This is a genomic window from Spirosoma validum (assembly GCF_014699035.1).
Taxonomy (GTDB): domain Bacteria; phylum Bacteroidota; class Bacteroidia; order Cytophagales; family Spirosomataceae; genus Spirosoma; species Spirosoma validum.
The window spans coordinates 1-57,671 of sequence record NZ_JACXAA010000005.1; the positions used below are offsets into that span (position 1 = coordinate 1).

41 protein-coding genes and 1 pseudogene (1 of these 42 running past the window's edge) are annotated in these 57,671 nt (G+C 48.9%); 32 read left to right on the top strand and 10 right to left on the bottom strand.

Translation table 11 applies throughout. The annotated features are described in order from the left end of the window. Window positions 1–91: 91 nt before the first annotated feature. Window positions 92–919: a transketolase gene (locus IC230_RS14535; protein WP_191039770.1), complete on the bottom strand. Its 828-nt coding sequence runs from the start codon at window positions 917–919 to the stop codon at window positions 92–94. A gap of 225 nt (window positions 920–1,144) precedes the next feature. Then, window positions 1,145–2,566: an L-fucose/L-arabinose isomerase family protein gene (locus IC230_RS14540; RefSeq protein ID WP_191039771.1), complete on the bottom strand. Its 1,422-nt coding sequence runs from the start codon at window positions 2,564–2,566 to the stop codon at window positions 1,145–1,147. Window positions 2,567–2,898: 332 nt separating this feature from the next. Here IC230_RS14540 and IC230_RS14545 point away from each other — a divergent pair, with 332 nt between their 5' ends. From IC230_RS14545 to IC230_RS14580, 8 genes and pseudogenes are all read left to right on the top strand, one after another. After that, window positions 2,899–5,061, top strand: coding sequence for an alpha-L-rhamnosidase-related protein (locus tag IC230_RS14545; protein WP_191039772.1), 2,163 nt, complete (start codon window positions 2,899–2,901; stop codon window positions 5,059–5,061). Between the two features lie 260 nt (window positions 5,062–5,321). Further along, window positions 5,322–5,546, top strand: a complete 225-nt coding sequence (locus IC230_RS14550) for a hypothetical protein (RefSeq protein WP_191039773.1) — start codon at window positions 5,322–5,324, stop codon at window positions 5,544–5,546. 260 nt (window positions 5,547–5,806) lie between these two features. Continuing rightward, window positions 5,807–5,953: pseudogene (locus IC230_RS34790) on the top strand (hypothetical protein); the annotation flags it as partial. A gap of 435 nt (window positions 5,954–6,388) precedes the next feature. Beyond that, window positions 6,389–6,712, top strand: coding sequence for an ArsR/SmtB family transcription factor (locus IC230_RS14560; protein ID WP_191039774.1), 324 nt, complete (start codon window positions 6,389–6,391; stop codon window positions 6,710–6,712). A gap of 6 nt (window positions 6,713–6,718) precedes the next feature. Then, window positions 6,719–7,183, top strand: coding sequence for an SRPBCC family protein (locus tag IC230_RS14565; RefSeq protein ID WP_191039775.1), 465 nt, complete (start codon window positions 6,719–6,721; stop codon window positions 7,181–7,183). Between the two features lie 12 nt (window positions 7,184–7,195). Continuing rightward, a complete protein-coding gene (locus IC230_RS14570) occupies window positions 7,196–7,771 on the top strand; it encodes a DUF4256 domain-containing protein (RefSeq protein WP_191039776.1) in 576 nt (191 codons plus the stop codon). Window positions 7,772–7,892: 121 nt separating this feature from the next. Continuing rightward, on the top strand, window positions 7,893–9,929 hold the full coding sequence (locus IC230_RS14575) for an aceric acid hydrolase (RefSeq protein ID WP_191039777.1): 2,037 nt from the start codon (window positions 7,893–7,895) through the stop codon (window positions 9,927–9,929). A gap of 159 nt (window positions 9,930–10,088) precedes the next feature. After that, window positions 10,089–11,678 carry an ABC-F family ATP-binding cassette domain-containing protein gene (locus IC230_RS14580; RefSeq protein ID WP_191039778.1) on the top strand — a complete coding sequence of 530 codons (1,590 nt, stop codon included), beginning with the start codon at window positions 10,089–10,091 and terminating at the stop codon, window positions 11,676–11,678. Window positions 11,679–11,767: 89 nt separating this feature from the next. Here the strand turns inward: IC230_RS14580 and IC230_RS14585 are convergent, their stop codons facing one another. Further along, the gene (locus IC230_RS14585; RefSeq protein WP_191039779.1) at window positions 11,768–12,550 is read right to left on the bottom strand and encodes a phytanoyl-CoA dioxygenase family protein; all 783 of its coding nucleotides are present in this window, start codon (window positions 12,548–12,550) and stop codon (window positions 11,768–11,770) included. 359 nt (window positions 12,551–12,909) lie between these two features. Between IC230_RS14585 and IC230_RS14590 the strand changes: the two genes are divergently transcribed. From IC230_RS14590 to IC230_RS14605, 4 genes are all read left to right on the top strand, one after another. Further along, on the top strand, window positions 12,910–14,154 hold the full coding sequence (locus tag IC230_RS14590; RefSeq protein WP_191039780.1) for a ribulose-bisphosphate carboxylase large subunit family protein: 1,245 nt from the start codon (window positions 12,910–12,912) through the stop codon (window positions 14,152–14,154). A gap of 120 nt (window positions 14,155–14,274) precedes the next feature. Further along, complete coding sequence (locus IC230_RS14595) at window positions 14,275–15,612, top strand: four-carbon acid sugar kinase family protein (protein ID WP_191039781.1); 1,338 nt, start codon at window positions 14,275–14,277, stop codon at window positions 15,610–15,612. Between the two features lie 128 nt (window positions 15,613–15,740). Beyond that, window positions 15,741–16,403, top strand: a complete 663-nt coding sequence (locus tag IC230_RS14600; RefSeq protein ID WP_191039782.1) for an aspartate/glutamate racemase family protein — start codon at window positions 15,741–15,743, stop codon at window positions 16,401–16,403. Between the two features lie 108 nt (window positions 16,404–16,511). Then, entirely contained in the window at window positions 16,512–17,840 is a 1,329-nt protein-coding gene (locus tag IC230_RS14605) for a bile acid:sodium symporter family protein (RefSeq protein ID WP_191039783.1), read from the top strand. Window positions 17,841–17,933: 93 nt separating this feature from the next. Here IC230_RS14605 and IC230_RS14610 read toward each other — a convergent pair whose 3' ends face one another. Both IC230_RS14610 and IC230_RS14615 read right to left on the bottom strand, forming a co-directional pair. Beyond that, window positions 17,934–18,845 (bottom strand): sugar phosphate isomerase/epimerase family protein, encoded by a 912-nt coding sequence (locus IC230_RS14610; RefSeq protein WP_191039784.1) that lies wholly within the window; start codon window positions 18,843–18,845, stop codon window positions 17,934–17,936. Between the two features lie 147 nt (window positions 18,846–18,992). Continuing rightward, a complete protein-coding gene (locus IC230_RS14615) occupies window positions 18,993–20,069 on the bottom strand; it encodes an endonuclease/exonuclease/phosphatase family protein (RefSeq protein ID WP_191039785.1) in 1,077 nt (358 codons plus the stop codon). 390 nt (window positions 20,070–20,459) lie between these two features. Between IC230_RS14615 and IC230_RS14620 the strand changes: the two genes are divergently transcribed. From IC230_RS14620 to IC230_RS14630, 3 genes are all read left to right on the top strand, one after another. Next, a complete protein-coding gene (locus IC230_RS14620; protein ID WP_191039786.1) occupies window positions 20,460–23,543 on the top strand; it encodes a SusC/RagA family TonB-linked outer membrane protein in 3,084 nt (1,027 codons plus the stop codon). Between the two features lie 34 nt (window positions 23,544–23,577). Continuing rightward, the gene (locus IC230_RS14625) at window positions 23,578–25,218 is read left to right on the top strand and encodes a RagB/SusD family nutrient uptake outer membrane protein (RefSeq protein ID WP_191039787.1); all 1,641 of its coding nucleotides are present in this window, start codon (window positions 23,578–23,580) and stop codon (window positions 25,216–25,218) included. Window positions 25,219–25,542: 324 nt separating this feature from the next. Beyond that, the gene (locus IC230_RS14630; protein ID WP_223860658.1) at window positions 25,543–28,299 is read left to right on the top strand and encodes an alpha-d-galacturonidase; all 2,757 of its coding nucleotides are present in this window, start codon (window positions 25,543–25,545) and stop codon (window positions 28,297–28,299) included. Between the two features lie 65 nt (window positions 28,300–28,364). Here the strand turns inward: IC230_RS14630 and IC230_RS14635 are convergent, their stop codons facing one another. Then, on the bottom strand, window positions 28,365–28,883 hold the full coding sequence (locus IC230_RS14635) for a VOC family protein (RefSeq protein WP_191039788.1): 519 nt from the start codon (window positions 28,881–28,883) through the stop codon (window positions 28,365–28,367). A 200-nt stretch (window positions 28,884–29,083) separates the two neighbouring features. Next, on the bottom strand, window positions 29,084–29,848 hold the full coding sequence (locus IC230_RS14640; RefSeq protein ID WP_191039789.1) for a DeoR/GlpR family DNA-binding transcription regulator: 765 nt from the start codon (window positions 29,846–29,848) through the stop codon (window positions 29,084–29,086). Between the two features lie 253 nt (window positions 29,849–30,101). Here IC230_RS14640 and IC230_RS14645 point away from each other — a divergent pair, with 253 nt between their 5' ends. Continuing rightward, window positions 30,102–30,653 carry an RNA polymerase sigma factor gene (locus IC230_RS14645; RefSeq protein ID WP_191039790.1) on the top strand — a complete coding sequence of 184 codons (552 nt, stop codon included), beginning with the start codon at window positions 30,102–30,104 and terminating at the stop codon, window positions 30,651–30,653. A 171-nt stretch (window positions 30,654–30,824) separates the two neighbouring features. Here IC230_RS14645 and IC230_RS14650 read toward each other — a convergent pair whose 3' ends face one another. Next, the gene (locus IC230_RS14650) at window positions 30,825–32,120 is read right to left on the bottom strand and encodes a nucleoside hydrolase-like domain-containing protein (RefSeq protein WP_191039791.1); all 1,296 of its coding nucleotides are present in this window, start codon (window positions 32,118–32,120) and stop codon (window positions 30,825–30,827) included. Window positions 32,121–32,468: 348 nt separating this feature from the next. On the opposite strand from IC230_RS14650, the gene IC230_RS14655 reads away from it, so the two are divergent. From IC230_RS14655 to IC230_RS14695, 9 genes are all read left to right on the top strand, one after another. Next, window positions 32,469–35,645 (top strand): SusC/RagA family TonB-linked outer membrane protein, encoded by a 3,177-nt coding sequence (locus IC230_RS14655; protein ID WP_223860659.1) that lies wholly within the window; start codon window positions 32,469–32,471, stop codon window positions 35,643–35,645. A gap of 18 nt (window positions 35,646–35,663) precedes the next feature. Further along, entirely contained in the window at window positions 35,664–37,079 is a 1,416-nt protein-coding gene (locus IC230_RS14660; RefSeq protein ID WP_191039792.1) for a RagB/SusD family nutrient uptake outer membrane protein, read from the top strand. A 218-nt stretch (window positions 37,080–37,297) separates the two neighbouring features. Next, window positions 37,298–38,713: a glycoside hydrolase family 140 protein gene (locus IC230_RS14665; RefSeq protein ID WP_191039793.1), complete on the top strand. Its 1,416-nt coding sequence runs from the start codon at window positions 37,298–37,300 to the stop codon at window positions 38,711–38,713. Between the two features lie 38 nt (window positions 38,714–38,751). Beyond that, entirely contained in the window at window positions 38,752–39,687 is a 936-nt protein-coding gene (locus IC230_RS14670; RefSeq protein ID WP_223860660.1) for a glycoside hydrolase family 43 protein, read from the top strand. A gap of 139 nt (window positions 39,688–39,826) precedes the next feature. Continuing rightward, window positions 39,827–42,607, top strand: a complete 2,781-nt coding sequence (locus IC230_RS14675; RefSeq protein WP_191039795.1) for a glycoside hydrolase family 2 protein — start codon at window positions 39,827–39,829, stop codon at window positions 42,605–42,607. A 108-nt stretch (window positions 42,608–42,715) separates the two neighbouring features. Next, window positions 42,716–45,226, top strand: coding sequence for an L-rhamnose mutarotase (locus tag IC230_RS14680; RefSeq protein ID WP_191039796.1), 2,511 nt, complete (start codon window positions 42,716–42,718; stop codon window positions 45,224–45,226). A gap of 134 nt (window positions 45,227–45,360) precedes the next feature. Further along, window positions 45,361–46,422 carry a Gfo/Idh/MocA family protein gene (locus tag IC230_RS14685; protein WP_191039797.1) on the top strand — a complete coding sequence of 354 codons (1,062 nt, stop codon included), beginning with the start codon at window positions 45,361–45,363 and terminating at the stop codon, window positions 46,420–46,422. A gap of 145 nt (window positions 46,423–46,567) precedes the next feature. Continuing rightward, window positions 46,568–48,148 carry a sodium:solute symporter family transporter gene (locus tag IC230_RS14690; RefSeq protein ID WP_191039798.1) on the top strand — a complete coding sequence of 527 codons (1,581 nt, stop codon included), beginning with the start codon at window positions 46,568–46,570 and terminating at the stop codon, window positions 48,146–48,148. A gap of 18 nt (window positions 48,149–48,166) precedes the next feature. After that, window positions 48,167–51,049, top strand: a complete 2,883-nt coding sequence (locus tag IC230_RS14695; protein ID WP_191039799.1) for a glycoside hydrolase family 95 protein — start codon at window positions 48,167–48,169, stop codon at window positions 51,047–51,049. A 54-nt stretch (window positions 51,050–51,103) separates the two neighbouring features. Here the strand turns inward: IC230_RS14695 and IC230_RS14700 are convergent, their stop codons facing one another. Beyond that, the gene (locus IC230_RS14700) at window positions 51,104–51,907 is read right to left on the bottom strand and encodes an NIPSNAP family protein (protein ID WP_191039800.1); all 804 of its coding nucleotides are present in this window, start codon (window positions 51,905–51,907) and stop codon (window positions 51,104–51,106) included. 306 nt (window positions 51,908–52,213) lie between these two features. Here IC230_RS14700 and IC230_RS34010 point away from each other — a divergent pair, with 306 nt between their 5' ends. The 3 genes from IC230_RS34010 (at window position 52,214) to IC230_RS14715 (ending at window position 54,673) form a co-directional block, all read left to right on the top strand. Next, window positions 52,214–52,390 (top strand): hypothetical protein, encoded by a 177-nt coding sequence (locus IC230_RS34010; RefSeq protein WP_223860661.1) that lies wholly within the window; start codon window positions 52,214–52,216, stop codon window positions 52,388–52,390. 81 nt (window positions 52,391–52,471) lie between these two features. Next, window positions 52,472–53,758 carry a GAF domain-containing sensor histidine kinase gene (locus tag IC230_RS14710; protein ID WP_191039801.1) on the top strand — a complete coding sequence of 429 codons (1,287 nt, stop codon included), beginning with the start codon at window positions 52,472–52,474 and terminating at the stop codon, window positions 53,756–53,758. A 438-nt stretch (window positions 53,759–54,196) separates the two neighbouring features. Beyond that, entirely contained in the window at window positions 54,197–54,673 is a 477-nt protein-coding gene (locus IC230_RS14715; RefSeq protein WP_223860662.1) for a DoxX family protein, read from the top strand. A 94-nt stretch (window positions 54,674–54,767) separates the two neighbouring features. On the opposite strand, the gene IC230_RS14720 is transcribed toward IC230_RS14715, so the two are convergent. Continuing rightward, complete coding sequence (locus tag IC230_RS14720; protein ID WP_191039802.1) at window positions 54,768–55,028, bottom strand: DUF6965 family protein; 261 nt, start codon at window positions 55,026–55,028, stop codon at window positions 54,768–54,770. Window positions 55,029–55,317: 289 nt separating this feature from the next. On the opposite strand from IC230_RS14720, the gene IC230_RS14725 reads away from it, so the two are divergent. From IC230_RS14725 to IC230_RS14740, 4 genes are all read left to right on the top strand, one after another. Continuing rightward, window positions 55,318–56,133, top strand: a complete 816-nt coding sequence (locus IC230_RS14725) for a helix-turn-helix domain-containing protein (RefSeq protein WP_191039803.1) — start codon at window positions 55,318–55,320, stop codon at window positions 56,131–56,133. Window positions 56,134–56,202: 69 nt separating this feature from the next. Beyond that, window positions 56,203–56,829, top strand: a complete 627-nt coding sequence (locus tag IC230_RS14730) for an NAD(P)-dependent oxidoreductase (protein WP_191039804.1) — start codon at window positions 56,203–56,205, stop codon at window positions 56,827–56,829. A gap of 15 nt (window positions 56,830–56,844) precedes the next feature. Continuing rightward, window positions 56,845–57,345, top strand: a complete 501-nt coding sequence (locus IC230_RS14735; protein ID WP_191039805.1) for an anthrone oxygenase family protein — start codon at window positions 56,845–56,847, stop codon at window positions 57,343–57,345. 135 nt (window positions 57,346–57,480) lie between these two features. Continuing rightward, window positions 57,481–57,671, top strand: the 5' end (the start) of a protein-coding gene (locus tag IC230_RS14740; RefSeq protein ID WP_191039806.1) for a GAF domain-containing protein. The gene runs 535 nt beyond the window's last position; 191 of the gene's 726 nt are visible here — the first part of the coding sequence; the start codon lies at window positions 57,481–57,483; the stop codon falls past the right edge of the window.

The window sequence follows — 57,671 nt, forward strand, 5'->3', positions numbered from 1 at the left end:
CTTGATGACCTTTGACAAAAGGTAGTCTACCGACGGAGGCACTCAAAAAGGAACGCGCACAAACATAGAATGACAAAAACACTCGTTTTGCTTACTGCAACGCCATTTCCATGTTGTCTAACTCTTCCACCGCCTGCGCGTATTGTTCCTTATTGGGTACGCCGTGGTGCCACTTTAATTGATTTTCCATGTAGCTGATGCCTTTGCCTTTTGTAGTATGGGCAATGATCAGACTGGGTTTTCCGAGTTCGAAGGGCAGCGCATCGAAGGCTTCGGTAAGTGCCTTAAAATCGTGGCCATCAACGTGTCGGACGGCCCAGCCGAAGGCTTCGAACTTATCGTCGAGCGGGTCGGTGCTGCATACATCTGTTGTCGGGCCCGTAATCTGAAGACCGTTTTTGTCGACAATAGCGCAGAGGTTATCGAGTTTATACTGAGCTGCTACCAGAGCTGCTTCCCAGTTGGACCCTTCGGGTAATTCGCCATCGCCCAGGAGTGTGAACACGCGGAATGGCTTTTCATCCAGTTTGGCCGAAATGGCCGTACCGACGCTCAGCGACAAGCCATGCCCCAACGATCCTGTATTCTGTTCGATACCCGCTATCTTTTTCGTAGGATGTCCGATGTAGTGCGACTTGTATTTACACAGCGTTTCCAGATCCGATTCGGGAAAAAAACCTTTATCGGCCAGCACTACGTAGAGGGCTTCGACGGTGTGACCCTTGCTCTGAATATAACGGTCTCGGTCGGGCGATTTTGCCGTTTCCGGACTGACATTCAGTACGTTATTGTAGAGAACATTCAGAATATCGACGCACGACAAACTGCCGCCCGTATGCCCGGCGTTGGCCCCGACAATGTACTTCAAAATATTCCTGCGATACGTAACCGACTTACGTGCTAACTCCTGTTGCGTCATGATTTCTGTTTTTGACAGGACTTTTTTAAAGCCCTGTAAGGGCGGCCTGTTAATAGAAAAATGGCTTTGTCTCCTAGTTCTAGCGCCGTAGGTGCGGCCTGTTTAGCTGACATTTAGGTCGCACCTACGGCGCTAAAAATCTGGCATAACCTTATGACTATTGACAGGACAGACCTACGGCCTTGATTGAGCTACTGAATTTTAAATCCTGTCAGAATAGAATTCTTAACCGAAATTTTTTACCTCCCAGCCCATGTAATTTTCCATTGCTTCTTTAAGAATACCGGCCGTTTTGGAGGCATTCATGACAACGTGGTGCTCGAAGCCGTTCCGGCATACGTACTGCATCAAACCCTGTAGGTTATCGATCTGGGCTACGGCCCGGTTCCCGAACGTATTGAGTGCATCGTCGGTCAGCCTACCCTCACCGATGTAGGCTTTCATAATGCCTTTCGGATCGTCGGTGCTGATACGGCCGAAGGTGAGGGGCGAGGCTGGAGTTCGGCCCGCCAAGGCGCCATACGTATTTTCTTCGCCGACGGTGGTGCCCAGAATAGGAGCCGTGCTGATTTCGATGTCTGGTAAAAACGATTTCGCCCAGTTGCCGCAGTGGAACAGAACGCACTTGTTTTCGTCGTCAGCGTAGTTATTGTTCCAGTCGACCAGCGCGCTTGGCGAGCCTGATGCCAGTTGCATGGCATACATACTCAGCGTACCCGTTACGTCGACTTCGCAGGCGCTGGGGAGCATGTTCTCACTCATGATGCTCATGCTGGTGCAGACGTTACAGCCATAGTTCTGCTGGAGTGATGTCCAGCACTGAATAGCTGTGGCGTCCAGCGCGTGTTCCTGCATAAAATCGTTTAGCACTACGTCTAATTTAGCGATCTGAACCAGTTTATCGTCGGGCGTACGGCCAGTCGGTGTATACGCTTTAATGGCATCGAGCCGGTCTTTCACGGCTTGATCGTCTTTGGTTAGCTTATTGGCGAAACCCAGAATGTGCGACAGGTCGATAGTGACAACCGAAATACCGTTACGTTGCAGGATTTTCTCGCTATACCGTACCGTATTAAATGCTCCCGGACGTGCGCCAACAGCGCCAATGCGAACGTTACGGAGCCCTTTTACCACTCGACAAACGGCCAGAAAATTCTTCAGATCTGTCTGGAAGCTGGGGTCGGAGGGATGTACGACGTGCTTGGTCGTCAGCGAATATTTAATGCCGAACTGATAAAGGTTGTTGCAGACTGAAATTTTACCACACCACGCATCCCGCCGACGCGCTACGTCCATGCGATGCAAATCATCGGGATAAGCCTGAATGAGCACTGGTACGTCCAGGCGAGCGAGTTTCAGCGTTTCTGCTACGCCTTTTTCATCACCGAAATTCGGTAGAACGACCAGGATACCCATAATCTCGTCGGCGTGTTTGCGGAACAGTTCGGCGCATTTCTGAGCTTCCTGAAACGTTTCGACCCCACCGAGTTTGGTCGCCGATTCGGGCAGCATGACCGGATTTATACCAGCTTTCTGGAAAGCATCCAGCAGATCAGTCCGGCACTCGCCAACTAACTTGTCAGGGAAGAAATCCCGGTTACCAATAATAACGCCTAGGGTGATGGGGGTACTCGTTTTCACATTCATGGGCTAGTAGATCGCTGTGCGTCGATCGACAATTCTTCGGTTTGTGGTATCCCTCTAACTGCCGACTGAACAAAGGTAAAAATAGTAAATAGAAAATAAAAGAAAATAATCGAAACAAAAAACGCCCAGTTAACTACTAATCAGGCTGAGATTATCAATAATTTTAGTCGTAATTTATAAAGGAATATAGTTAGGTGCAAGGGCATTCTATTGACCTAGTAGCCTATTCTGATATCTAATTGATAATTAGTTTTAAAATAACCCATAAATTTTCCTTTGCTTTCTAAAGTGTTCCTATTTTTGCTTTTTAATCGTTCTTCTTTACCGATCAAATGAAAAAAGCCCTTTCTATACTCTTTCTACTTTTATCATTCATTTCATCGGGCTTTGCTCAGAATCAGGCTACCTGGATCTGGTATCCGGGCGATTTTGAGATCTGGTTAGGCAACAACATGCAGAACCGACGTACCGAACGAACCACGTTTTTACCCCCTTTCTGGAAGCTGGATAGTCACTATAACCTGATCGATTTCCACAAGGATTTCGACTTGACACAGGCTGAAGACGTAGCGCTTTTTGTCGAAGGTAAATACAACGTCAAGGTCGATGGAAAAGCGTTTCCGGGTTATCCGAAACGGATTACTGTACCGGCGGGTAAGCATAAAGTAAGTCTCAAAGTCTTCTGTCAGGATCGGGTTCCGGCCATTTATGTGCGTGGCAAGAACGTAGTGTCGGATGATACGTGGCTCGTTACGTTTGAGGATAAAGAGTGGATTGACGAAACGGGGAAAGCATCGGATCAGTCGGGGACTACGTGGCTGAAGGCGGGCTCCTGGAATTTCAATGACCCGCAACTGCCGCCGTCGAAGTTTCGACTGAATACCAAGGCGTTATCGGCGGTGAAGACGGATAAACAAAAAGGCTCAGTCTTTCTGGATTTTGGTAAAGAAACCTTCGGGTTTATCAAACTGCATGGGTTGTCGGGTAAGGGAAACATCAATATTTATTACGGGGAATCGCCCGAAGAAGCCCGTGCTACCGCCACCTGCGAAACCACAGATTTTCTGCAAATCGATCAGACGCAGAAACGCGATTCGACTATGAAACTAACCAAAGCGTTTCGATACGTCAATGTGCAATTCGACGGTAGCGTAGTGATGGATTCGGTATCGATGTTATACGAGTTTCTGCCCGTTGCCGACCGGGGTAGTTTTCGGTGCAACGACGAGCAGATCAACCGGATTTACGACGTAGCGACCTATACGCTTCACCTCAACACCCGCGAATTTTTCATCGACGGTATCAAACGTGACCGCTGGATCTGGTCGGGGGATGCCGCACAGAGTTATCTGATGAACTATTACCTACTGTTCGACTCGCCTTCAGTGACGCGCACGATGCTGGCCTTACGTGGGAAAGAACCCGTGACGAGCCACATCAACACCATTATGGACTATACCCTTTACTGGTTCATCAGTATTTACGATTATTACCAATACACTGGCGATAAAGCCTTCATCCAGCAGTTTTACCCGCGTATGCAAAGCCTGATGGACTATTGCCTCGACCGCCGAAACAAAAACGGCTTGCTGGAAGGACTGGCAGGCGACTGGGTGTTCATTGACTGGGCCGACGGGTTGAGCAAGAAAGGTGAAGTTAGTTTTGAGCAGTTGCTGTTTGCCCGCAGTCTGGAAACGATGGCACTCTGCGCCAACATCGTGAACGATACGCCAAACGCGACAAAATACAATCAACTGGCCGCCGACGTAAAAACGAAACTGTTCAGTACGTACTGGAGCGATAGCAAACACGCGCTGGTGCATAGCCGGGTCGATGGGGTAACGACCGACAACGTAACGCGTTACGCAAACATGTTTGCGATCTTCTTTAATTACCTGGACGACGCAAAGAAACAGGCTGTTAAGCAATACGTATTACTGAATCCAAACGTACCGAAAATCACCACACCGTACATGCGTTTCTACGAACTCGAAGCTCTTTGCGCCCTGGGTGAACAGAGTTACGTGACGAAAGAAATGAAAGACTACTGGGGCGGTATGCTGAACCTCGGCGCTACGTCGTTCTGGGAAGAATACAACCCGACCAAAACCGGCGCTGAACATTACGCCATGTATGGTCGTCCGTTCGGGAAAAGCCTGTGCCACGCCTGGGGAGCCAGCCCAATCTATCTGCTGGGCAAATATTACCTCGGTGTCAAACCGACCGCTCCCGCTTACGCTACGTATCTGATTGAACCGCAACTAGGTGGTTTGCAATGGATCGACGGCAAAGTCCCCACACCCGATGGCGACGTCAGCGTGTATTGCAGCACCAAAGAAATCAAAGTAACGGGAGCCGCCGGAACCGGAACGCTGCGTTTCAAAAGCAAAACCAAACCCGTTTGCAAACAAGGGGAAGTTCGTCCGGTGAGTAATGGTACGTATGAATTGACGGTGGAGAAGGGAAAGAGCTACGTTGTGAGTTATAAGCTGTAAGAGAAGATTTTAGCCTTCGTTTTTAGATGACATATTCACGTAGAAAAGCTATGGCTACTTTGCGGCTACGAAAGCGTTCATCGACTTTCATTTGCCGTTTGGAAGCTTGAACCATCGGCCAATAGACTTCATTTCAAGGAAAGCGGCAGAGTTAGAACTTCGTAAAGGCATGTATTTTTCTGAATCTGGAGAGATTTCCCGAAAAAGGGGCATTACGCAGGCTGACTAGAAACTCTGTTCAAAAATTCTTAGATTTGAGCATGGTAACGTATCAGGTTGACATATTAAACCCAAAGGCAGAACGGCTACTTAAGGACCTTGCTGACATGGACCTGATTGCTTTAAAACAAACCAATCAGGATGAGTTTATGCAAGTAGTCGAGCGGCTTCGCTCAAAGGCGGCACTTGACCCACCGACTCTGGCGGAGATAACCGAACAGGTAGAAACCGCACGAAAAGAGCGCTATGCCAGAAAGAATGCATAGGGTTGTTATTGACACGAACCTTTGGATAAGCTTCCTGCTAACCAGAAACTTTAACAAGCTCGACCGGCTTTTTTTCAGGCGAACACTTACTCTTATTAGTCAGTGAGGAATTAGTAGAAGAGGTTGTCGATGTTGCCCAGCGTCCGAAGTTCAGAAAGTACTTTTATCTTTTCGACCTCGCAGACTTACCAAGAAGCCTCAGGCAGAAAGCTGAGTTTGTGAAGGTGAGTTCTCAAATTGACGTTTGACGAGACCCAAAAGACAATTTTTTACTTTCGTTATCGATTGACGGAAAGGCCGACTTTCTGTTAACAGGCGACAAAGACTTGTTAGACCTGACTAGGTTTGGAGGAACTACCATAACAACGATCACGGACTTTCTCCAAACCAATACCACGGACACGTAACAGAGGTAATATGGTGTCAGGTCGCCATAGCCTTACCATTTGTGTTGCCGGTAAACTTTTTCCCAAATTCAAGCACAGGGCTTCTAGCTATCTTACTATCGCCAAGTTGCTAATCGCTATGTTAAAACAACCCAGACAGTACTTTTTGGAAAATGGTAAATTTAGGTAGAAAGACTGTGGCTACCCTGCGACTATTAAAGCGTTCATCGACTTCATTTCAAGGAAAGCAGCTGAAGTAGACCTTCGTAAAGACGCCTGTTTTCCAGAGGCCGGAGCCATTCCCCGAAAGATTGGTTTTATTCTGGAAGACGTGACGTGGGCCAGAGGCTATAACCCTTCTCTCAATTAGCTTTTTTAGGCAAGTTCTCACAAACTCCATAGGAAATTTGTGTAGTTAAATGACTACGCATATATTTGTAGTCAAATGACTACACGATGAACCTACGACGAGACGTATTCCAAGCCATCGCTGATCCGACCAGAAGGGCTATCCTGCTGTTGGTAGCTTCACACGCCATGACGGCGGGTGCCATCGCGGCAAACTTCGACACGGCCAGACCAACCGTTTCTAAACACCTGCAAATTCTGACTGAATGCGAATTGCTCAAGCAGGAGCAGCAGGGCAGAGAAATGATCTATCATTTAAATGCCACTAAAATGAAAGAGATCGCTGATTTTATTGAGCCGTTCCGTCAATTATGGGATGATCGGTTTAATAAACTGGAATCCATTATGAAAAACTACCAGTCAAAAAAGTAGACGACGATGGAGCGAAAAACGAAGGTTCATGCCGAAACGGATAAACAGGAATTAGTGATCACAAGGGAATTCGATTTGCCACTGGAGTTATTGTTTAAAGCGTATGTAGAGCCCGACATTGTGGCGCAATGGATGGGTACGAACGTGCTGAAACTTGAGAGTAAAAAGCATGGCAGTTACCAATTTGAAACCACTGATCCTAAAGGTAATAAGCACAGGTTCAATGGCGTAATTCATGAGTTTGTGCCAAACCAGAAAATCACCCGGACATTCGAAATGGAGAATACGCCCCTGAGCGTCCAGCTTGAGTTTCTGGAATTTGAACCACTCACCGACGACACTAGCCAACTTACTATGCATGTTGTGTATAGATCAGTCGAGCTCAGAGACCAGATACTGAAATTGCCCTTTGCCCAGGGCATCAACATGGCACATAACCGTTTGCAGGACGTAGTAAGCAAATTAAACTAACACCTACTGACAATGAGTACTGAAATTAACAACAAAAAGGAGCTGTTGACCGAACAGCGGGACGAATTACTTAGCGTATTGAAAGCTCGGTTTGAGAAAAATAGGAATCGGCATAAAGGGATCGAATGGGTTAACGTGCAAACAAAACTGGACGCTAATGCTGAAAAACTCTGGTCGCTCAATGAAATGGAAAGTACTGGTGGCGAACCGGATGTTGTTGGCCAGGATAAAGAGACAGGTGAATTCATTTTTTATGACTGTGCTGCAGAAAGCCCTAAAGACCGCCGAAGTGTGTGCTTCGACCGTGAAGGGCTGGAATCAAGGAAAGAAAATAAGCCTGAAAATAACGCTGTTGATATGGCCGCTGCTATGGGTGTTGAGCTTCTGACGGAAGACCAGTACCGGGAGTTGCAGCAACTGGAAAAATTCGACACAAAAACATCGAGCTGGATAAAAACGCCCGCCGATATCAGAAAACTTGGTGGCGCTCTCTTTGCTGAGTTCCGCTACGGCCATGTTTTCGTGTATCACAATGGTGCCCAATCGTACTATGCCGCCAGGGCGTTCCGCGGCTCGTTGCGGGTATAAAAATTTTGAACAGACAGCGAAAGGAGGTGCACATGCTAACATCCTACAATCTCCGGAGAAAATAGCATATTTCGTAAGGGATTATTGCTATTAATTTTGATTTTTATGCTATTTGCTTGCTATGAACCTTAGCCGCACGCTAATCCGCTATTCCTTACTGGCCTTCGCCCTTACGTCGCTCTCGACGGCCTGGGGTCAGACTAATGCGCTCGTTAATACGTCGAAAAGTAAGTTTGCCCGACTGGAAAGTACGGACCTGAATGCCGTTAAATGGACCACTGGTTTCTGGGCTGATCGCTTTGCCGTTTGCCGTGATTCGATGGTGCCGCATCTGTGGGATACCTACACCAATCCAAACGTGAGCCACTCGTTTCGGAATTTTGAGATAGCCGCTGGTCTGGAGCAGGGTAATTTCAAAGGGCCTTCCTTTCATGATGGTGATTTCTATAAAACGCTGGAATCAGTGGCGAGTATGTATGCGCTGACCAAAGACAAAAAGCTGGACGAGCAGATGGATAAAGCCATTGCGGTGATCGGCAAAGCGCAGGCACCCGACGGCTACGTGTACACAAAGGCGATTATCCAGCAAAAGAAGTCGGGCGAAAAAAAGATGTTCGACGATAAGCTCAGCTTTGAAGCGTACAACTTCGGCCATCTGATGACAGCTGCCTGTGTACATTACCGGGCAACGGGCAAAACGTCCCTGCTGAACATCGCCAAAAAAGCGACTGATTTTCTGATTGGTTTTTACAACAATGCCAGCCCCGAACAGGCACGTAACGCCATTTGTCCGTCGCACTACATGGGTATCACGGAGATATACCGCACGACGCACGATCCGAACTATCTGGCACTTGCCAAAAAGCTGATCGACATTCGCGGCCTTTCGGAAGGGACGGATGACAACTCAGATCGGGTACCGTTTCGGCATATGAAAAAAGTGATCGGCCATGCCGTCCGGGCGAATTATCTGTTCGCTGGTGCTGCCGATGTCTTTGCCGAAACTGGCGACAGTACGTTGCTATCAACGCTGGATTTGATGTGGAACGACGTAGTGAATCGCAAAATGTACGTAACGGGGGGCTGTGGGGCGTTGTACGATGGCGTTTCGCCGGAAGGTACGTCGTATAAGCCCGATACGGTGCAGAAAATCCATCAGGCGTATGGCAAAGCGTATCAACTGCCGAATCATTCGGCTCACAACGAAACCTGTGCCAACATCGGCAATCTGCTCTGGAATTACCGGATGCTCCAGATTACGGGCGAGGCAAAGTATGCCGACATTATGGAATTGGAACTGTATAATGCGATTCTGTCGGGTATCAACCTGGGTGGTACGAAGTTTTTTTACACCAATCCACTAAGCGCTTCGGACGATTATCCGTATCAAATGCGCTGGATGGGCGGACGCCAACCGTATATTCGTCTGTCGAACTGCTGCCCACCGAACACGGTACGTACCATGGCCGAAGTAAGCAGTTACGCATACAGTATTTCCGACAAAGGCGTATGGTTGAATCTGTTTGGCGGCAGTCAGTTGAACACTACGTTGAAAGACGGCTCAGCAATTCAATTGACGCAAACCACGAATTACCCCTGGGACGGGGCTGTAAATCTCCAACTGGAAAAGGCGCCGACGAAACCGTTTTCGGTATTTGTTCGCATTCCCGGCTGGTGCCAGGGTGCAACGCTTAAAGTGAATGGTACTGCCGTTTCGACAACCATTCATTCGGGTGAATATGCCGAAATCAATCGTACCTGGAAGGCAGGGGATAAGGTAGAAATCAACTTACCCATGTCGGTGAAACTGATCGAATCGAATCCGCTGGTGGAAGAAAATCGCGGTCAGGTAGCCGTCAAGCGAGGGCCTATCGTATACTGTCTGGAATCAGTAGACAACCCGAAAACGAAGCTAACCAACGTAGCGTTGTCGTTAAAGAATGATTTCAAGCCAACGCCTGTTACGATTGACAACAGCGACGTAGTGGCCTTAGAAGGTGAGGCAAAACTCCTGAACGAAGGCAACTGGACCAATCAACTATATCGGGAAGTATCGGACAAAGCGCCTGCCTCCACCCGCGTACGCCTGATTCCCTACTACGCCTGGGCGAACCGCGGACACTCCGAAATGGAAGTCTGGATTCCATTTGTCCGGTAGCTGTCGTTTTTAATGTGCTTCAATTAAAAAGTACGTTGTAACTTTGCCGTTGTAAGTCAATACGTCTCATCAATGTAGGATCTACTTTCTTTCCGGGAAATCAATAGTGCAGCCGCTATACGGTTCGCTATCGTCATTCATCTCTTTCCGAAAGAAATTATGCTTACTCTACAACATATAGCCTATCTCCATTCTAATAAAGATTTACTGTTCGACAACATAAATCTTACCATCAATCGTCACGATAAAGTTGCTCTGATTGGCAACAACGGTACCGGCAAATCAACCCTGCTGAAGCTCATGGCGGGCGTAGTACAGCCTTCACATGGCTCAATCAAAGTCGATGCAACCCCTTATTACGTTCCGCAACTGTTTGGCCAGTTTAATAACCTGAACGTCGCGCAGGCTCTTCGGGTTGACGATAAATTACGGGCTTTACGGGAAATCCTGGATGGTAACGTAACGGAAGACAACCTGGCCCTGCTCAACGACGACTGGACGATCGAAGAGCGTTGTTACGAAGCGTTGAGCTATTGGCAACTGAATGGCCTGGATTTGACGCAGCCCATGCAAACCTTAAGTGGGGGTCAGAAAACGAAGGTTTTTCTGGCAGGTATTGCTATTCATCAACCCGACATCGTTTTGCTGGATGAGCCGAGCAACCACCTCGATGTAGCTGGAAGACAAGCGTTATATGACTTTATTGAGTCCAGTGCTGCTACGTTGGTGGTGGTGAGTCACGACCGGAAATTGCTGAATCTGCTCGATCAGGTGTATGAGCTAAGCAGGCGGGGCATCGCCGTGTATGGTGGCAATTATGACTTCTACGTAGCGCAGAAAACGATTGAAAGCCATGCGCTGAGTCAGGACATTCACAGCCGGGAAAAAGCTTTACGAAAAGCCAGAGAGATTGAGCGGGAGACGGCCGAACGAAAACAGAAACTCGATGCACGCGGCAAAAAGAAGCAGGAGAAAGCGGGCGTTTCCCGAATCATGATGAATACGCTTCGGAACAGTGCCGAAAATAGTACGTCCCGCTTAAAAAGTGTGCACACGGAAAAAATAGGAGCGATTTCCGAAGAACTGAGTGAACTGCGTAAAGAATTGCCCGACACGGATAAACTGCGGTTCGGCTTCGACAATTCCGCTCTTCACAGGGGTAAAATTCTGTTCTCGGCAACTGACATCAACTTTGGTTATGCTGATCAATTCCTCTGGAGCGAAGCGTTACGCTTCCAACTAACCAGTGGCGAACGTATCGCGCTGAAAGGGCTGAACGGCTCCGGAAAAACAACTCTGATAAAAATCATTCTGGGTGAACTGGAATCCAGTCAGGGAACGGTCTATAGAGCGGATAATAAATCGGTGTATATTGATCAGGATTACTCGCTGATCGATAATGCGTTAACTGTACATCAGCAAGCCCAGCGATTCAATGTTTCGGCCTTGCAGGAGCATGAGATAAAAATCAGACTCAACCGATTTTTATTTACCAAAGACGATTGGGATAAGTCCTGCGTAGCCCTGAGTGGGGGCGAAAAAATGCGACTGATGCTATGCTGCCTGACCATCGGCCAGCAATCCCCCGACATTATTGTTCTGGACGAACCCACGAACAACCTGGACATTCAAAGCGTCGACATTCTAACGGCGGCTATCAATGAATACCAAGGCACGCTGATTGTGGTCGCGCACGACGAATCGTTTCTGGAAGAAATAAATACGGGTCGTACTATTACGTTGGTGTAAAACAGACCGCCGATTTTTATGATACGTATGATTAACCAAGATCACTGTCAATCATACGTATCATAAAAATCGACGGTCTATGTTAAAGCTCAGGTTTGCAACGCCAGTCGGATCGCGGTTTCTACAGGAGCGGATGTAATGGCCGAGTCGCTGATGTTCAGTTCAGTACGTAGCAACAAGGGAGGCTGCGCCATAAACTTGGGGGTGCTGCCACGGTTTGCCTGCGCTGCGTGTGCCAGAAACGGATGACACAGGTAAATACTCCCGGCCTCACCTACAGCGTAGACTTCATCCCTATGCGGCAACGCTTCCAGCTGTTCGGCCAGCTCCATAAACGATAGCCCGGCATCGCCTTCGTCGGCCAGTAGTTTGGCGACATCCAAATGAGAGCCTTTGCGGATGACGGTTGGGGCATCGGTTTCCGTTACGTCCGAATACAAGACCAGCATCAGCAAGGCACGTCCTTTGGAATGTACATTCACTCGCCAGTCAACATAATTGGTGGCATCGGCTCCGGGAAAACTGGCATCCACGTGCCAACCCGTATCCGCCGGTTCTTTATCGGATGGAAAACGAACCGGAAATGTGCCAACATTACGACAGGGAATCCAGTTGCCCGCGCCGATCAGTTGATCAAAAATGTGGTGTAGTTCAGGGCTGTTTACCGACTCGATAAAAGGCGGTTGATCATACATACCCAACCGTACTACGGGTTCCGTCCACGTAGCAGCATCATGTCTGTCGAAGGGAATATCGTTCCATAAACGATCCACTACTGCATCAGCTGTAGCTCTGGAAAAGGCATGATCAATACGGACAAAGCCGTCCTGTATGAAGTTGTGTATCTGTGCTGAATTTAATAAGTCTGGCATACTCATTTCTTTCTGGGATGAGACTGGAGCCAAGTCCGCCGAAGAGCAGCTTGTCCAGTATTCAGATAATAAATTTAATGGTTATAGAAATCCCTGATCCCGAAGCTATTGGGACGATTTTGGGCAACGATGCCGCAAAAAGAAATGATTATAACATAGGAGCCATCCTCATGCTGACAAAGATATAAAATCCTTTTTTATGAGCGAATGGATACTGAATTGCCATAAAATAGGTAATCGTAAACCCAGGCTAATATTGTACAATTTTTAGAGAAAATGGTGGAGATTAAGGTTGATTCAAACCAGTAAGTTTGCCTCGTTAGGCGTAGTTTTCGTACTACGTTCAGCACACATCCAAAATGGAACGTATCACAGCCACTTACTACATCGAAACCCCCTTTAGCTCCGAATCAGCAGCAACGGTATTGGCCGGCGAGCAATCGTCCGGTACGTTCGTTGCGGTGCCGGGCGAAACGGAAGAACTCAAATATCGGTTTGCGGCTCGTGTCGAATCGATTGACCATTTGGAAACCGTTTCGGAATCCGCGATTCCAGGGTCGACCAGCCCATCCGGTACGTATCATCGGGCACGAGTAACGGTATCCTGGTCGGTCGAAAATTTTGGCTATAATTTGCCGGTGCTGATCTCAACCTTACAGGGAAACCTGTATGAGATTCGGCAGTTTACGGGCTTAAAACTTCTTGATATACAGTTGCCTGACTCGTACGCTGATCAGTATGCCGGTCCGGCGTTTGGAATTCCCGGCTGTCGGCAACTTACGGGCGTTCAAGGTCGGCCATTAATTGGTACCATCATAAAACCCAGTATCGGTCTGACGCCTGAACAAACGGCGGAGCTGGTGAAAACGCTGGCCGAAGCGGGTATCGATTTTGTAAAAGACGACGAGTTAATGGGCTCATCGGCCAACTCGCCATTCGGGAAACGGGTAGACGCGGTAATGGATGTCATCAATCGGCATGCGGATAGAACGGGCAAAAAAGTGATGTATGCCTTTAACATCAGCGGGGAGATTGATGAGATGTTACAACGCTACGAAAAAGTGGTAAACGCTGGCGGCACCTGCGCCATGGTCAGCCTCAATAGCGTTGGAATTTCGGCAACGAAGAAAATCTGCGACCAGCGGGCATTGGCTATCCACGGACATCGGAACGGCTGGGGAATGATGACGCGCCATCCATTGCTGGGGATTGAATTTCCGGCTTACCAAAAATTATGGCGACTGGCGGGCGTCGATCAAATCCACGTGAATGGTATTCAGAACAAATTCTGGGAGTCGGACGACAGCGTCGTGCAATCCATTGAAGCGTGTCTGACGCCCATGTTTAGTGGTTACTCAGTCTTGCCGGTGGTATCGTCCGGGCAGTGGGGGGGGCAGGCCCCCGAGACGTATCGCCGGACTAAAACGATTGATTTATTGTACATGGCGGGTGGCGGTATTCTGGCACACCCTATGGGACCGTCGGCTGGGGTAATAGCTCTGCAACAAGCCTGGCAAGCCGCCGTCAATGGATTAAACGTAGCAGAAGCCGCCGGGAAATATCCCGAATTTGCGAAGTCAGTTGAAAAGTTTGGCGGAAAGTAAAAATAAGTATCGTGTGAATTTGTCATCACAACGCAGGAGGGATCTTCGGCAACTGGAATAAATTGCTGTTAGCGAAGATCCCTCCTGCGTTGTGATGACAAAAAAAAGTTTTAGTGCATTATGAGCATCTCCCTTGCACTGGCCTACTACGGCGATGATTTTACGGGTTCTACGGACGCGCTGGAATTCCTGAGTCGGGCGGGACTGAAAACGGCCCTGTTCATTGAGCCGCCAACCCCCGAGCGTTTAGCGACCTATTCCAATCTGGACGCTATCGGTGTAGCGGGTCTGACGCGTTCGATGGCTCCCGACGTGATGGAGCAAACGTTACGTACCGCTTTTGTGGAACTGCGCCAACTGGGCACTCGCCATGTGCATTACAAAGTCTGTTCTACGTTCGATTCGTCGCCAATTGTCGGTAGCATCGGCAAAGCGATTGATGTGGGGCAGGAAATCTTTCAGAAGAGTTTTATCCCCCTGCTGGTGGCTGCTCCATCGCTGGGGCGCTATTGCGTATTTGGGAATCTGTTTGCCCGTATGGGTATTGGTAGTGCAGGCACAATCTACCGGCTTGACAGGCACCCGTCCATGAGCAAGCACCCCGTTACGCCCGCTGACGAGAGCGATTTGCGTCTCCATCTGGCTAAGCAAACAACGAAAAAGGCTGGTTTGCTGGATATCCTGCAAGTTGTTAAAAGTCAGGAGAGTATTCAGAATGCCGTTACGTCGTTGTTGCAGGACAATGCCGAAATTATTCTGTTCGATGCGCTTTACGAAGAGCATCTATTACCAATTGGCGAACTGATGGACTCATATGGGCATCCGCAGAATCCGTTGTTTTTGGTTGGATCATCGGGCGTTGAAATGGCTCTGGGAAAGTATTGGGCAAAAAAAGGCGATTTACAACCCGTTACGTCCTGGCCGAATCCGGGAAAAGCGTCTCCGTTGCTGGTGCTGGCGGGGAGTTGCTCTCCCGTTACGTCCGGGCAGATCGTTTGGGCGAAAGCAAATGGGTTTTCTGAAATCGTTCTGGACGCTCAACAAATTCACGATCATGCTACGTTGGGGGCAGGCCTGTCCGACTACGTTCAGAAAGCGATTGACCAAATCCGTCAGGAACGTAGCGTTATCGTGCACACAGCAGGAAGTTCAGCGCAGCAGGGTATTACGTTGTCTTCGGAGAAGCTTGGTACAGCACTTGGATTGATCGCGAAGGAGGTAGTACGTCAAACGTCGGTCAAACGCGTCGTGGTAGCTGGTGGCGATACGTCCAGTTATGCGGCTCGGGCAATGGGTATCGAGGCCGTCGAAATGATTGCGCCGTTGGTTCCTGGTGCCCCACTTTGTAAGGCAACCGCGCCTGGTTCGTCGTTGGATGGCGTTGAGGTGAATGTCAAAGGCGGGCAGGTCGGCGCTGAGGATTATTTCGGTGTGCTGCTGGAAGGACGAGTGTTTTAGAAAAATAGATAAAGAAGACAGGTCGGTATGACCCCGACGGGGTCAAATGTTTATAGCCAATATGTCTTCTATAGACATTTGACCCCGTCGGGGTCATACCGACCACAAATGATAAATTTAACAACAGCATGACTCCCAAAACTCTAGGCCTAATCCATACATCCGCTACGTTAGTTCCTGTTTTTCAACAGCTTTGTAACGACTATTTGCCGGGCATACAGACGTTCAATATCGTTGATCACAGCCTGGTCAGGAATATCATCCAACGCGGTGAACTAACAACCGATATTGCTCGTCGCGTTGGGCATTACGTTGGTTCCGCTGAGGATGCCGGTGCTGATTTTATTCTGGTAACCTGCTCATCCATCGGGGCGGCTGTGGAAGCGTCGGCAGCACTGACCAACGTGCCGGTGTTACGTGTCGATCAACCGATGGCCGACAAAGCCGTTCAGATAGGAAAACGAATTGGCGTGATTGCTACGTTGCCCACAACCCTTGTTCCCACCAGCGATCTGGTTCAGCGTCGGGCGGCCGTCGCTGGAAAAGAAATCGAACTGACCTCCGTTCTCTGCGAAGGCGCGTTTGATGCGCTGATGAGTGGTGATGCGTCCAAACATGACGCAATGGTGGCTACAGCGCTAAAGGATTTGAGTACGAAAGTAGACGTCATTCTTCTGGCGCAAGCCTCGATGGCGCGTGTGGTCGATACGCTGGATGAGGCCGACAAAAAAGTGCCCATTCTGGCCAGTCCTCCCATTGCCATTCAATATTTAGCAGAGCAGTTGGTGTAGTATCCGGATTTTGTCATCCCAACGAAGGAGGGAGTTCGAATTCCCTGACGCTTAAGATCCCTGCGCCGGGATGACAAAATTTCCTTCCTTTCAACCCGTACTAAACCCATGAAACGAATCTCTTTAGTTATCTCCGCTCTGGCCGTTGTCGCCTTGTTGCTTGGGTTGCTTCTGCAAAATGCTGCCATCTGGCAACCGGCGGCTGTTGTCACGGTGGTAAGCTTCGCGCTCGGGATGAAAGTCATTCCGGCTCTGAGAACGTATCAATACACCGCCTGGATCATTGTGGCCGTGGTAACCGCTATGATTTATCCGGCTGCGTTTACGAAGTGGGGGTCGTTCGATTTGCGAAATAAATGGCTCATTCTGCTCATTATCCAGTCAGTGATGTTTGGCATGGGAATTCAGATGAGCATTCGCGATTTTTCGGGGCTGGCCAGTACCGGAAAAGGAGTCGCTATTGGGCTGTTTTGCCACTTTACAATAATGCCGCTGATGGGGCTTTTCCTGACAAAAGTCTTTCAGTTCGAGCCTGAAATTGCAGCGGGCGTTATTCTGATCGGTTCCTGTTCCAGTGGATTGGCTTCGAACGTAATGGTGTATCTGGCGAAAGCGAACCTGGTTTTATCGGTCGTCGTCACGGCAATGGCTACCTTAGCAGCTCCGTTTCTAACGCCCTTGTTGCTGAAGCTGCTGGCCGGTACACTCATTGAAATCAAGTTTGTGAACATGATGATGGAGATCATCAAAATTGTGATCATCCCCATTTTCGCGGCTCTCCTGCACGATTATTTGAAAACGGCGTCGGCTAGCGGACGGCGAACCGTCAACATCCTGTTTGGCCTATCGCTGGGCTGGCTTATCGCGTTGGCTATTGGGTTGTGGTCCTTTTTGGAGACTAACGTAGCAAGCCCCGAAGCGCTTCAGACGCTCGAAATTTTCAGCTTTCTTTTGGGCGCTGTGGTAGTTGGTTTCTTGTACCACCAATTGGCAAAAGCCCATCCCCGGCTGGATGAGTTGATGCCGTATTTATCTATGTTCGGCATTGTTTATTTTACCGCCGTAACCACCGCAGCCGGTCGGGATAACCTCATGAAAGTGGGCTTCCTGCTGTTCATGACATCGGTTATTCACAATGGGGCTGGCTACTTTTTCGGCTACTGGCTTAGTCGCCTGTTCGGTCTCGATAAGAATTCAGCCCGAACCGTTGCGTTTGAAGTGGGCCTGCAGAACGGTGGTATGGCTTCGGGTCTGGCAGGTAGCATGGGCAAGTTAGGTACCGTTGGTTTGCCAGCCGCCGTATTCAGTCCGTGGATGAATATCTCGGGTTCGATACTGGCAAATTACTGGCGCCGGAGACCCGTAACCGATACGTCGCAGGAAGAATCTGTAAGTGCTGTGATTACGTCAAATACCGTAAGAAATGCTACGGAATAACGCTCGGTTCTAGTTAGAGTAAGGTTCGATACAGTCAATTCAGAGCAGCATCGGAAGTTTGTATCCAGCGTCGTAAATACGTACCGTTCGGGTTCAAACCTCCGATAACTGTTGCTTAACAACCGCAATGCCACGGGTTATTTCGGCATCAAAATCTGTCCAGACGCATTCCAGCGATAAGCCTCCCTGATACTTTATTTGTTTCAGCGCACGGAAATAGGGTCTAAAATCGTCGCCTTTGACACCCGGAGCGGTTCGGCTTTGCTTTTCTGCAATGTGACAATGGGTTATGTATTCGCCATACTTAACGATCTCCTCGGGCCTTTCGTCATCCTTGAGCATGTGGTAGATATCGCATTGCAGACGAAACCAGGGATTGTTGACTGCCCGAATGATTTCGACACCTTCAGCCAGACTATTGATAAAATTCGTTTCGCTCCGGTTCAGCGGTTCGACCGCTAACGTAACACCATGTTTTTCGGCTAAGGGAGCCATCTTCTGACAGAGCGCAATGTGCTGTGCTTTGGCAGTAGCCCGGTCGAAGCCATCCGGAATGGCCCGCGAACCACCGCTGCCAAAAACGATATTCTTCGAGCCGCACTCCTTTGCCCGTTTAAGCGCCAGGTCGGCCCGCTGTAAAATAGCCTCGTGGTGCAAATCTGGCCCAACCGACTTGAGCTTGCCCGGAAAGAAATAGATGTAGGATCGAACCGGAACGTTTTCTGTTTTCAGTGCCGACTGATTTTTTTCGTATTGTTCATCCCCTCCTGTATCGGGGATCAGAAAATGACCGACACTTTCCTCGACAAATGAATACCCCAGTTTTTTTAATAAATCGGCTTTGTCATACGTAGTACAGACCCCCAGCGGCAGAGTTAACCCGGCAGTTGTTTCCCCGGCAATACCAGCTTTAGCCAGTCCATCCACTACGGTCATTCCGGCAAAAACACCGGCGGTATGCTTTATAAAGTTTCTTCTTGAGGTAGAATGTTCGAATAGATTCATGGGGCTCGGAACTAAGGCGGTAGGTTTTATTAAAATAAAGAGATGAACGAAGTAAACTTACCTTATAAATCCCCGAATTTCGGCTATACTTAGACTATTCCGTCCGCCCTGTTGGCCAATAGTTCGTAAAAAGCGACCTTGATCCAATTATTCTGCTTCGTTTAGTTTCTCGTTGGCCTCTGCTAGATCATCGCCTTCAGGCTGGGGAATTTCTATACCCTTGTGCGTCTGATCCCCTACGTAGGTGAGTGTCACCAGCATCGGAAAATGATCCGATCCGCAGTTCGGTAAACGCTGGATGGCCTGTAGCTGAAAATGGCAGGAAACGAAAATGTGGTCTAAAGGCCAGCGCAGGAAAAAATAACGGGCATGAAACGTATTGTAAAGCCCCCGACCAATACGTGGATCTAATAAACCGCTGATTCGCTGAAACAGACGCGTGGTGTGCGACCAGGCTACATCGTTCAGGTCGCCTGCAACAACGACCGGGCCGGATTTGGTTCGCGCTTCTTTCCCCACCAGAATCAGCTCCGCATCCCGTTCCGTAGATCGATAGTGCTCCGTGGGGCTTGGCGGCATCGGATGAACACCGTAGAAATCGCATAATTGTCCCGAAGGCAATTCAAGCTGTGCGTAAATCGAAGGAATATCATCCTGGATCAGAAACCGCACTTCACGTGAACGAATCGGAAACCGGGAATAGAACAACAGCCCGTACGTATTTTCCAGCGGGTAAAGTATTCTATGCGGATAATATTCCTCCAGATCAGCCAGCGCATCCTGCCATTTCTGATTCGCTTCCAGTACTAATACTACGTCCGGCTTATGTTTCTCTGCCAGCGCTTTTACCTCTGGCATATGGGTATTCTCCATGAAAACATTCGCTGTCAAAAACCGGATCGTGTTCTCTTTTTCCGACGTACTTCCCTTGTGGTGAGAAAAGGAGAGGATCTGTTTTTTATGAAAGGGGGTAAAGGGGTAAATCAGCCAGAATTGGTACAATAACGTTGCCAACAACCCGACCGGCACGATGAGCAGAAAACCATCCATATGATGCCCTACGGCCAGCCAGCCCAGCAATCCCAGAGCAGCCAGCGCGGTCAGCTGCAAATGCGGAAAGTCCCATATGCGAATCCACCAGTAATCGAGCCGGATCAGGTTAATAAACGAAGCAAGCGTAATACAGATTGAAAAGGTAAGCAAAACTAAATCTGGGACGGGCATGATCGTGTCAGAAATGGCAGTTGATAAGCTAACTGCAAAAACACAATGAAGTTTATGACATGCCTTATACGTACCAATAAAAGATGATCAGTGCTACTGAAAGTACGATCCTGGCCAACCGTACAGGGACCCATGTTTCTCCATCAAAAGTTCAAAAATTTCAAAAAGTTGTACCATGCTAATATTGTACAATTTTTAGAGAAAATGGTGTAGTTTAAGGCTATTTTAATCCGCTAAGTTTGCCAGTCTCTTCTAGTTTCCGGCTACCGCATACATCAGAAAAGGCCAGAAGAAAAGAAGTTGTAATGAGCTGTTTTTGGACAGCAACGTACTATTTATCAATGCGTTGTCAATAGCTATTCCTTAATTATCTTTCTCGCACTCATTCTTATGAAACACATTCGTACCTGGTTTTTTAGCCTGTTTGGGCTGGTTCAGGTGGGCTTTTCAACTGTAGTTTTCTCGCAAAGTTTAGCCAGCAGTGGAACAAAGCTAGTCAGGCTTCCGGTAACCCAGCTGGCTGCGGTTTTTCCCACATCGACCTCTGCCGACTTGCCGGGCAACCAGCCTCTTGTGGATAGACCAGTCAAAGGAATCGTAAGAGACGAAAAAGGGCAGGGATTACCGGGCGTAAGCGTAGTGATTAAAAATACTACGCAGGGTACCACGACCGACGTGAATGGGGCCTACCAGCTTACCGCTCCCGACGGACCGGACGCTACGCTGGTGTTTAGCTTTGTGGGGTATCTCTCGAAGGAAGTACCCGTTGGCGCTCAATCGGACGTGAACGTAACGCTGGAAGTCGACAGTAAGCAACTGAACGAAGTAGTTGTCGTGGGCTACGGTACGCAGCGCAAGCGTGATCTGACCGGCTCGGTGGTATCGATCAAGGGCGACGAGACGATTAAACTGCCCGTAACATCGCCGATAGAGGCCCTTCAGGGTAAAATTCCGGGTGCCGACATCACCCGTAACAGTGGGTATGCGGGGGCCAATGCCTCTATCCGTATCCGGGGAAACCGCTCCATTGCCAATCCGAGTAGTTCAAACAACGTACTGTACATTGTCGATGGCGTGCAGGGCGTCAACGCGAATGATATTAACCCGAATGATATTGCTTCGATCGACGTATTGAAAGATGCTTCTTCGACTGCTATTTACGGGTCACGCGGGGCCAATGGCGTTATCATCATCACAACCAAACGCGGTAGCAGTGGCAAGGCCAAGCTAAGCTACAACGGGTACGCGGGCATATCGGAAGTAGCGGGGTATGGCAAGTTTATGACCGGCCCCGAATACATTGCGTTTCGGCGCGAAGCCTATCGGGCATCGGGCACCTGGAGCAGCCCCGCCGATGATTCGAAAATCTTCAACCCCCTTCAGTTGGATGCTATCCAGAAGCAGCAGTTTCCAGTATGGCCCGACATGTTGCTGAAACCCGGATTCCAGCAGGATCATCAACTGGGTATTACCGCCGGTACCGACAAAACCAAGATCTATTTCTCGGCGGGCTACTATAACGAAAAAGGGATTCTCCGAATGGACGAATTCAAGCGATATTCGGCCCGTATCAACGTCGATCAGACCATCAACGACTGGGTTACAGCCGGTATTCAGGCTCAACTGGCTTACATCGACAACGATGTGCGCAGGGACCCGTTCAACCGCGCGTCGAACATTCCACCGCTGGGTACGACCTTCGACGAAAATGGCAACTTTCAGTTGTTCCCGCTGGGCGGCAGCGTCGTTAATCCGCTTGCCGATGAACAGCCCAACGCCTACAAGCGAAACAATAAAATCAATCGCGGTACGCTATCGACCTACCTCGAACTGAGGCCGTTTAAAGGATTTACGCTACGTTCAACACTGGGAGCCATTTTTTCAACCAACGAATTGGGGAGCTACTACAGCCGGAACACCATCGACGGTGCAGGCACCCGGGCGCAGGCATCGATCACCAGTAACCAGAGCCGCAACCTGAGCTGGGAAAACGTATTTACTTACAAGCGCGCCGTTCAGGATCATTCGTTCACCGTTACGGGCGTAACCAGTTACCTGTCGTTTACCAATACGTCGAGTTTTGCCGGGGGTAACAACCAGTTGATTCCGGCGCAGTATTTTTATAACCTGGCTGCCGCGAACCAGAATCCGTTCTGGGGCAGCGGTTACACTCAGAACAAACTGATTTCGTTTACGGGCCGCGTTAATTACAGCTTCAAGGATAAATATCTGTTGACCGTTACGGGCCGCAGCGATGGCTCGTCGAAACTGGGCGAAGGGCACAAATGGGCGTTCTTCCCGTCGGTAGGGCTGGGCTGGCGGATCAGCGACGAAGCGTTCATGCAACAGCAGAAGGTGGTGACCGACCTGAAATTACGGGCCAGCTATGGTATATCGGGTAACGACGTAATCAACCCTTATGCTACGCAAAACTCACTCGCCACGGTTTCGTTTGCCTATAACGACGCCAACGCGGCCAACGCTTACCTGATTAACCAGACCATTGGCAACCAGGATCTGAGGTGGGAACTGACCACTACGGCCGACGTAGGTCTGGACGTTGGATTGCTCGACAACCGCATTACGGCCAATATCGACTATTACGATGCGCTGACCAATGACCTTATTTTTCCGTATACGTTGCCGCAACTGACGGGCGTAACGACGGTAAACCGCAACATTGGTAAGACGCGCAACCGGGGACTTGAAATCGGGATTACCACGCAGAACATGCGCCGGAAAAGCTTTACCTGGTCGACCAACCTGACGTTTGCCCGCAACCGCGAAATGATTGTTTCACTGCCTAACGGCAACGTGATCGCTGATGACTACCGCAATTCGCTCATCGAAGGAGAGCCCTCGCAGATTTATTACGATTATAAAAAACTAGGCATCTGGCAATTGGGTGAAGAATCGGAAGCCACTAAGTACGGCGCGATCCCTGGCGACATCAAGATTGCTGACCTGAATAACGACGGCAAAATCAGCGGCCTGGACCGTACCATTATCGGCTCCCGTGTGCCATCCTGGACGGGCGGTCTCAGCAACGATATTCGATTCAAAGGCTTCGATTTGAACGTACTGTTTATCGCTCGCGTGGGTCAGTGGATCAGTTCGGATTATTACGCCAAGTATAACCGCAACGGGGGCAACAACGGCGCCAGCATCGATTACTGGACACCCGAAAACCCCACAAATGACTACCCGCGCCCCAACGCCACCCGAAGTTCGACCTACGTAACGACGCTGACCGAACGGCAGGCTTCGTATGCTAAACTCAGGAACGTAACGCTGGGCTACACGTTCCCAAAAACGATGACGAACCGGTTCAAGATCGACAACCTGCGGCTATACGTATCGGGCAGAAACCTCGCCTGGTTCTCGAACCTGAAAGATTTCGATCCCGAAAACGAAGGCGTTATCGATCAGCCCTTGACACGCCTGTATGTATTTGGCTTAAACCTCGGTTTTTAATCTCAACGAAATACGATCTTTCACTCTTCATAAGATGAAAACATATCTGAACTATCTGGCGATGCTGGGGCTGGCGGCTACATTGCTAGCCTGCACCAAAGATTTGCAGGAATACAACCCGGCTGGGTCGACGGCCCAAAGCCTGTTTACAACTCCCGAAGGCATCGAAGCCGGTGTCAACGGAATCTATACCTATAACCGGTATTTCTACGGGAAAGAAGAAGGACACGGCCTCATGGAGATGGGTACCGACATCTGGACCAACGCAGCCAACAACAACAGCTCCGGCACGAACGGTATTTTTCCTCAGCTATCGCTCACAACGTATCAGGGCCTGACGACCGACAACGTCTGGGTGAAAACCCGGATGTGGCAGCAGTGTTATGCGGCTGTTAATCTGGCTAACAACGTAATGAAATACCTACCCGCTTCGGGCATAAATGCAGCTCGGCAGAAGGAACTGGAAGGCGAAACCCGTTTCCTGCGCGCCTGGTATTATTACCATCTGGTGGAGAGTTTCGGACCGATACCGCTTCGGCTGGAACCAACCGAAAGCATCGAAACAACGGCGACCCGCGCATCGGTCGATGCGGTTTACGACCAGATTCTTCAGGACCTCCAGGCTGCGGTTACGGCCATCCCGACAACCACTACGGAGTATGGACGGATCACCCGCCCGGCAGCCGAAGCGTTTCTGGCGAAGGTGTATCTGACCCGGGGTAAAAATCAGGAAGCCAGCAACTACGCCAAAAAAGTCATTACGGCCTACAGCTACAAACTGTTGCCGACATACGCCAGTTTGTGGACGTTTACGAATCAGCTGAATACCGAAATACTCTGGGCGGTCAATTACTCGACCAATCTGGCGTTCAATGCCGGTAGCAACATCAGCCACACGCTGTATCTGATGGAATACAATACCCAGCCAGGTATGAAACGCGATGTAGCCAATGGTTTTCCAAACGTACGCTACATGCCGACCTTATTTCTGCTCAACCTGTTCAACGAGCAAAACGATTCACGGTATTATGCTTCCTTCAAAGCGGCCTGGAGGGCGAATGAAACCGATGCAACGAAACGCCCGGCGGGTATCAACGTGGGCGATACGGCCATTCTGACGACGAAATATCCAGTAACGGCCGCGTTCCGACAATCGAAAAAATACAAGATTTACGACGTCAATGATATGTACAAAGCCGATGGCACACCTAATGATCGATTCCACTACGTATCGCTTCAAAAGTTCGACGACCCGACGCGGGCGACGGATGCCACCACCGAAAGTGCGCGCGATGCCTACATTCTGCGACTAGGCGAAGTGTATCTGCTGGCGGCTGAGGCCCAGCTGAATTTAGGCAAGAAAGACTCGGCCGCTTATTACCTCAATGAAATTCGGACGCGGGCAGCTGTACCTGGTCGCCAGGCGAATATGCGCATCGCGGCTGCCGACGTAACGCTTGACTTCATCCTGGACGAACGTGCCCGCGAACTGGCGGGGGAACAGGTCCGCTGGTTCGATCTAAAACGGACGAATAAACTGGTCGAGCGGGTGAAAAAATACAACCCCGATGCGGCCCCAAACATCCAGCCTTTTCACGCGGTACGTCCTATTCCGCAAAGTGAAATCGACGCGGTAACCAATAAAGGAGAGTTTAAGCAGAATGACGGGTATTAGGTCGCTAAGATTCTATAATTTCCAGCGAAAATGATGGAGATCGATGGTGGTTAAATTTGGTAGCTTTGTCAATGATCAGCCAGCTTAACAGGCACATTTGAGTTGGCTCCGTAGGGATGGCCGGTCATGGAAAGAGAAACCGGATCGTATTCACAGCGCCGTAGGTGCGACCTAATTCTTTGTCAATTTAGGTCGCACCTACGGCGCTGTGAAATCGTAATAAAATCACTTTTTAGCTATTGACAGGCCGTGCCTAACGACACTTAGTTATACCAATTAGTTTTCTCAAACCTGGGATAACCGATTGCGTTCCCAAACCCCGACATGAACCGATACGCCAAAATCTTTCCGCTTTTATCCCTCCTGATTTTTCTTGCTCTGCAACCGTCAACCGCGCAGCAGAAAAAGAATCAGACCGTTACCATCGTTCTACCGGCTTCGCCCCACGCCCGCATTACGTTTGGTGCTGAAAAACTACGACAAGCTCTGACAAAAGCCGGTTATCAGGTTACCGTTTCGCAAGGAGCGAAGCAGAGTACTAATTCGTCGCAAATCGTTGTTGGTTTATGGGACGATAACGTAGTGAAACAAACAGCGTCGCGTTATGGGCTGACAACTGGTAAAGAAGCAGGGAAAGAAAGTTTTTCGATTCGGAAAGAAGGCGAGAAACCAATTCTTGTTGCTGGTGCTGATGCGTCGGGTGCCTTGTATGGCTGCATGGAACTGGCGGACCAAGTAGCTGAAACGGGTAAACTTCCCGAGACGATTCGTCTGAGTGATAAACCCGAAATGGTGCTTCGCGGTACGTGTATCGGGGTGCAGAAACCGACATATCTGCCCGGTCGCGACGTGTACGAATATCCGTATACACCCGAAACCTTTCCGTGGTTATACGACAAGGCGCTGTGGATTCGGTATCTGGATATGATGGTCGAGAACCGATATAACTCGCTGTATCTGTGGAACGGGCATCCGTTTGCGTCGCTGGTCCGGTTGAAAGAGTATCCCTATGCCGTTGAAGTAGACGATGCTACGTTCAAAAAGAACGAAGAAATGTTCCGGTTCCTGACCGAAGAGGCTGATAAACGGGGTGTTTGGGTGATCCAGATGTTCTACAATATCATCGTCTCGAAACCCTTTGCCGAGCATCATAACATTAAAACCCAGGACCGAAACCGCCCGATTGTTCCGCTCATTGCCGATTATACCCGCAAGTCAATTGCTGCGTTTGTGGAGAAATACCCGAATGTTGGGTTGCTGATTGCCCTGGGTGAAGCGATGGAAGGCGTTGGGCAGGATGATGTCGACTGGTTTACCAAAACGATTATTCCAGGCGTAAAAGATGGTTTGAAAGTGCTCGGGAAAACCGAGGAACCGCCCCTCGTGCTACGTGCTCACGATACGGATGCGCCCCGCGTCATGAAAGCCGCACTACCGTTGTATAAAAATTTATACACCGAAGCCAAGTTCAACGGTGAAGCACTCACTACTTATGAACCTCGTGGGAAGTGGGCTGAATTGCACCGGACATTGAGTAATATCGGTACAGTACAGATTGAAAATGTACACATTCTGGCGAACCTGGAGCCCTTCCGCTACGGTTCCGCTGATTTCATTCAGAAGTCGGTTCAGGCGATGCACAGCGTGTATGGCGCCAATGGGTTGCACTTGTATCCACAAGCTTCCTACTGGGATTGGCCCTACACGGCCGATAAAACAAACCCGCGCATACTCCAGCTCGACCGAGACTGGATCTGGTACAAAACCTGGGCACGCTACGCCTGGAAAGCTGGCCGGGGTCGACCCGAAGAAGTCACGTATTGGGGAAATCAATTGGCGGAAAAATACGGGTTACCACTGGACAAAGGTAAAGACGTACTGGAAGCCTACGAGCAAACGGGCGAGATTTCACCGAAGCTGCTACGTCGTTACGGCATCACCGACGGCAACCGCCAGACACTAACGCTGGGCATGTTGATGACCCAACTTATCAATCCATTCCGGTATGGTTTACTTACATTGCTCTACGAGTCAGAAGCCCCTGAAGGCGAGATGCTTATAGAATACGCCGAGAAGGACTGGAAGCACGAAAAACACATTGGCGAAACACCTGTTCAAATAGCGGATGAGGTGATTGTCCACGGCAAAAAAGCCGTGGAAGCCATCGACAAAGCCGCTGGTGCCGTCACAAAAGATAAAGAAGAGTTTACGCGGCTGAAAAATGACGTGTACAGTCAGAATGCCATGGCGAATTTCTACGCGCAGAAAGCCCGGGCGGCCTTAGCCATTTTGCGATACAAATATTCCAACGATATTCGGGATCTGGACAAAGCCGTGCCCTTATTGGAAAGCAGCGTCAAACACTACGCTGATCTGGTGAATCTTACGAAAGATACGTACCTGTATGCCAACAGCATGCAGACGAAACAGCGCAAGATTCCCATGCGGGGCGTTGATGCTACGTACATAACCTGGGCCGAAATGCTGCCAGTTTATCAGAAAGAACTGAGTCATTTCAAACACTCGATTGATTCGCTGAGATCCGTTACGAATACCGTTGCCAAACAGCCATTGCTGTTGAAACCCGCGATCGTTACGGTACAAAGTCCACGCGTAGAAACGTATTCGCTGGAAAAAGGGCAGCGCGTGTTTACGGATACAATGGTCACCATCAAGGAAGTAGCACCTGAATTTAAGCAGTTGAAAGGACTGAAACTTCCGAAGGCAAAACAGCAGTCGGAAAGGACCAGTCTGACATTTTCGACTACACAACCTGTGAAACTGCTGATCGGCTTTTTCAACGAGAAGAAACCGACATATCTGCCTGCTCCCGAACTCGAAACCGATGCTAGCGCCAACGATTATGGTCAGTCGGAAATCAAAATATCGAACGCCGTACTGGTCGACGGACTGCCCCCGATTAATGTACACGCGTATTCGTTCAAGCCCGGTCAGCACACACTGAATCTGGGCAAAGGAGTCTGTCTGCTACTTGGCTTTATGGACGGGAATCAGGAAATCCCGATTTTCGACGCGGGTCTTGCCGGAAACAAGAAGAACATCGACTGGTTGTTTGAGTAAGCAGCATACTGAATGCTACGTATCGTTGATAGAAAACATCTGCCAGGTCACTAGTTTACCTGACACTATTTCTTTGATACGTCGTGTTGCATCTGTTCGATGGCGGCCCATCCCTCCGGCTTGATGCCCATAATTTCAGTGGCAACGCCCACCGTTTGGTAGGTGTCGAAGAAAGCCATTCGTGCAATGGAGTGGTCGACTTCGCTAATGATTCTATAACCCTGTTCGCGCAGTTCGCTGGTGACCCGTTCAAAATCGCTTACTGGCAAACGGAAGGCAAGATGCTGTGTGCCGCCTGTCGGATATCGGGCGAGGTAATCATGGAACATGCTTTGGCCGGAAACAGGCTGGATGAGTTCGATGAAGGCACTGCCATTGTAGGTCTGCGTGGTCAGCCATTCGCCAGCCACGGCCTGGCCGTAATAAGTCATGCCCAGATCCTGCGCGCGGATATGTTCCGGTTCGGGAAAGCCAGCGATAGACAACGCGTTTGTCAGGAACTTTACGGCAGTGTGAATGTCGGGGACTACCCAGCCAATTTGGGCCAGCTCTAGTCCGGCGATGGGGTTGTTAATCCTGGTCATGTTTGTTTACCACTTGGTTTAGTGGTAGAACAAAGTTAAAACGGATGGGTTTGTGGCATCAGGGGTATGTGCGTCAATATGAGGGCGGTTTGCGACCAATCCAGGAGTTGTGCAACAACTACGGGCGTTTTAATGATGACTGCGCTGAATGCGGTCCGTCTCGGCGAAAGGCGGGGTCGCCTTATTAGTGGATCTCTATACTACGTTGCAATGATCAGTTCGATTTCGTTATCGTGAAAGACCTGTTTATGTTTTTCTTCGATGCTGGCATCGGTAATGATGTAATTAATCAGGGATAGAGCGCCCAGACTGGCGAAGGCACTTTTACCGATTTTGGTTGAATCAGCGACCAGATACGTCGTGTCAGCCGCATCGATCATGGCTTTTTTAACGACCAGGTCACTGATACTTGGGTACGTTAATCCTGATTTTAAGGAAATACCCGCCGTTGCCAGAAACAACTTCTGCACGTTAATTCCTTTAAAGAAATCGGCGGCTTTCTGACCGGTTAGAGAAAGGGTAGGGGGCTTGAACTCGCCACCTGTCATAATGACTTCGATACCCGGTTCAGCTCCCAGAATCAGAGCGATGTTTAGGGCGTTTGTGATAACGGTGAGGTTTTTGTAACCGCGTAATTTTTTGGCAATTTCGGTTGTGGTCGAGCCCGAATCCAGAATGATGCTGTCACCACTTTCAATGAACTCCAGGCACTTGGTAGCAATCAATTCTTTTTTGTCAATGTTCTCCTGATTACCTAGCGAAAACGTTCTGACCTGATCTTCAACGTTTTTAAGATAGGCCCCGCCATGCTCTTTGGTGACCAGTCCATCCTTCTCCAGCTTTTCCAGATCCTGACGAATGGTTACTTCCGTCACTTTAAAGATTCGGGCCAGGTCGATCACCTTAGCCGAGCCATCTTCTTTTAGTAATTCAAGTATTTTATCCCGACGTTGATTCGGTAGCATAAGTCTGTTTTCGTTTCTGGGTCAGCCAAAAGTAAGGAAAAGAAATTTTTTTTGTGCTATAGCACAAAACATACCGAATCGATACTAAATGAAAGATAACCTAACCTAACCAATACCAATGATTAGACGGCAACAATATACCGTCTAATCAATTTGGTAAATATTTTCTTATCTCCTGAAATCCTTTTGGTCGTAAATTGACGTAGATACATTAAATGTTAATGCATCATTTAACTTACCATCTACTTACATCATGAATGGAGTACTTGCTGACGGAGTCACAACTCGTCACTACATACCCCAACAAGCGGAGTCCTCTCTTGAAACAGTATATAACCGCTACGTTGATCAGGTCTACCGGCAATGTCTGTCTATGACCAAAGATTCTGAAAAAGCTCAGGACTTTACCCACGACATCTTTATTAAGGTTTTTCATAAACTCGATGCGTTCGAGCAACGCTCCAGTCTATCAACCTGGATTAACTCCATTGCTTACAACTACTGTGCTGATCAGCTCCGACTGGCGAAACGGCTTCAAACGACGTCTCTCGATGAAGAACTCAACGGGCAGGTTTCAGAAAGTCAGGAGGCAGCTCTACAAGAGGAAGCCACGCAGCTGGTCAATCAGGCACTGGCTAGTTTGTCTAAAGCAGAGCAGGTCCTGCTACGTCAGAAATATGAAGAAGGAATAAGCCTGGACGAACTGGCCCAGATGCATCAACTGAGTCTGAGTGCTGTGAAGATGCGGCTCAAGCGTAGTCGGGAGAAGATTCAGCGCTTTTGCGCTCAACAACAGGCCACGTAAACGATCAAGTCAACCATTCTGTGGAGTCAGATTCCTCAATAGTACTCCACAGAATAGTTGACTTAGCGAACTCAACCAGCTGATTTAACCTCCGTTTCGATTGCGCACAAGATTTGAGCGTGTTTACTTCCCAGAATTTATCAGTGATTTTTTATCTGTTGATCAACGATATTATTGCAGCCATGCCCAGCGCTTTGCCCAATCCAGCAATACGTCTCTCCGCCATTTTAACACGGTTTTTCCTCCTTGCTGTACGCCATCGAAAAGCGCAGGATTAGCGCGATCTGTGTACCAGTTAGCACCTAACGCATAATCGCCGGAACGGATTTTACCAGGCCATTGGTTGGTCACGACGAGTTGGCCGCTCTGTTCTGGAAATCCGGGAATGGATGAGGTGATCGTGTAGGCTAACGTTTCAGCTTGTTTTGGCGAATACTTGATCCCATAATTACCCTTGCCCAGGTAGAAGCCATCCCACTTTTGCTCGCCAATCTTTGCTTTAACAGCCATCGTGAAACAGGCGGAATCAGCGGGAATATTTATTTCGGGACCCTTCAAATGGATTTCCACCACTGAATAAACAGTCGCGGTATCGGCAAGGGTCGTGGTACGGTTATAAACGATTCGTGGGCTATGAGTAAACGTTTCAAAACTACCACCCCAGGATTCTTTAAAGGGGTTTCCCGGATCACCATCCATCAGATAGAGCAAGGAAGGTGTATCCCCCATCTTAATGCTGCCTTTGTAATAATTTTTAAAATCCTTACCAAGGTATCCGGCACTCCGGATGTACGTATCATAGTAATTGCGGTTTTTTAAACTATCGGGTGCGTCTTTATCGGAAAAGAAGCCGTTGTAAGAGCCATTCGCTTCAATAAACCACAGATCATGAAAATTCTGAGCGATGTAAGAGTAGCTATTGACACTCCATTTTTTATTGGGACCACCGATCCAGTAGACTTTGATCTTACGTTGAATATCGGGAGCGTCGTGTAGCGCTTGAGCTAAATCCTCCACACCGCCCCACACCAGTATCCAAAGGGGTTGTTTGCTTGCCTTTCTCGCACAAGTGATAATCCAGTCGGATCCCTCGGTAGCCGTGGTATAACCGACGAAAGGCGCTGCGCCATGCTTCCCCTGTTTACATACGGCCCGTAAAGCACCAGGTGATGGATAGCCTTTCTGATGCTTTGTCAGTTTGGGCAAATCCTTTTCGTACAGATCGATCATTTCTAAAATAGTCTGCTTGGTTCCGTTTCCGTAAGAGGGGGAAGAAATAAGCCCTTCGGTGGAGAACATGTGGCTATACATCAGAAAATGAGCCATGGATTGATTGTCGTCAGGGTCAGTACCGCCAATGTCTGTGCTAATGATGATACGCGGCTTAACCGGTACCGGCTGCTGTGCCAGTAGCGTAATGTGACAAAAGGTGAGCAGACACATCAGGCTAATTTTTCTACTAATCATCTTTTGATTTTGGGTTTATCGATTGAATACAACGGAACGGGTTGCCAGAGGACGACGCTTGGAGCGACACATCTTGTACTTCCCATTTTTTACGGGTTGCTCTGAAAATAATATTGATTGTACTATCAGTTGCCAAGAGGCACAAAGCACAAAGAGAAAAAGGCCTCAATAGAGCCTGTATGAATATAATCCAAAGACTTTTATTAGAAAAAGCAAAATAAAAGAAAGAAAACGAAATATCTTATAGGAAAGTATAGGAAAGTTGCCCGGCTACGTTCAACTACTTTCGCTTACTTATTTTTGGCAATATAAAATGATTGTATTGACTATTTCACTGATAATTCTACTATGATGAGCCCATCTTTACCCTATCGACGATCCTGGCGAGTTGGCCTGGTCTTTGTTTTGCTTTGTTTTTCTTTTGCTCAGATTTTTGGGCAGGGAAGGTCTGTTACGGTTACGGGTAAAATCACGGATGAAACAGGAAAAGGGCTACCGGGTGCCTCGATTCTGGTAAAATCGTCTAAAAACGGAACCATCTCGAATCAGGACGGCGCTTATTCGATTTCTGCGACAGAGAACGCAGTACTGGTCATTAGCTCGATCAGCTTTGAAACGCAGGAGGTTCCGGTTAACAGCCGATCGGTGATCGACGTATCGATGCTGCCGTCGAACAAGACACTGAATGAAGTCGTCGTGGTGGGGTATGGTACGCAGAGTAAACGGGCCATAACCAGTGCTGTAGCATCGGTGGGTTTCAATGAGTTCAAAGATCGTTCGTTCAGCAACGTAACGCAGTCGTTAGCGGGTAAAGTCGCGGGGGTAAACATCACGCAGGCGCAAGGTGCACCGGGCTCTTCGCCCATTATTCGCATACGGGGGGTGAGTTCTATCACTGCTGGTACGAACCCGCTGTTTGTCGTCGATGGCGTTCCGCTCGAAAACTTCAACCTAAACCTGATCAACCCACAGGATATCGAGTCAGTCGATATTCTGAAAGATGCATCATCGGCGGCTATTTATGGATCGCGTGGCGCCAACGGGGTTGTGCTGGTCACGACGAAACTAGGGAAACCCGGTAAAACCAACATCAGCGCGGGGTATGAATATGGCATTCAGACGGTCACACGTAAAGTGCCAATGATGAATGCGCAGCAGTGGATTGGGTATTACATTGATGCGCACAACAACGCCTGGGTCGATCAGAATCCGGCCGTCAACAAAGCGTCTGATCCAAACAGCGTCCGTCCGTCGACGTATCGTATTCCAGACGACTTTATCAACAACCCGCAGCAGTTTGGCAATGGCACCGACTGGCAGGACGTCATGTTCCGCGTGGCGCCTTCGCACAACGCGCAACTTTCGGTATCGGGCGGAACCGAGAAAACACAGTTCTTATTTTCAGGCGCTTACCTGGATCAGCAGGCTGTTCTGGATGAAAACTACTACAAACGCTTATCGTTACGTACGAACATCAAACATAAGGTATCGGAAAAATTTTCGCTTGGGCTGAACCTAGGCGCAACGACCATCTTTGACCGCACCGAAGGAACACAGGGGAAAAGCGACGTAATTAGTCTGGCTATCCAAAGCGACCCGATCTTCCCGGTTTATAACGAAAATGGCAACCTGGGCTACCGCGATCCGAATTCGGTCTGGAGCAAATACATTGCCTATAACGACCTGAATCTTTGGCACCCGTACTCACTGACCCGCTTTTACCACAAGCAAAACAAATCGTTTAATACGCTTGGAACGGCCTTTGCGGAATACAGTATCATCCCTGACCTGAAATTTCGGACGAGCATCAGCGGCAACCTGTTCAATACGCGGTTGAACTCATACCGGGTTAAAAATCAGGGATATGGCTACTCGGGTCTGTTGCCTGCTGAAGGAAACGTACAAACATCCTACATGTTGAACTGGCTGTCGGAGAATACGCTGACGTACGATAAACAGTTTGGCGACCATAGTCTGAACGTACTGGCGGGTTACTCAGTCCAGAAGCAACGCGATGAGTTCGCGACCGTTACGTCGGGGAGTTTTCCGAACGATCTGGTTGAAACCCTAAACGCGGGCGTCGTGACGAGTGGATCGAGTACGGCTTCCGAATGGGCCATGATTTCGTATCTGGCTCGGGCTCAGTATAATTTCCAAAACAAATATTTTCTGACAGCCGCCATTCGTCGGGATGGTAGTTCACGATTCGGGACGGATACACGCTGGGGTTATTTCCCCTCCGTTTCGGCGGGTTGGATGATTTCCGATGAGAACTTCCTAAAGGATGTCAAGTTTGTGTCCAGCCTGAAATTACGGGCCAGTTACGGACAGACGGGGAACAACCAAATTCCTAACTACGGGGCTATTAGCTTACTTGGGGCTACCAACTACGTATCGGGTTCCGCACTGGCTTCCGGGCTGACGATCGGCAATATTGCCAATACGAATCTGAAATGGGAACGTACCAATCAGTTAAACATTGGTGTTGACCTGCGCGTGCTGAATGATCGAATCGGTTTGTCGGCGGAGTTTTATAACTCGGTTACCCGCGACATGCTGCTGAACGTACCGGTGCCCGATATTTCCGGTTTCTCGACTCAGCTGACCAACATTGGCCGGATGCAGAACCGGGGTGTTGAGTTGAATCTGAATACGAAAAATACGACCGGCAAAGTAGTCTGGACGACGGATTTTAACTTTAGCACGAATCGCAACAAGGTACTTCAACTGGGTCCTGGAAATGCGCCGATCATTTACACGGACTACGTCGTGGCGGTGAAAACCGAAGTGGGTCAGCCCATTTCCAATTTCTTTGGCTACGTCGTGGATGGTGTATTCAGAAACCAGGCGGCTGTCGATGCGGCTCCACACTATAGCACGACCAAACCCGGCGATCCGATTATTCGGGACGTAAACGGCGATGGGAAAATTACGACGGATGACCGCACGACAATGGGTAATTTTCAACCCGATTTCACGGCGGGTCTGACCAACACGGTCTCCTTCAAAGGTTTCGATTTCTCGTTTCTGTTGCAGGGAACCTACGGTGGCGAAATTGTCAATCAGAATTTCCGGTACCTGGGCTTCTGGAACAACGGACGTAACATGTTTGCGAGTGTCGACAATCGCTGGCGGTCGGAAGCCAATCCTGGTGACGGCACACATTTCCGCGCTACGTTAGGACTGACGGGTTTGCAGGATCAGTTTCATAGCCTGTGGGTAGAAGATGCTTCGTTTACTCGCCTGAAAAACATTCGGTTATCCTATACACTGCCAACGTCGCTGACGAGCAAAACACCATTTCGGGTTGCCCGCGTGTATGTTAATGCTGATAACGTGTATCTGTGGAGCAAATACACCAACTACGATCCTGAAAATACGACCTACGGCGCCAGCAATTATTCCAGCGGAGGCAACGGCCTGAATGCGTCGGGTAATGCGCCAAACGGAGCCTTCATCGGTGTTGATTACGGCTCGTATCCGCTCCCACGTGTTGTTACGGTAGGCCTGAAAGTCGATTTATAAATCTTAAAGAGCATTCTCATGAAAGTTATAAAACTAACATTTACCGTTCTTTGCATCGGGCTGTTGTCCAGCAGTTGCAAAGAGTCGTTTCTCGATCTGAAACCACTCTCGAATCCGACGGCCGATAATTTCAAAACTACCGACGATTTTGAATTGGCCGTCAATGGAGCGTATGCATCGCTTTACACGGTGTATCATCCGGAAGGCCCCGTTTCCTACGCCAACGAACAGATGAGCGATAACGCCATTATGTTCAATATTTCGGGGATTCAGGCCGATAAATGGCAGTTTAAAGATTACAGCCTGGCCACTGCCAATACGATGGTCTATCAGTTCTGGCAGGATTGCTACAAAGCGATTTTCAATGCAAACATCGTATTGGACAGAATCGAGAGTGCCAACGTGAGCGCTACGTATAAAGATGGCGTAAAAGCACAGATGATGTTCCTGCGGGCTCTGTACTATTTTAACATGGTTCAACTGTGGGGTGATCTCCCGATTGTAACGACTCCACTTACCGGTGAAGAGAGCTACAGTGTGTTACGTTCACCCGCCAGCGCCGTATATGATCAGATAAAAAAAGACCTCATTTTCGCGGCTGAGAAACTACCTCTGGCGTCGGCAATCACCATGCCAGGTCGGGTGTCGAAAGGAGCCGCGCAGACATTGCTGGGAAAAGTATATCTGACCCTGGGCGATAAAACTTCGGCGGCAACCGTCCTGAAGGAAGTGTACAACAGCAACCAGTATTCGTTGTTGACAAACTATTCTGACCTGTGGGGACCCAGCGTGAAGAACACGAAAGAATCCATTTTTGAGATTCAGTTTCTTGGCGGAAATGCGTCGGCACCCTTTAGTCGATATTACCAGACATTCTACCCGAACAACAACTTCCTGGGTTTTTACGGGGGGGGCATGAACCAGGTTACCGACGATTTGTATAACGAATACGAAACAGGCGATCCGCGTCGGGATGTTTCGATTGCGCTTGGGTATAACAACGCCGGTACGTTCATTAATCAGAAATATCCGATCAAATGGACAGACACGAAGGCAACCCAGGTAGGGGGTAACCCACTGTCGAACAACAACTTTATGGTGTTACGTTATGCCGATGCACTGCTGTTATTAACTGAAGCCACTGGCGACGCTACGTACCTGAATCTGGTACGGACCCGAGCGAAGCTCCCTAAATTCGGCGACGCTACGTATCCAACGGCAAAATACCCTACGCTTGATCTGGCGATTGAACACGAGCGCCGGACAGAGCTGGCCATTGAGTTCAACCGCTGGTTTGATTTGAAGCGTACGAACCGCGCTATTCCGGTGCTAACGGCGAAAGGGAAAGCCATTACGCAGATGAAACTGTTGTGGCCGATCCCGCAAATTGTGCGGACCCAGAACGAAGCCATTTCGCAAAACGCGGGGTATTGATTTATCATATTACATAGTATGACCCCGATGGAGTCAAATGTTTATAGAGAGAATAATTGCTATAGACATTTGATCCCATCGGGGTCATATTTCTGATGGATACTAGTTTTCGGACTCGACCACATTAAATGCCACCGGTTCAGAGTGATTGCTAAAATCATACAAACCGCCGAAAAAATCATACAGAGTACAACCCTGAAAAAACGCATTCTTTGTACATGCTAAACCTGAATCTTAAACGAGTACTTCCTTACGCTTTTTTAGTCCTCATTGCTGTCGCGTGTAGTACGTCTGAAAACGATAAAAAAGGCCCGGATTCGCGTCAGTTGGCCATATCGGAGAACAAACGATTTCTGGCTGTTGGCGATAACAAACCTTTTTTCTGGCTGGGTGATACGGGCTGGTTACTATTCGGTCGGTTGACGCGCGAGGAAGCTGAGAAGTACCTCGAAAATCGGAAGCAGAAAGGCTTTAACGTAGTGCAGGTTATGGTGCTGCACACACTGGGGGCAGCCAACGTATACGGTGATTCGGCGCTGGTCGGAAAAAACATTGCCACCCCTAAACTTACCGAAGGGTCTTCTTTCAGCGATTCAACTCAATATGATTTCTGGGATCACGTCGATTTTGTGATCGACAAAGCGGCTGAGAAAGGTATTTACATGGCACTGGTACCGCTCTGGGGGAACAATGTCAAAAGTAAACGCGTCAATCAGGAGCGCGCTAAAGCGTATGCGGAATTCATCGCCAATCGGTATAAAAACCGACCGAACATTATCTGGCTCGATGGGGGTGACATAAAAGGCAGTGACTCGCTGGACGTCTGGAAGACCATTGGCCGAACGATCAACCAAATCGATTCAACACACCTCATTACGTTTCATCCCCGCGGACGTGCGTCTTCGTCGGAGTGGTTTCATAACGAACCCTGGCTGGACTTTAACATGGTGCAGTCGGGGCATAAGTCGTACGCGCAGGATACGTCAGCTAAAGATCGTTGGCATTACGGCGAAGATAACTGGCGGTACATGCAGGCCGATTTAGTGCTAAAACCCACCAAACCTGTCATCGACGGTGAGCCCTCGTACGAACAGATTCCCTACGGTCTGCACAATCCAAAAGACCCACGCTGGACCGCTGACGATGTGCGCCGATACGGATATTGGTCGGTCTTGGCCGGTGCATTTGGGTATACCTACGGGCATAACTCGATCATGCAGTTTTATAAAAAAGGCGACAAAAAGAGTTCATTCGGCGCCATCGATGACTGGACAAAAGCCCTCGACGCACCCGGTGCTGGCCAAATGATTCACCTGAAAAATTTGATGCTTGCTCATTCCTTTTTCGACCGCGTTCCCGGTCAGTCACTGATTGCCAATCAGGGAAGTAAGTACGACTATTTAGTTGCCAGTCGAGGACCGGACTACGCGCTGGTATATACCTACACCGGACGTAACATCAAGCTGAACATGGGCAAACTTCCCGGCGATGCCGTAGCCGCTTCCTGGTTCAGCCCACGCGATGGAAAAACGACCGCCATCGGCGACGTAGCAAATAAAAGCGTTCAGGAATTCAACCCACCCGCCGAACCGAAAAACGGCAACGATTGGGTTTTAGTCATTGAGAAGAAATGAACCGCATAATCTGCTCAATCATCGCTCGTTTTAGAGCTTTGACAACGTTTAAAACCGCCCGGCGGCCCGGTTTGTCAAAGCTAAGTTTGACCATTCTGGCCTTACTCAGCCTAACATCCTGCTCGAAGGATGTCTATATGTTCAGCTCATTTCATGAACCGGCCAATGAGGGACTTCGGTTGCTTTACAGTTACGACGGCTACAAATGGACGGATCTGAATCGCACATTTCTAAAGCCCGAAATTGGCAATCAGAAAGTGATGCGCGATCCATCAGTTGCTCAAGGCAAAGATGGTACGTTTCATCTGGTCTGGACGAGTAGCTGGAAGGACGATAAAGGTTTCGGTTACGCCAGTTCCAAAGACCTGATTCACTGGTCGGAAGAACGATTTTTACCTGTCATGGAACACGAACCAACGACGGTGAATGTGTGGGCGCCCGAACTGTTTTACGACGACGAAGCCGACCAATTCGTGATCATCTGGGCGTCAACAATTCCCAACCGATTTGAGCGGGGCATCGAAGACGAGAAGAACAACCATCGGATGTATTACACAACGACTAAAGATTTCAAGACTTTTACTCCTACGACACTCTTTCTCGATCCGAAATTCAGTGTAATTGACGCCGTGATTGTCAAGCGTAAGTCATCTGATTACGTATTGGTTTTGAAAGACAACACCCGCCCGGAACGTAACATCAAAGTAGCGTTTGGCAATAAAGCAACAGGACCCTTCACCAACGTATCGGCACCTTTCACAAAGAAATTTACGGAAGGACCATCCGTTGCTAAAGTCGGTGACGACTGGCTGATTTATTTCGACTCGTATCAGGACAAATCGTATGATGCCGTCCGAACCCGTGATTTCAAAACCTTCACTGATGTGAAGTCGGAAATTTCAGTGCCTGAAGGACATAAACACGGTACGATTTTTAAGGTGAAAAAGAAGGTTTTAAAGGGGTTATTGAAGTGAATTTGTCATGGCTCCGGCCACCCGGCCCGACGATAGTAGGAATCTACGCTGATAGCCTAGAAAGTTTCCATTTTCGAAGATTCCTCCTGTCGTCGGACCGGGTGGCCGGAGCCATGACAAAAAACAGTTGTAGAATTTAATGAAATATAAGCTCTTACTATTCATTCTCGTTTCCCTCGCTCAGCTCTCCAAAGCCCAGCAAACGGAAAAACGCTACCTGTCTGGCACGGGGAACGACAACACCGTAAACTGGCAATTCTATTGCACGGCGGGGCAAAATTCGGGAAAGTGGACCATGATTCCGGTGCCGTCGAACTGGGAGTTGCAGGGCTTTGGAAAGTACAATTACGGGTTCGCCAAAGACAGCGTGAAAGGGAAGGAGCAAGGACTTTACAAATACGAATTTCAGGCACCGGCAGCGTGGAAAGGTAAACGAATCAATCTTGTATTTGAAGGTGCGATGACCGATACGGAGGTAAAGCTGAACGGCAAGTCAACGGGGCCAACGCATCAGGGTTCGTACTATGCCTTCAAATACGACGTAACGAATTTATTGAACTACGGTTCGGGCAATTTGCTGGAAGCTACCGTATCCAAACATTCGGCCAATGCATCCGTGAATGAAGCCGAACGCAAAGGTGATTTCTGGATTTTTGGTGGCATTTTTCGACCTGTTTATCTGGAAATTCTCCCCGCCGAACACATCGACCACGTAGCGATCAACGCCAAAGCAAACGGCACGTTCACCGCGCAACTTCAACTCAATACGTCGGGTAAAGCCACAGACATATCGGCGCAGATTTTCACTACGTCCGGGCAAAAAGTCGGTACGCCCTTTACGGCAAAAATGGGAGCGGGTAACCAAACCGTTACGTTGACGAAGATATTACAGAATTTATTGTTGTGGACATCCGAAACACCGAATCGCTACAAAGTTGAATTCAGTTTGTTACAGGTGGGAAAACCCGTTCACGTCGTAACGAAGTTCTTTGGTTTCCGAACCGTTGAGGTGAAGCAACGGGATGGCATTTACGTCAACGGCACTAAAATCAAGCTAAAAGGTGTGAATCGCCATTCGTTCTGGCCTACGTCAGGGCGGGCACTGAGCAAAGACATCAGCATTCTGGACGTGAACCTGATGAAGGACATGAACATGAACGCCGTTCGGATGTCGCACTACCCGCCCGACGATCATTTTCTGGACGTTTGTGATTCGCTCGGTCTGTTTGTGTTCGATGAACTGGCGGGCTGGCATGGTCATTACGATACGCCCACCGGAACCAAACTCCTGCATGAACTCATCACGCACGACGTCAATCATCCGTCGGTTATTCTCTGGATCAACGGGAATGAGGGTGGACACAACTACGAGCTGGACACGCTTTTTACCAAAGAAGACATTCAGAAAAGGCATGTGATTCATGCCTGGGAGGATTTCGGTGGTTTCGATACGCAGCATTATCGCGAGTTCAACTACGGCATTGGCAATTACAATCTCGGTCATTCCATTGTGTTACCGACTGAATTTCTGCACGGTATGTATGACGGCGGTCACGGTGCAGGTCTGGAAGATTACTGGGAAGCGATGTGGCACGAGCCCTTGGCGGCTGGTGGTTTTCTCTGGGATTTCGCCGATCAGGGCGTCGTGCGTACCGACCTGAACAACGGCAAAGGACCACTCGACACCGACAAAAATCGCGGAGCCGACGGCATCGTAGGGCCGTACCGCGAAAAGGAAGGTAGCTTCTTTACGATCAAGGAAGTCTGGTCGCCGATCAAGATGGAGCGCCGGGAAATCACCGCTACGTTCGACGGTACGTTCCCGATTGAAAATCGCTACCATTTCACCAACGCCAACCAGTGTTCGTTTACGGGAAAACTGGTAAAATTTACTGAGTCGCAGGAGGCCGGGAAGCCATTTTCAGTGATGGCCCCTAACCTGAAGCCCTTCGAAAAAGGTTCACTGAAAGCCAATCTGCCCACCGACTGGAAAGATTTTGATTTGCTATACATTACCGTCACCGATCCGCACAAACGGGAGCTGTTTACGTGGAGTTTTCCGATTTCGCTGCCCAACAAGATGATCACCAAGCTGGTCAAAACCGAAGGGGCGGGCAACGTAACGCTTACCGAAACCGACTCGCTCTACAACGTAACGACCAACGGGATTCAACTGGCGATCAGTAAACGGAATGGCATACTACGTCAGGTCGCCAATAGTAAGGGGCAAATTCCATTGACCAATGGCCCGATTTTGCAGGAAGCCGCCAATAACTTCAAAAGCTTTACGCAACGGACTGACGGCAAAAATCTCATCATCGAATCGACCTTCGACCGAAAAACCGCTTACAATACGTTACAGTGGACCATTTATCCGTCGGGCTGGGTAAAAATGAAGGTGCGCTATTTTCCGGATGGTTATTTCACCTTTCTGAATGGCGTCAATTTTTCGTTTCCCGAAGCCAAACTAAAAGCGGTCAAATGGATGGGAAAAGGACCGTATCGCGTCTGGAAAAACCGGATGAAAGGGGGCACGCTGGGCGTTTGGAGTAAAGCGTATAACAACACCGAAACGGGCGAGCAGCCGTTGATTTATCCCGAATTCAAAGGCTACCACGCCAACCTGTATTGGTGCCGATTCGAAGCGGCAGGTAACCCGTTCATTGTAGCCACTGAGAATGAAGACGTGTTCTTCCGGCTTTTCACACCAGCCTGGAAAACCGATCAGTGGCACAACTACGAACCCATTTTTCCATCGGGCGATATTTCGTTCATGCAGAGCATCAGCAGTATTGGCACTAAAACCCAACGTAACGAAACCACCGGTCCGATGGGGCATAAATACGCGTTTTACGATTACGAAAAAGAACCCGCCCGCGCCAAAGAACTGACATTATACTTTGACTTTTCGGGGAAGTGATTCTATTTTTTTTGTCATTCCAACGATAGGAAGAATTTTAAACTTGACTATAAACGACTTTGAGATTCCTCCTAGCGTCGGAATGACAAAATGCCGTTTAACCATTATATGAAACAAACCCTCGCCACTTTATTCTTATCCTTCCTCACCACGCTCACTCTCGCGCAGGAAGCCCAGATTTGGGTGGCGCCGGATGGGTCGGATGCGAATGCGGGGACGAAAGAGAAGCCTGTGGCTAGTTTACAACTGGCGTTACGTAAGATTCGCGAACTACGTCGGTTAGCCGATCCGAGCGTTACGCAGGGAGCGCACATTTACCTACGTAACGGATTGTATGCGTTGAGTGAGCCCGTTTTTATTCGTCCGGAAGATTCCGGTACGTCCAACAGCCCAACGATTATTGAAGCGGCTCCGCATGAAAAGCCCATTTTAAGCGGTGGCTTATCCATCAAAGGCTGGAAAAAGGTCAACGGTAACGTAGCAGGTTTACCCAAAGAAGCCGTTGGGAAAGTCTGGATAGCGGATGCGCCCAAAGTCGGTGACCAGGTAATTGAGTTTCGGCAATTGTGGGTCAATGGCGAGAAAGCGACTCGTGTCAAAGACACGCCTTACCCATTGATGAACCGGATTTTATCGTGGAATAAACTGGAACAAACCTGCTGGATTCCGACACCAAAATTCGGTGATTTGTCGAAAGCCGCTGGCCTCGAAATGCTCATTCATCAGTGGTGGGCCATTGCCAATTTGCGTGTCAAACGAATTGATGTGCAGGGCGATAGTGCTAAACTTTGGTTCCATCAGCCCGAAAGTCGGATTCAATCCGAACATCCGTGGCCTGCGCCCTGGATTTCGAAAGAAACCGGTAACTCGGCGTTTTACTTAAGCAACGCCATTCAGTTCCTGAACCAACCCGGCGAGTGGTTTCTGGATACCAAAGCCGAAAAAATCTACTACATCCCTCGCCCGAACGAAAATCTGGCAACGGCACAGGTAATCGCGCCCTCGCTCGAAACGCTGGTACGTGTCGCCGGAACGATTGACCATGCTGTTTCCAATGTAACGTTCAGGGGAATTGCGTTTCAGCATACGGGCTGGCTTCGACCGTCGCAACAGGGGCACGTGCCGCATCAGGCGGGACTGTACATGCTGGATGCCTACAAGCTAAAAATTCCAGGAACACCTGACAAAAAGTCGTTGGAAAATCAGGCGTGGGTGGGTCGTCCGGCAGCAGGCGTTGAGGTGAACTTTGCCAATCATACGAGTTTCGAGAATTGCCAGTTTGAGCACATGGCGGCCACCGGACTGGATTACCACAAAGGTGTTCAGGACAATGTTATCCGGGGAAATCTGTTCCGCGACATTGGCGGGACGGGTATTCAGGCGGGTGTTTTTGCTGATGAAGCTACTGAAATTCACCTGCCTTACAATCCTACCGATGAACGGGAAGTGTGTAGCAATCTGCTCATTAACAACAACCTGATTACCAACGTAACGAACGAAGACTGGGGCAGCGTGGGCATTGGCGCGGGCTACGTCAGAGGGATCACCATCGAGCACAACGAGATCAGCAACGTATCGTACAGCGGCATCAGCATGGGGTGGGGCTGGACCCGTACCATCAACGCCATGCGGAACAATACCGTAGTAGCGAACAAAATTCATCACTTCGCCAAGCACATGTACGATGCCGCGGCCATTTACACCTTGTCGGCGCAACCCGGTTCGATCATCGCGGAGAATTACATTGATAGCGTTTACAAAGCGCCGTATGCGCACCTTCCGGCCCACTGGTTTTACCTGTACACCGACGAAGGTTCGTCGTATTTTACAATCAAAGACAACTGGGCACCGTCGGAGAAATACCTGCAAAATGCCAACGGCCCCAACAACGTATGGATGCACAACGGTCCGCAGGTGGCCGACAGCATCAGGACGAACGCGGGCATTCAGTCACCGTACCAACATCTGCTACGTGCCAAAACGCCTGCTGATCCGAAATGGGGCATCAACAAAGAAAATCCGGTCATCGTTGAGCTGGTTGCTAATGCAAACCAAGCCATTGATATACAGAAATTAAAAGCGGTTTTGGTTCGTACAAAGATCAATCCCGAATCGCTGTATCAATGGGGAAATCACTACGTCGTTTTCGATAAAGTGCAGGATGTATCCGTGCTTAGCGGGCGGTTGCAGGCCGCTTTTCCTGGCACGACGATCAGGACCTATTACGATCTTTTTTACGAGTTCAACCGCGATCGTTGCGGCAACAACACCAAAGCTAGCGAATGGGGTCACACGATTTTAACGGCCAATCTGGTTGCCGATCCCAAACTCCAGAACGAGTATCTGGACTACCACGCGACGCAGTATGAGAAATGGCCGGAAGTCGCCAACGGGTTTTGTAACGCCAATTTTCAGCAACTGCTTTTATTCAGAAACGGCCGACAACTGATGCTGGTCATCAGCGTTCCCAAAGGCGAAAGTTTAGACAAACTGAATCCCAAAACCACCGAAAACAATCCGCGCGTCGATGAGTGGAACGCCCGAATGAAGAACTATCAGGAAGGCATTTCCGGTACAAAACCGGGCGAGGTGTGGGTGGAGTTGAAGAGAACTCAGTAGATTTTTGTCATGCCATTCAATACGTGTTTCTGTCATCCCGACGCAGGAGGGATCTTCGGAAATAGCTAAAATAATATGTTGCCCGAAGATCCCTCCTGCGTCGGGATGACAGAAAAAATTGATAAAGACAAACCATGTTACGATTAGGCATTTTAGGATTGGGCGAGGGACGTAGTACAATGTCGGCGGCATTGTCGAGTCCGAATTATGAGCTGGTCAAGGTCTGCGACCAGAAGATTGAACTGTGCCAGCAACGGGCTAAGGAGTTTGACTTTCAGAGGTATACCACAAATTACCAGGACTTACTCGACGACCCAACGATTGACGTTGTCGCGATTTACACGCCGGACAAATTCCATGCGGAACATACCAAACAGGCGCTACTTCATGGCAAACACGTGGTCTGTACCAAACCGTTTATTGATGACTTGTCGAAGGCGAAAGAACTTATCGACATCAGTGAGAAAACCGGGAAAAAGGTGTTCGTGGGGCAGAGTTCCCGCTTTTTCGAGCCGATGAAAAAGCAACGTAGTGATTTTGAAAAAGGCCTGATCGGTGAGCTGATTACCATCGAAGGCTATTACCACGCTGACCATCGGTGGTTTCTGGACAAAGGGTGGTCGCTCGAAAACGCGTTCAAATGGTTATATGGTGGCCTCAGTCACCCGGTCGATTTCATTCGCTGGTATTTGCCAAATATTGAGGAGGTTATGGGCTACGGCATGCTCAGTTCAAACGGTTTAAAAGGTGGACTGAAAAATGCCGATACGATGCACTTCATTTTCAAAGCCACCGACGGACGTATCGCCCGCGTGAGTGGTGCCTACACCGGCCCCGTGCAGCCGGTCGTTCGAGACTCTGAAATGAGCTGCATTCTGCGCGGCACGGAAGGATGCAGTCAGGCCGATTACATGGATTTGCGCTATGCCATCACGACCAACACCGGCGAGGAGATTGTGCAGACCTGGGAACATAAACTGAAGCATTATTTCCGGTTCGAGGGCAAAAGTCACCATGCCGGTGAGTACCAGAACTACCTCGATTATTTCGCTACGTGCCTCGAATCTGGCCAAACAGCGCACCCAGATATTCGGGAAGGAATCGGTACGGTTGCCCTGCTTCAATCGATGGACAAATCCCTGCAAACCGGCCAGCCGGTGAAGGTGCAGGACGTGTTGAAAGCCCACGGTTTATGAAGTGATGTTGGGTTCTTCAACCCGACAGTGGGCGGTTTCTTAAAACCGCATGTAAATCAGACGGTCTTGAGAAACCGGATACGTCAGGTTTGAGATGGCACCGGCCACCCGGCCTGACATCACTGATAAAGCTTCTGCCTAACCCATGAATAACATCACCGACCGTTTAACCGCCTTAGATTATTTTATCGTCCTGGCGTATCTGATTATCCTGGCGGTGATTGGCTACAAAGCCAGTGTGCCGAAGAAAGACCAGCCCGACGAGACGCTGTTTCTGGCGAATAAGTCGCTAGGGTGGGCGAGTATTGGGTTCAACATGTGGGGCACCAACGTTGGACCGTCCATGCTGCTGGCGTTTGCGAGTATTGGCTATAGCACGGGGATCGTCGCTATCAATTTCGACTGGTACGCATTCGTCTTTCTGTTTCTGCTTGCTATCATTTTTGCGCCCAAATACCTGGCCGCCAACGTATCGACTATGCCCGAATTCATGGGGCAGCGGTATGGCGAATCCACTCAAACGATTCTGGCCTGGTACGCGCTCATCAAAATTCTGATTTCGTGGCTGTCGCTGGGCTTGTTTGCGGGCGGGTTTCTGGTACGTCAGATTCTGGGTATTCCGATGTGGCAGTCGGTGATTGTGTTGGTCCTGTTTGCTGGCTTATTCGCGTATACCGGCGGCCTGAAAGCCATTGCCCGCGTGAATGTGTTCCAGATGATTTTGCTGATTGGCGTATCGCTCACACTCACGATTCTCGGTATCAATAAAGTAGGTGGACTTGAAGCCGTTTTTCAGAAAGCACCCGCCGAATACTGGAGTCTGATCCACCCGGCCAGCGACGACAAATATCCCTGGCCCGCTATTTTACTGGGTTATCCCGTAGCAGCAGTAGCCTTTTTCTGTACTGACCAGTCGATGGTGCAATCGGTGCTGGGTGCCAAAAATCTCGAACAGGGCCAATTGGGCGTCAACTTTATTGGCTGGCTGAAAATCCTGTCACTGCCGCTGTTTATTCTGCCGGGGATTCTCTGTTTTATTCTCTTTCCGAACCTGAAAGACCCCGCCGAAGCCTACATGACGATGGTGACGAACCTGTTTCCCCCGGGGATGAATGGCTTAGTGATTGTTGTCCTGATTGCGGTGCTGGTCGGTACGATTGGCTCGTCGTTGAATTCGTTGAGTACGGTGTTCACGATGGATGTGTACGCCCGACAAATCAACCCGAATGCCAGCAACGCTCAATTGATAAAAGTGGGGCGGATGACGGTTGTAGTGGGTTGCCTGTTTGCTATTTTGATGGCGCTGGCGATTGATAGCATCAAAGGACTGAATCTGTTCGACGTATTCCAGTCGGTACTGGGGTTCATTGCCCCGCCCTTGTCGGTCGTTTTCCTGCTGACGGTCTTCTGGAAACGTACCACCCGAAAAGCCGTGAATACCGTATTATCACTGGGTTCGGCGTTTAGTCTAGGCGTGGGCATTGTGTATCTATGGGTTCTTCCGTCCGACAAATACAGCTTTTGGCCGCACTATCTTCTACTCTCTTTTGCCATTTTTACAGTGCTGTTGATCATGGCTATTTTGATTTCCCTGCTCGATAAAAATCCGTCGATTTATACACCCGTTACGTTGCGGTCAGACGCTATCAAACCAACCCGGCGCGTGTGGATTGCCTGGATTTCGCTGATTATTACAATGGTGGGATTGTACCTTGTCTTTCATTAGCGCTCGTTCGCTACGTCTATGAAAAAAACTACGCTCCTGACTCTCTACCTGTTAACTTTTAGTCTGTCACTACTTGCTCAGGCGCAATTTCCGGTACCGCCATCGCCGATTTTGTGGTATAAACAACCGGCTAATCAGTGGGTCGAAGCACTGCCCATTGGCAACGGTCGATTAGGCGGTATGGTGTTCGGGGGTATTCTGGAAGATCGCATTCAGTTCAATGAAGCAACCCTCTGGACAGGCGAACCACGTGAGTACCAGCGGGAAGGTGCAGCTCAGTATTTACCCCAGATTCGTCAATTGCTGGCCGATGGAAAACAGGCCGAAGCCGAGAAACTGGCGCAAGATCATTTCATGGGTAGGCAAAGCAACGAAAACGGCTATGCTCAGAAAAAAGAAGCCTGGTTTGCCAATGTTCGCAAGCTGAGTAACGTAGTGTCAAATCCCACGGCCGCTACGTTCAATGACCAGTCATGGAAAACGATGAACGTACCAACCGCTGATGGTTGGGAGAAGACTGGTCTGGAAGGACTCGATGGAGCCGTCTGGTTCCGCACTACGTTCGACTTGCCCGAAGCTTGGACAGGAAAGGACGTCGTGCTGGATTTGGGGCGCATTCGTGATCAGGATTTTACGTACCTAAATGGCGAACTGGTCGGTTCCGATGAAGGCATCGCCAAAAATCGACGTTATAAAATTCCGGCCGCGAAACTGAAAGCTGGCAAAAATCAACTAGCCATTCAGGTAATCAATCTGTTCGACAAAGGCGGTTTCATTGGCGTCAAAACCAATCAGCCAACGTTTGTTGTGTATCCGGAAGGCGGGCAACCTGCCGACGGTGTGCCGCTCAGTAAACCGTTCAAATACTGGATTCAGGACGATAATCCACCGCCCGCTCCCCGGTATCAGGCTGACTATCAACCGTTCGGTGATCTATGGATGCGCTTTAAGAATCAAGGATACGCCATCAATTACCGGTTCGAACTGGATCTCACAAAGGCCATCTCGCGCGTTACGTACACTGCAGAAGGCGTGCGGTTTACCCGTGAATACCTGGCCAGCGCACCCGACCAGGCGATTGCGGTTCACCTGACCGCCAGTCAGCCCGGTCAGATTAGCTTTGACGCAACGTTGAGCAGTATTCACCGAGGTAGCTCCGTTCGACAGATTGACAAGCAGACGATTGTGCTATCCGTTCAGGTACGTAACGGTGCCTTGAAAGGGGAAAGTCTATTGCATATTCAGACTCAGAAAGGGACGATAACCGTATCGAATGGGAAGCTCATTGTGTCGGGAGCCGATGAAGCGACGCTCTACCTGACGGCGGGGACTAATTTCAAAAACTATAAAGACGTTTCGGGCGACCCGGCCACAATGAGCCAGCGGCCTTTGCAGACGCTACGTACCAAACGCTTCGATGTGGTAAAAGCGGCTCATATCAAGGACTATCAGACCTATTTCAATACGTTGTCGCTTGACCTGGGCGCTTCGCCCAATGAAGGGCTACCCACCGATCAACGGCTCCAGCAATTCGAGAAATCGTATGACCCGTCATTGGCCGCTTTATACCTACAATATGGTCGGTATCTGCTGATTTCCAGCTCGCGACCGAGCCGCAACGGCCGGTTCGCCGATGCGAGACCGTCACAACCAGCCAATTTGCAGGGTATCTGGAATGATTTGCTCACTCCGCCCTGGGGCAGTAAATACACCACGAACATCAACCTGGAAATGAATTACTGGCCCGCCGAAATGCTAAATTTGTCGGCCTGCCAAGAGCCGATGTTTGCCGCCATTGACGAGATGGTCGAATCGGGTCGAAAAACGGCGAAAGCGCATTACAAGGCTCGTGGTTGGGTGCTGCATCATAACACCGACCTCTGGCGCGGCACGGCGCCCATCAACGCATCGAATCACGGCATCTGGGTGAGTGGGGGCGCGTGGGTGTCGCATCATTTGTGGGAGCATTATCGCTACGCGCAGGACCGGTTGTTTCTACAAAAACGAGCGTACCCAGTCATGAAAGAAGCCGCACAATTCTTTGTCGATTTTCTGGTCAAAGATCCGAAAATGGGTTGGCTCATCAGTACGCCCTCCAACTCGCCCGAACACGGTGGCTTGGTGGCTGGTCCGACAATGGATCACCAGATCATCCGTGATTTGTTCAAAAACTGCGTAGCAGCCAGTGAAATTTTGGGCACTGACGCTACGTTCCGAGATACGCTGAAAACGATGTATAGCCAGATTGCGCCGAATCAGATTGGCAAGCGCGGACAGTTGCAGGAGTGGTTGCAGGACGTTGATGATCCGAAAGACACACATCGGCACGTATCGCACCTCTGGGGCGTTCACCCCGGCACCGACATTACGTGGGACGAAACACCCGACCTGATGAAAGCCGCTCGTCAGTCGTTGCTGGAGCGGGGTGACGAAGGAACGGGTTGGAGCCTGGCCTGGAAAATCAACTTCTGGGCGCGCTTCCGAGATGGAAATCATGCCTACAACATGCTCAAGCTGTTATTTCGTCCTGCCATTTCGCCAGAAGGCACAACGGGGGGGGGCTCATATCCCAACCTGTTCGACGCCCATCCGCCGTTTCAGATTGACGGTAATTTTGGCGGAGCCAGTGGCATTGCTGAAATGCTGATACAGAGTCAGGGGAAAACGATTGATCTCTTACCTGCCTTGCCGGCTGCTATCCCGACGGGCTATATAAACGGCATTTGTACGCAGGGCGGTTTCGTGCTGAATATCCGCTGGCAGCAGGGGCACCTGATCGGGGTCGACGTTACGTCTAAAGCGGGGCAACCTTGTGTCCTTCGGTATGGTGAAAAGCAAATTCGTTTAACGACTGAACAAGGAAAAACGTATCGATTAGATGGGGAGTTGAAACTGTTGTAAAGATGTTCTTGTAAACAGGCCAACTCTCCATCCAGTCGCACAGTCAGTTGGTTATTAAATTTGCGAGAAAGCTGCAGGAATCAGGAACATGCGGGTGATGTTCGAAACGATTTTGGCATCCATAAATTCAGGTACAGAACTGATCTTTTTCCACTCTGGATCGCTTCCAAAGGTTTTCCAGTTCTGATCATGTTCTTCCATGTTGTCGAAGGTTAGCATGTACGTCAGGTTCGGGCGCATGGGACCGATGATCGTTTCGCCGAAAAATACCGGAGTTAGGCCAACTCGTTTGAAAATGGAAATTTCACCGCCCTGATTGAACATCTCGATTTTCTTTTTACCGGCCGTTTCATTGTGGCTTTCGTATCGGCGCAATTCAAAAATACGGGACTTTTTTTCGGGCGCTTCCAGCTTGGGCATGCCAACAAAAGCCTTCAATAACGAACTTTCAATACGTTCATAGGCCGGTGCGGTAGCCTCAGCGTTTAAATAGTCGGCGCCGGCTTGCTGATAAGCTTCATCCTTAGCCAGTTTATCGGACGTAGTAAAATAATCATCCAGTGAGTTAAACGGGATTACGGCCACCAGCTTGGTAAATCCCTGCGGGAGATATTCGCTAAATACGCCAATGTTTTTGCTGCCTAATCGATTGAGTGCCGGTATGTATGCGTTTTGCAAATAGGTCTCGACGGCTTTCCGTTGCCTGGCATTTTTTAAGCTGTAAATCCGCAATTCGTAAAACTCCGGGTTTGTATTTTGTTGAGTAATTGCAGCGGCTGTAGCCTGGCCTACTGGATGGATAAAGCTCGTCATGGCACTTGTGAGGAGGGATGCTTTTACAAATTTGCGTCTTTTCATCAGAGGTATTTTTGATAGGTATACTGTAAAACGAACTGTCTTGACGCTACCTATCTATCAAAGCGCAAAGATCATTCGTTCTATCTTATCTTTCTTAAGCTAATTCACGGAATGGCGATCTGAGCAGGGTTGACGTTACGTACATAGCCGAATAACTCGGTGTTCAACACGAGGGTACCCGTGCTAGAAGAGAATAAAAACTCTTGGTTGTCAGACGTTTGCTCACTAATTGTACACTGCTCTCAGTAAGCGTAGTGATTTTAATTAGTTGAAGTACAAGCCAACATTTACTAAACCTTAACAGCTATGTCTACATATGTCATTGAGCGCGAAATTCCCGGCGCTGGAAAGTTGACACCCGGAGAACCGAAAGGCGTTTCGCAAACATCCTGTGATGTCGTACGAATTGACAATCATCGGCAGACGATCAGCAGTCATCAATGGAAAGATAACCAGCGTGCACGCTTTTCGGGTAAACTTTAATATCTATTTCACTGACTGTCATTACAGCTTACAGGACGAGGTAACATAATTCATATATTTGAGAAGTATACTGTCCTTAAAATGAGTTATTCAGACCTTGATCTAACCAAAGATATTGAGCGAATAAAGCAGATCTCCATTATTCCCACTATCCTTGACGTAGTTTGCCAGACGACAGGCATGGGGTTTGCCGCTGTAGCCCGGGTAACTCAGGATCGATGGATTGCCTGTAGTGTGCGAGACGACATTCAATTCGGACTGGTACCGGGTGGGGAATTAACGATCGAATCAACCATCTGCAACGAAATTCGTGACTCACATCAGGCTGTCGTCATCGATCATGTCCAGGACAGCGAGGAATATTGTAATCATCATACGCCTAAAGAATATGGTTTTCAGAGCTATATCTCATTTCCTATTCTTCTGAAAAATGGCGAATTCTTTGGAACCCTCTGTGCCATTGATCCAAAACCTGCCCAACTCAATAATCCAACCGTAATCGGTATGTTCAGTTTATTTGCTGAACTGATTACTTTTCACCTGCAACAACTGGATTTGCTCGAACGTAGCCAGACGGAGCTCAATCAGTTGAACCACCAACTGTCGAATTCAAACGATGAGAATCGGCAGTATCGGCATATTACGTATCACAACCTCCAGGAGCCCCTTCGCAAACTAAGGCTCTTTAGCGGAATGCTAATTCAAGCCACGGAGAGCAGTGATATCGATAAAGCCAGAGAGCTGGCTGTAAAAATCGATACCAATGCGAAAAAGTTTTCCGTGCTGATTAAAGACTTGTCGGTCTATTCAGACTTAGCCGACTCAGACACGCTTGTCGATCGCCTGGATCTGAACCAATTGATCGCTGAAGTCTGCGTTCAGTTGGGGCCGCAAATCGAGGCCAGGGAGGCTACGATTCATGTTGCCGAGTTACCAGCGATTCAAGCCATACCGCTGCAACTGAAACAGCTTTTTTACCAGTTACTCCACAAAGCGCTTAAGTACTCTCGAAAAGACGTAGTGACAGTTGTCACGATTTCCAGCCGGGAGCTGGCTTCGACCGAATCGCCTGGTCCGTTACCGACTGGAGATCACATTCGCTACGTTGACATTCGTATCGCTGATAATGGTATCGGCATTGAGCAATCGCAACTGGAAAAGATTTTTGATGTGTTTGCCAAACTGCCTACCGACAAGGCTCTGGAAGGCGAGGGAATTGGGCTGGCTTATTGCCGCAAAATTGTGCGTAATCATGGGGGGCTTATCAAGGCCGAATCTGAAGTTGGCAAAGGAACGACCTTGTCTATTATTTTACCGATTGCCCGAAAACTAAACAGTTACACGATCGATAAGTTAGCTGGTCTGTAAGCACTGATCATTGATACGTATGGCGTTTATTATTTCTGGTTTTTTTTGCCTGTTCGATTACTAATGGCGGTTTATAATAACCTGAATTATAACTAGTTATATCGATTCAGTAATGCCGGTAGTCATTATGTGCAGACATCCTCGGGTTAGCATACCTACGGCATACAAGTGATAATCAGCTTTTGCTTTCTACAACCATTCGATGGCAGCGGCCAACCAGTCCTTATAAGGTCAGATTGTTCATGACGCACGTTTCCAGTGACCTCGCAAACTGGCTGATTTTGCCGTTTTTTTTGGGTACATTCACCCGTAAGTACCAACCGAAATCGAGTAAAAAGAATGTCGCAATACACCCTTTTATTGGCGTTTTTACACCCGTTCTACATCGATTGAGCGTGGTAAATTTGTTCTGTTAGTCAGCTAAACAACAAAGACAACATGACACAACTTACTTCTGTAAACGTAAAGCCTAAAGCCATGAAAAAGACAAAAATCACGTACTGGGTATTAACGGGTCTGTTTGCATTCATCATGCTGGGTTCAGCCATTCCCGATATTCTGGTCGTGCCTATGGCCGTACAAGGGTTTAAAGAGATGGGGATGCCAGTCTATCTGATTCCATTTCTGGGCTGGGCTAAACTGCTGGGGGTTATTGCCATTCTGGTTCCGGGTTTTCCGCGCATCAAGGAGTGGGCCTATGCTGGTTTGTTCTTTGATCTACTGGGTGCTACGTATTCCGTCGCGAATAGCGGTAAAACTGTCGGCGATTGGTCGCCAATGCTGGTTTTTATCGCGTTGGGTGTTGGTTCGTATGTATTCTATCATAAAAAACAGAAAGCAACCGCAATAGGTAAGCTAAACGTAATACAGGGCGATCTCCAACAACGCGGAAACGTTCAACCCTCGTTTAGTTGAGTTGTGGAGGTATCTAAATAAGTTAGCCCGTGTCCTGTTGAGGACACGGGCTTTTTAGTTGTATCAAGTTGACGTTGCTCAGTTGCAGAATTACTTACTCCACTACTTCCTGTTCGACTAACCACTGCTTCACTTCAGTAAGCATCCGTGCTGCTGATAGACTGGTCGCTTCGACCTCACTCTGGAGACGTTGCAGACTGGAACTTACCGCGCCCGACAGGTTCAGGAAAACGCTGTATTCGTTAACATGCTGAGGACCAGTGGGAAGATCACTAGCGGAAAAAAAGTCGACCAATTCCTGGTATTCGCTACGTAGTGGCATACCACAAAAATAAGGATTTACAAGGATAGTCACTTGCCGATAGCGGCATTTAACGAGCAAAAAACGGTCTCGTAAAAGCCCTGTGAAAAGTAAGTTTCTCGTAACTAGCCCGTTACAATAACTTGATTGGTTGGCCCTACGGAGAGCGCAATTTCATCCTCAAATTCAACGATGTCTACCTGCGGACGATCTTTATCCTTAAAATGCTCCTGGTAACGTTTGACGGCTTCCCCTTTGCTGACCCCTTGGTTTTGCCTACATTCACAGCAGAATCAGTACGTTCATTACGGCCAATATTTTCAGGATGCATAATGGAAATAAAATGAAGTACGAAAAAATACCTCCGCCAGCTCATCTTGACCGGTACGTTCAATACTTCTGGACCTACGAAAGTGAGGGTATGGCTGGTCCGCCGAAAACGTTTCGACCGATCACCGACGGATGTCCGGGTATTATCGTTCAGCTATCCGAAAGAGATCCGCTTTTCGATCAGAATAAAAAACAATTGCCCACCTTATGTTTGTACGGACAGACCATTAAGCACCGCGAGATTCAGGCGCGTGATCAATTCCGGGTTATTGGGGCCTGTTTCTCGCCCGTTGGATTAAAGTCCATTTTCGGACTCAATGCCGATGAACTAACCGATACGTGTGCTGCTCTGAATGGATTACCGGGGCAGCAGGCGCTTTTTCTTTCAGAACAATTGGCGGGCACGGACTCCATTCGCTACCGAATCGAGTTGTTGTCGGCTTATGTATCGGCGCAGATCCGGGAAAACAAATTTCAGCTGGATAACGTAACAGACTATGCTTTATCGCAGCTGATTAAGTCGGAAGGAACGATTCCGCTGAAGGAGTTGCAGGATGAGTTGAACGTATCGGAGCGGCACCTCGAACGAAAGTTTAAGGAAGGGGTTGGGATTTCGCCTAAATTATTTTCGAGAATCTGTCGATTTCAGGCCTCCTTTCAGCAGTTAAAGACCAACAAGTACGATAAGCTTTCAGACATAGCTTTTGAAAACGGGTATGCCGATCAATCGCATTTTATCCGGGTTTTTAAAGAGTTTGCCGGTTTTCCGCCGAACCGGTATGGTAAGCAATCTGCTGAAATTGTGGAGAATTTAGCCGAATGGTATTAATTGCCGTTGTCGGTTTTGTTCTATTTTAACGCGGGCAGTCGCTCTAGTTTTGCTTAAAAAACAAAACATATGAAGCTGCTCATTTTTGGATCAACCGGTAGTATAGGGCGTCAGCTTGTCGAACAGGCGCTTGCTCAAGGACATACGGTAACGGCTTTTACGCGCAGGCTAACCGTCCCTGAATTCTCCAGTCATCCTGGTCTTATCCTGTTTCAGGGCGATGTTCTGGATTTTACGTCGGTGAAAGAAGCCGTTAAGGACCAGGATGTTGTGTTGTGTGCGCTTGGCGCTGGTCGGAAGGGAGGCACCCGCTCAGAAGGCACTCAGAATATTATCCGGGCAATGAAAGCCGTGGGCACGAAGCGTTTTATCTGCCAAACTACCTTAGGCGTTGGCGACAGTGAAGGAAATCTGAACGTCTTCTGGAAATACATCATGTTTGGCTTGTTGTTGAAACAGGCCTTTGTCGATCACGAAATTCAGGAAAAGTACATCCAGCAAAGTTCGTTAGACTGGATCATCGTTCGTCCGGCGGCTTTTACGGATGGCGAGCGCACAGGTACGTATCGGCATGGCTTTGACGGATCGGCCGAAGGGTTGACGCTCAAAATTTCCCGTGCCGACGTTGCCGATTTTATGCTCAAACAGTTGACCGACGATACGTATCTGCACAAGACCCCCGGTTTATCCTACTGAAAAAACGCGAAACGTATGCCAACGCTCCCAACGATTGTAATAGCATGTGCCGCCATAACAACAGCGCTTATAACGGGTCTTTTCTATGCGTATTCCTGTTCCGTAAATCCAGGGTTAAACCGATTGTCCGATCTGGAATACGTAACGGCTATGCAGTCCATAAATAGGGCTATTCAGAACCCGTTGTTTTTCATTAGCTTTCTGGGCACTCCGATTTTATTGCCAGTTAGTACGTGGTTGAACTATAATCAACCCGTTTCGGCTCGGTTCTGGCTATTGCTGTTGGCCACAATTCTGTACCTGATTGGTGTACTGGGTGTTACAGCGCTGGGGAATATTCCACTCAATGAAGCATTAAACTCGTTTTCGATACAGACAGCCTCTGCTGAAGAAATTGCTGTCCAGCGCGTCCGGTTTGAGACCCCCTGGAACACCTGGCATACGATTCGGACGTTGGCGTCATTCGTGGCGCTGGTGCTGGTAGTCATCGCCTGTCTCAGTTCGAATACGAAATGATCTTGTTTCGACGAGCATTTCATACCCTGCCCTGAAAAGCATGAGTAGATAAAAGGATGTCGATGAACCGGGTGGAGTGGTGTTTTAGCTAATTCTGGGTAATTTTATGGATTATATCCTTGTCTAAATGGATCTATGATTATCCCTCCACTTCACCCTGAGGAAAGTAACCGGATAAATGCCTTAAAAAGTTATGACATACTGGATTCATTGTCCGAACAGGATTACGACGATATTACCAGCCTGGCGTCCGAAATCTGCCAAACGCCTATTTCATTAATCAGTCTTATTGACGACGAAAGGCAATGGTTTAAATCCAATCATGG

Bases quoted from the DNA above. Each gene is read 5' to 3' on its own strand.
- IC230_RS14535 (WP_191039770.1), bottom strand. From the start codon at position 919: ATGACGCAACAGGAGTTAGCACGTAAGTCGGTTACGTATCGCAGGAAT.
- IC230_RS14540 (WP_191039771.1), bottom strand. From the start codon at position 2,566: ATGAATGTGAAAACGAGTACCCCCATCACCCTAGGCGTTATTATTGGT.
- IC230_RS14545 (WP_191039772.1), top strand. From the start codon at position 2,899: ATGAAAAAAGCCCTTTCTATACTCTTTCTACTTTTATCATTCATTTCA.
- IC230_RS14550 (WP_191039773.1), top strand. From the start codon at position 5,322: ATGGTAACGTATCAGGTTGACATATTAAACCCAAAGGCAGAACGGCTA.
- IC230_RS14560 (WP_191039774.1), top strand. From the start codon at position 6,389: ATGAACCTACGACGAGACGTATTCCAAGCCATCGCTGATCCGACCAGA.
- IC230_RS14565 (WP_191039775.1), top strand. From the start codon at position 6,719: ATGGAGCGAAAAACGAAGGTTCATGCCGAAACGGATAAACAGGAATTA.
- IC230_RS14570 (WP_191039776.1), top strand. From the start codon at position 7,196: ATGAGTACTGAAATTAACAACAAAAAGGAGCTGTTGACCGAACAGCGG.
- IC230_RS14575 (WP_191039777.1), top strand. From the start codon at position 7,893: ATGAACCTTAGCCGCACGCTAATCCGCTATTCCTTACTGGCCTTCGCC.
- IC230_RS14580 (WP_191039778.1), top strand. From the start codon at position 10,089: ATGCTTACTCTACAACATATAGCCTATCTCCATTCTAATAAAGATTTA.
- IC230_RS14585 (WP_191039779.1), bottom strand. From the start codon at position 12,550: ATGCCAGACTTATTAAATTCAGCACAGATACACAACTTCATACAGGAC.
- IC230_RS14590 (WP_191039780.1), top strand. From the start codon at position 12,910: ATGGAACGTATCACAGCCACTTACTACATCGAAACCCCCTTTAGCTCC.
- IC230_RS14595 (WP_191039781.1), top strand. From the start codon at position 14,275: ATGAGCATCTCCCTTGCACTGGCCTACTACGGCGATGATTTTACGGGT.
- IC230_RS14600 (WP_191039782.1), top strand. From the start codon at position 15,741: ATGACTCCCAAAACTCTAGGCCTAATCCATACATCCGCTACGTTAGTT.
- IC230_RS14605 (WP_191039783.1), top strand. From the start codon at position 16,512: ATGAAACGAATCTCTTTAGTTATCTCCGCTCTGGCCGTTGTCGCCTTG.
- IC230_RS14610 (WP_191039784.1), bottom strand. From the start codon at position 18,845: ATGAATCTATTCGAACATTCTACCTCAAGAAGAAACTTTATAAAGCAT.
- IC230_RS14615 (WP_191039785.1), bottom strand. From the start codon at position 20,069: ATGCCCGTCCCAGATTTAGTTTTGCTTACCTTTTCAATCTGTATTACG.
- IC230_RS14620 (WP_191039786.1), top strand. From the start codon at position 20,460: ATGAAACACATTCGTACCTGGTTTTTTAGCCTGTTTGGGCTGGTTCAG.
- IC230_RS14625 (WP_191039787.1), top strand. From the start codon at position 23,578: ATGAAAACATATCTGAACTATCTGGCGATGCTGGGGCTGGCGGCTACA.
- IC230_RS14630 (WP_223860658.1), top strand. From the start codon at position 25,543: ATGAACCGATACGCCAAAATCTTTCCGCTTTTATCCCTCCTGATTTTT.
- IC230_RS14635 (WP_191039788.1), bottom strand. From the start codon at position 28,883: ATGACCAGGATTAACAACCCCATCGCCGGACTAGAGCTGGCCCAAATT.
- IC230_RS14640 (WP_191039789.1), bottom strand. From the start codon at position 29,848: ATGCTACCGAATCAACGTCGGGATAAAATACTTGAATTACTAAAAGAA.
- IC230_RS14645 (WP_191039790.1), top strand. From the start codon at position 30,102: ATGAATGGAGTACTTGCTGACGGAGTCACAACTCGTCACTACATACCC.
- IC230_RS14650 (WP_191039791.1), bottom strand. From the start codon at position 32,120: ATGATTAGTAGAAAAATTAGCCTGATGTGTCTGCTCACCTTTTGTCAC.
- IC230_RS14655 (WP_223860659.1), top strand. From the start codon at position 32,469: ATGATGAGCCCATCTTTACCCTATCGACGATCCTGGCGAGTTGGCCTG.
- IC230_RS14660 (WP_191039792.1), top strand. From the start codon at position 35,664: ATGAAAGTTATAAAACTAACATTTACCGTTCTTTGCATCGGGCTGTTG.
- IC230_RS14665 (WP_191039793.1), top strand. From the start codon at position 37,298: ATGCTAAACCTGAATCTTAAACGAGTACTTCCTTACGCTTTTTTAGTC.
- IC230_RS14675 (WP_191039795.1), top strand. From the start codon at position 39,827: ATGAAATATAAGCTCTTACTATTCATTCTCGTTTCCCTCGCTCAGCTC.
- IC230_RS14680 (WP_191039796.1), top strand. From the start codon at position 42,716: ATGAAACAAACCCTCGCCACTTTATTCTTATCCTTCCTCACCACGCTC.
- IC230_RS14685 (WP_191039797.1), top strand. From the start codon at position 45,361: ATGTTACGATTAGGCATTTTAGGATTGGGCGAGGGACGTAGTACAATG.
- IC230_RS14690 (WP_191039798.1), top strand. From the start codon at position 46,568: ATGAATAACATCACCGACCGTTTAACCGCCTTAGATTATTTTATCGTC.
- IC230_RS14695 (WP_191039799.1), top strand. From the start codon at position 48,167: ATGAAAAAAACTACGCTCCTGACTCTCTACCTGTTAACTTTTAGTCTG.
- IC230_RS14700 (WP_191039800.1), bottom strand. From the start codon at position 51,907: ATGAAAAGACGCAAATTTGTAAAAGCATCCCTCCTCACAAGTGCCATG.
- IC230_RS34010 (WP_223860661.1), top strand. From the start codon at position 52,214: ATGTCTACATATGTCATTGAGCGCGAAATTCCCGGCGCTGGAAAGTTG.
- IC230_RS14710 (WP_191039801.1), top strand. From the start codon at position 52,472: ATGAGTTATTCAGACCTTGATCTAACCAAAGATATTGAGCGAATAAAG.
- IC230_RS14715 (WP_223860662.1), top strand. From the start codon at position 54,197: ATGACACAACTTACTTCTGTAAACGTAAAGCCTAAAGCCATGAAAAAG.
- IC230_RS14725 (WP_191039803.1), top strand. From the start codon at position 55,318: ATGAAGTACGAAAAAATACCTCCGCCAGCTCATCTTGACCGGTACGTT.
- IC230_RS14730 (WP_191039804.1), top strand. From the start codon at position 56,203: ATGAAGCTGCTCATTTTTGGATCAACCGGTAGTATAGGGCGTCAGCTT.
- IC230_RS14735 (WP_191039805.1), top strand. From the start codon at position 56,845: ATGCCAACGCTCCCAACGATTGTAATAGCATGTGCCGCCATAACAACA.